51 protein-coding genes, 1 tRNA gene and 1 pseudogene are annotated in these 51,296 nt (G+C 68.7%); 29 read left to right on the forward strand and 24 right to left on the reverse strand.

Annotation, left to right across the window (positions count from 1 at the left end; translation table 11 throughout):
* Positions 1-547, forward strand: a 547-nt coding sequence (locus EXE41_RS13635) for a DUF5821 family protein (protein WP_241987251.1), incomplete at its 5' end; no start/stop codon positions are given.
* Positions 548-589: 42 nt separating this feature from the next.
* On the opposite strand, the gene EXE41_RS13640 is transcribed toward EXE41_RS13635, so the two are convergent.
* A complete protein-coding gene (locus EXE41_RS13640; protein ID WP_004596311.1) occupies positions 590-2,110 on the reverse strand; it encodes an aldehyde dehydrogenase family protein in 1,521 nt (506 codons plus the stop codon).
* Between the two features lie 89 nt (positions 2,111-2,199).
* On the opposite strand from EXE41_RS13640, the gene EXE41_RS13645 reads away from it, so the two are divergent.
* Positions 2,200-2,937, forward strand: a complete 738-nt coding sequence (locus EXE41_RS13645; protein WP_049929895.1) for a helix-turn-helix domain-containing protein — start codon at positions 2,200-2,202, stop codon at positions 2,935-2,937.
* Between the two features lie 611 nt (positions 2,938-3,548).
* Here the strand turns inward: EXE41_RS13645 and EXE41_RS13650 are convergent.
* Complete coding sequence (locus EXE41_RS13650) at positions 3,549-4,415, reverse strand: proline dehydrogenase family protein (protein WP_094494953.1); 867 nt, start codon at positions 4,413-4,415, stop codon at positions 3,549-3,551.
* A 181-nt stretch (positions 4,416-4,596) separates the two neighbouring features.
* Between EXE41_RS13650 and EXE41_RS13655 the strand changes: the two genes are divergently transcribed.
* Genes EXE41_RS13655 through EXE41_RS13675 form a run of 5 tightly spaced genes read left to right on the forward strand, consistent with a single transcriptional unit; the run spans position 4,597 to position 9,575 of the window.
* Positions 4,597-5,886 (forward strand): ABC transporter substrate-binding protein, encoded by a 1,290-nt coding sequence (locus EXE41_RS13655; RefSeq protein WP_137691302.1) that lies wholly within the window; start codon positions 4,597-4,599, stop codon positions 5,884-5,886.
* 9 nt (positions 5,887-5,895) lie between these two features.
* Entirely contained in the window at positions 5,896-6,855 is a 960-nt protein-coding gene (locus tag EXE41_RS13660; RefSeq protein ID WP_004596315.1) for a branched-chain amino acid ABC transporter permease, read from the forward strand.
* Positions 6,852-8,033 carry a branched-chain amino acid ABC transporter permease gene (locus tag EXE41_RS13665; RefSeq protein ID WP_137691303.1) on the forward strand — a complete coding sequence of 394 codons (1,182 nt, stop codon included), beginning with the start codon at positions 6,852-6,854 and terminating at the stop codon, positions 8,031-8,033. The genes EXE41_RS13660 and EXE41_RS13665 overlap by 4 nt, the downstream gene beginning before the upstream one ends.
* A complete protein-coding gene (locus EXE41_RS13670) occupies positions 8,026-8,814 on the forward strand; it encodes an ABC transporter ATP-binding protein (protein WP_137691304.1) in 789 nt (262 codons plus the stop codon). The genes EXE41_RS13665 and EXE41_RS13670 overlap by 8 nt, the downstream gene beginning before the upstream one ends.
* Positions 8,815-8,822: 8 nt before the next feature.
* Positions 8,823-9,575, forward strand: a complete 753-nt coding sequence (locus EXE41_RS13675; RefSeq protein ID WP_044965613.1) for an ABC transporter ATP-binding protein — start codon at positions 8,823-8,825, stop codon at positions 9,573-9,575.
* 31 nt (positions 9,576-9,606) lie between these two features.
* Here EXE41_RS13675 and EXE41_RS13680 read toward each other — a convergent pair whose 3' ends face one another.
* The gene (locus EXE41_RS13680; protein WP_094519547.1) at positions 9,607-10,404 is read right to left on the reverse strand and encodes an RIO1 family regulatory kinase/ATPase; all 798 of its coding nucleotides are present in this window, start codon (positions 10,402-10,404) and stop codon (positions 9,607-9,609) included.
* 145 nt (positions 10,405-10,549) lie between these two features.
* On the opposite strand from EXE41_RS13680, the gene EXE41_RS13685 reads away from it, so the two are divergent.
* Positions 10,550-11,698 (forward strand): acyl-CoA dehydrogenase family protein, encoded by a 1,149-nt coding sequence (locus EXE41_RS13685; protein WP_137691305.1) that lies wholly within the window; start codon positions 10,550-10,552, stop codon positions 11,696-11,698.
* Positions 11,699-11,741: 43 nt separating this feature from the next.
* On the opposite strand, the gene EXE41_RS13690 is transcribed toward EXE41_RS13685, so the two are convergent.
* Positions 11,742-12,332, reverse strand: coding sequence for a hypothetical protein (locus tag EXE41_RS13690; RefSeq protein WP_137691306.1), 591 nt, complete (start codon positions 12,330-12,332; stop codon positions 11,742-11,744).
* A 147-nt stretch (positions 12,333-12,479) separates the two neighbouring features.
* On the opposite strand from EXE41_RS13690, the gene EXE41_RS13695 reads away from it, so the two are divergent.
* Entirely contained in the window at positions 12,480-12,998 is a 519-nt protein-coding gene (locus EXE41_RS13695; protein WP_049929906.1) for a halocyanin domain-containing protein, read from the forward strand.
* 57 nt (positions 12,999-13,055) lie between these two features.
* Here the strand turns inward: EXE41_RS13695 and EXE41_RS13700 are convergent, their stop codons facing one another.
* Positions 13,056-13,574 (reverse strand): hypothetical protein, encoded by a 519-nt coding sequence (locus tag EXE41_RS13700; protein ID WP_137691307.1) that lies wholly within the window; start codon positions 13,572-13,574, stop codon positions 13,056-13,058.
* A gap of 155 nt (positions 13,575-13,729) precedes the next feature.
* Between EXE41_RS13700 and EXE41_RS13705 the strand changes: the two genes are divergently transcribed.
* From EXE41_RS13705 to EXE41_RS13715, 3 genes are all read left to right on the forward strand, one after another.
* The gene (locus EXE41_RS13705) at positions 13,730-14,005 is read left to right on the forward strand and encodes a cytochrome C oxidase subunit IV family protein (protein WP_049929908.1); all 276 of its coding nucleotides are present in this window, start codon (positions 13,730-13,732) and stop codon (positions 14,003-14,005) included.
* A 165-nt stretch (positions 14,006-14,170) separates the two neighbouring features.
* Positions 14,171-14,830: a thiaminase II gene (tenA, locus tag EXE41_RS13710; protein WP_086215972.1), complete on the forward strand. Its 660-nt coding sequence runs from the start codon at positions 14,171-14,173 to the stop codon at positions 14,828-14,830.
* A 71-nt stretch (positions 14,831-14,901) separates the two neighbouring features.
* Positions 14,902-15,651 carry a GNAT family N-acetyltransferase gene (locus tag EXE41_RS13715; protein WP_137691308.1) on the forward strand — a complete coding sequence of 250 codons (750 nt, stop codon included), beginning with the start codon at positions 14,902-14,904 and terminating at the stop codon, positions 15,649-15,651.
* Between the two features lie 52 nt (positions 15,652-15,703).
* Here the strand turns inward: EXE41_RS13715 and EXE41_RS13720 are convergent, their stop codons facing one another.
* The gene (locus EXE41_RS13720; protein WP_137691309.1) at positions 15,704-16,696 is read right to left on the reverse strand and encodes an NAD-dependent epimerase/dehydratase family protein; all 993 of its coding nucleotides are present in this window, start codon (positions 16,694-16,696) and stop codon (positions 15,704-15,706) included.
* Between the two features lie 59 nt (positions 16,697-16,755).
* Positions 16,756-16,896 (reverse strand): hypothetical protein, encoded by a 141-nt coding sequence (locus EXE41_RS19350; protein WP_176454920.1) that lies wholly within the window; start codon positions 16,894-16,896, stop codon positions 16,756-16,758.
* A gap of 79 nt (positions 16,897-16,975) precedes the next feature.
* Here EXE41_RS19350 and EXE41_RS13725 point away from each other — a divergent pair, with 79 nt between their 5' ends.
* The gene (locus EXE41_RS13725) at positions 16,976-17,449 is read left to right on the forward strand and encodes a hypothetical protein (RefSeq protein WP_086215970.1); all 474 of its coding nucleotides are present in this window, start codon (positions 16,976-16,978) and stop codon (positions 17,447-17,449) included.
* A 36-nt stretch (positions 17,450-17,485) separates the two neighbouring features.
* On the opposite strand, the gene EXE41_RS13730 is transcribed toward EXE41_RS13725, so the two are convergent.
* Both EXE41_RS13730 and coxB read right to left on the reverse strand, forming a co-directional pair.
* Positions 17,486-19,984: a cbb3-type cytochrome c oxidase subunit I gene (locus tag EXE41_RS13730; protein ID WP_086220028.1), complete on the reverse strand. Its 2,499-nt coding sequence runs from the start codon at positions 19,982-19,984 to the stop codon at positions 17,486-17,488.
* Positions 19,981-20,757, reverse strand: coding sequence for a cytochrome c oxidase subunit II (gene coxB / locus EXE41_RS13735; protein WP_086215968.1), 777 nt, complete (start codon positions 20,755-20,757; stop codon positions 19,981-19,983). The genes EXE41_RS13730 and coxB overlap by 4 nt, the downstream gene beginning before the upstream one ends.
* A gap of 283 nt (positions 20,758-21,040) precedes the next feature.
* Here coxB and EXE41_RS13740 point away from each other — a divergent pair, with 283 nt between their 5' ends.
* Positions 21,041-21,463, forward strand: a complete 423-nt coding sequence (locus EXE41_RS13740; RefSeq protein WP_049929919.1) for a hypothetical protein — start codon at positions 21,041-21,043, stop codon at positions 21,461-21,463.
* A gap of 43 nt (positions 21,464-21,506) precedes the next feature.
* On the opposite strand, the gene EXE41_RS13745 is transcribed toward EXE41_RS13740, so the two are convergent.
* Together EXE41_RS13745 and EXE41_RS13750 are read right to left on the reverse strand one after the other, a co-directional pair.
* Positions 21,507-24,005: an RND family transporter gene (locus EXE41_RS13745; protein ID WP_137691310.1), complete on the reverse strand. Its 2,499-nt coding sequence runs from the start codon at positions 24,003-24,005 to the stop codon at positions 21,507-21,509.
* 108 nt (positions 24,006-24,113) lie between these two features.
* A complete protein-coding gene (locus tag EXE41_RS13750) occupies positions 24,114-25,820 on the reverse strand; it encodes a COG1361 S-layer family protein (protein WP_137691311.1) in 1,707 nt (568 codons plus the stop codon).
* 166 nt (positions 25,821-25,986) lie between these two features.
* On the opposite strand from EXE41_RS13750, the gene EXE41_RS13755 reads away from it, so the two are divergent.
* On the forward strand, positions 25,987-26,733 hold the full coding sequence (locus EXE41_RS13755) for a TetR/AcrR family transcriptional regulator (protein ID WP_049929925.1): 747 nt from the start codon (positions 25,987-25,989) through the stop codon (positions 26,731-26,733).
* 60 nt (positions 26,734-26,793) lie between these two features.
* On the opposite strand, the gene EXE41_RS13760 is transcribed toward EXE41_RS13755, so the two are convergent.
* Complete coding sequence (locus tag EXE41_RS13760; protein ID WP_086215963.1) at positions 26,794-27,495, reverse strand: HD domain-containing protein; 702 nt, start codon at positions 27,493-27,495, stop codon at positions 26,794-26,796.
* Between the two features lie 173 nt (positions 27,496-27,668).
* On the opposite strand from EXE41_RS13760, the gene EXE41_RS13765 reads away from it, so the two are divergent.
* Both EXE41_RS13765 and EXE41_RS13770 read left to right on the forward strand, forming a co-directional pair.
* Positions 27,669-28,622, forward strand: coding sequence for a cation diffusion facilitator family transporter (locus tag EXE41_RS13765; RefSeq protein WP_049929928.1), 954 nt, complete (start codon positions 27,669-27,671; stop codon positions 28,620-28,622).
* 67 nt (positions 28,623-28,689) lie between these two features.
* Positions 28,690-29,424, forward strand: coding sequence for a YqjF family protein (locus tag EXE41_RS13770; protein WP_086215962.1), 735 nt, complete (start codon positions 28,690-28,692; stop codon positions 29,422-29,424).
* 45 nt (positions 29,425-29,469) lie between these two features.
* Here the strand turns inward: EXE41_RS13770 and EXE41_RS13775 are convergent, their stop codons facing one another.
* Positions 29,470-30,765 carry a Glu/Leu/Phe/Val dehydrogenase gene (locus EXE41_RS13775; RefSeq protein WP_049929931.1) on the reverse strand — a complete coding sequence of 432 codons (1,296 nt, stop codon included), beginning with the start codon at positions 30,763-30,765 and terminating at the stop codon, positions 29,470-29,472.
* Between the two features lie 195 nt (positions 30,766-30,960).
* Here EXE41_RS13775 and EXE41_RS13780 point away from each other — a divergent pair, with 195 nt between their 5' ends.
* Together EXE41_RS13780 and EXE41_RS13785 are read left to right on the forward strand one after the other, a co-directional pair.
* Positions 30,961-31,425 carry a PH domain-containing protein gene (locus EXE41_RS13780; protein WP_049929933.1) on the forward strand — a complete coding sequence of 155 codons (465 nt, stop codon included), beginning with the start codon at positions 30,961-30,963 and terminating at the stop codon, positions 31,423-31,425.
* Entirely contained in the window at positions 31,422-33,422 is a 2,001-nt protein-coding gene (locus EXE41_RS13785) for a PH domain-containing protein (protein ID WP_137691312.1), read from the forward strand. Before EXE41_RS13780 ends, EXE41_RS13785 begins: the two co-directional genes overlap by 4 nt.
* Positions 33,423-33,450: 28 nt before the next feature.
* Here the strand turns inward: EXE41_RS13785 and EXE41_RS13790 are convergent, their stop codons facing one another.
* On the reverse strand, positions 33,451-34,596 hold the full coding sequence (locus tag EXE41_RS13790; protein WP_086215960.1) for an acyl-CoA dehydrogenase: 1,146 nt from the start codon (positions 34,594-34,596) through the stop codon (positions 33,451-33,453).
* A gap of 177 nt (positions 34,597-34,773) precedes the next feature.
* Between EXE41_RS13790 and EXE41_RS13795 the strand changes: the two genes are divergently transcribed.
* Positions 34,774-35,835, forward strand: a complete 1,062-nt coding sequence (locus tag EXE41_RS13795; RefSeq protein ID WP_086220036.1) for a phytoene/squalene synthase family protein — start codon at positions 34,774-34,776, stop codon at positions 35,833-35,835.
* A 50-nt stretch (positions 35,836-35,885) separates the two neighbouring features.
* On the opposite strand, the gene EXE41_RS13800 is transcribed toward EXE41_RS13795, so the two are convergent.
* The 3 genes from EXE41_RS13800 to guaB all read right to left on the reverse strand — a co-directional run bounded on the left by EXE41_RS13800 (position 35,886) and on the right by guaB (position 40,199).
* Positions 35,886-37,850: a DEAD/DEAH box helicase gene (locus tag EXE41_RS13800; protein WP_137691313.1), complete on the reverse strand. Its 1,965-nt coding sequence runs from the start codon at positions 37,848-37,850 to the stop codon at positions 35,886-35,888.
* A gap of 72 nt (positions 37,851-37,922) precedes the next feature.
* A complete protein-coding gene (locus EXE41_RS13805) occupies positions 37,923-38,510 on the reverse strand; it encodes a HalX domain-containing protein (protein WP_049929939.1) in 588 nt (195 codons plus the stop codon).
* A gap of 201 nt (positions 38,511-38,711) precedes the next feature.
* Entirely contained in the window at positions 38,712-40,199 is a 1,488-nt protein-coding gene (gene guaB / locus EXE41_RS13810) for an IMP dehydrogenase (RefSeq protein WP_089307795.1), read from the reverse strand.
* Between the two features lie 525 nt (positions 40,200-40,724).
* Here guaB and EXE41_RS13820 point away from each other — a divergent pair.
* The 4 genes from EXE41_RS13820 (at position 40,725) to EXE41_RS13830 (ending at position 43,109) form a co-directional block, all read left to right on the forward strand.
* A complete protein-coding gene (locus tag EXE41_RS13820) occupies positions 40,725-41,741 on the forward strand; it encodes a DUF5794 domain-containing protein (protein ID WP_086215316.1) in 1,017 nt (338 codons plus the stop codon).
* A 109-nt stretch (positions 41,742-41,850) separates the two neighbouring features.
* Positions 41,851-42,075 (forward strand): DUF5795 family protein, encoded by a 225-nt coding sequence (locus EXE41_RS13825; protein WP_086215317.1) that lies wholly within the window; start codon positions 41,851-41,853, stop codon positions 42,073-42,075.
* 118 nt (positions 42,076-42,193) lie between these two features.
* A tRNA-Trp gene (locus EXE41_RS19115) sits at positions 42,194-42,368 on the forward strand.
* A 111-nt stretch (positions 42,369-42,479) separates the two neighbouring features.
* On the forward strand, positions 42,480-43,109 hold the full coding sequence (locus EXE41_RS13830; RefSeq protein WP_049929946.1) for a glycosyltransferase family 2 protein: 630 nt from the start codon (positions 42,480-42,482) through the stop codon (positions 43,107-43,109).
* A gap of 213 nt (positions 43,110-43,322) precedes the next feature.
* Here EXE41_RS13830 and EXE41_RS13835 read toward each other — a convergent pair whose 3' ends face one another.
* On the reverse strand, positions 43,323-43,523 hold the full coding sequence (locus tag EXE41_RS13835) for a hypothetical protein (RefSeq protein ID WP_049929948.1): 201 nt from the start codon (positions 43,521-43,523) through the stop codon (positions 43,323-43,325).
* Positions 43,524-43,637: 114 nt separating this feature from the next.
* Between EXE41_RS13835 and EXE41_RS13840 the strand changes: the two genes are divergently transcribed.
* On the forward strand, positions 43,638-44,939 hold the full coding sequence (locus EXE41_RS13840; protein ID WP_137691314.1) for a PQQ-binding-like beta-propeller repeat protein: 1,302 nt from the start codon (positions 43,638-43,640) through the stop codon (positions 44,937-44,939).
* Positions 44,940-44,974: 35 nt separating this feature from the next.
* Here EXE41_RS13840 and EXE41_RS13845 read toward each other — a convergent pair whose 3' ends face one another.
* The 5 genes from EXE41_RS13845 to EXE41_RS13870 all read right to left on the reverse strand — a co-directional run bounded on the left by EXE41_RS13845 (position 44,975) and on the right by EXE41_RS13870 (position 46,756).
* On the reverse strand, positions 44,975-45,187 hold the full coding sequence (locus tag EXE41_RS13845) for a helix-turn-helix transcriptional regulator (protein WP_049929951.1): 213 nt from the start codon (positions 45,185-45,187) through the stop codon (positions 44,975-44,977).
* A gap of 2 nt (positions 45,188-45,189) precedes the next feature.
* Positions 45,190-45,573: a hypothetical protein gene (locus EXE41_RS13850; protein WP_086215319.1), complete on the reverse strand. Its 384-nt coding sequence runs from the start codon at positions 45,571-45,573 to the stop codon at positions 45,190-45,192.
* Positions 45,574-45,897: 324 nt separating this feature from the next.
* Positions 45,898-46,095 (reverse strand): DUF5800 family protein, encoded by a 198-nt coding sequence (locus EXE41_RS13860; protein ID WP_049929955.1) that lies wholly within the window; start codon positions 46,093-46,095, stop codon positions 45,898-45,900.
* Positions 46,096-46,202: 107 nt separating this feature from the next.
* Positions 46,203-46,460: a hypothetical protein gene (locus EXE41_RS13865; protein WP_086215321.1), complete on the reverse strand. Its 258-nt coding sequence runs from the start codon at positions 46,458-46,460 to the stop codon at positions 46,203-46,205.
* A gap of 116 nt (positions 46,461-46,576) precedes the next feature.
* The gene (locus tag EXE41_RS13870; protein WP_049929958.1) at positions 46,577-46,756 is read right to left on the reverse strand and encodes a DUF5786 family protein; all 180 of its coding nucleotides are present in this window, start codon (positions 46,754-46,756) and stop codon (positions 46,577-46,579) included.
* Between the two features lie 126 nt (positions 46,757-46,882).
* On the opposite strand from EXE41_RS13870, the gene EXE41_RS13875 reads away from it, so the two are divergent.
* Both EXE41_RS13875 and EXE41_RS13880 read left to right on the forward strand, forming a co-directional pair.
* Positions 46,883-47,983 (forward strand): polymer-forming cytoskeletal protein, encoded by a 1,101-nt coding sequence (locus tag EXE41_RS13875; RefSeq protein ID WP_137691315.1) that lies wholly within the window; start codon positions 46,883-46,885, stop codon positions 47,981-47,983.
* Between the two features lie 263 nt (positions 47,984-48,246).
* Entirely contained in the window at positions 48,247-49,128 is an 882-nt protein-coding gene (locus EXE41_RS13880) for a hypothetical protein (protein ID WP_199240888.1), read from the forward strand.
* Between the two features lie 56 nt (positions 49,129-49,184).
* Here EXE41_RS13880 and EXE41_RS13885 read toward each other — a convergent pair whose 3' ends face one another.
* On the reverse strand, positions 49,185-49,955 hold the full coding sequence (locus tag EXE41_RS13885; protein WP_137691317.1) for a ribonuclease H-like domain-containing protein: 771 nt from the start codon (positions 49,953-49,955) through the stop codon (positions 49,185-49,187).
* 145 nt (positions 49,956-50,100) lie between these two features.
* Between EXE41_RS13885 and EXE41_RS13890 the strand changes: the two genes are divergently transcribed.
* Positions 50,101-50,814: a glycerophosphodiester phosphodiesterase gene (locus tag EXE41_RS13890; RefSeq protein ID WP_137691318.1), complete on the forward strand. Its 714-nt coding sequence runs from the start codon at positions 50,101-50,103 to the stop codon at positions 50,812-50,814.
* Between the two features lie 25 nt (positions 50,815-50,839).
* A pseudogene (locus tag EXE41_RS13895) lies at positions 50,840-51,286 on the forward strand (SOS response-associated peptidase); the annotation flags it as partial.
* Positions 51,287-51,296: the final 10 nt, after the last annotated feature.

The following is a 51,296-nucleotide window of genomic DNA, read 5'->3' on the forward strand; positions in this document are numbered from 1 at the left end:
GATCGGAAGCGAACGCGACGGGGCGGGCGGGGAGACGAGCGAGGAGACGACCGGAGCGGTGAGTCGGTGGCACCGGATCGGCGACGACGCCACGCTCCGCGAGCGGTACGCGCCGCGGTTCGCGGCGGCCGAGCCGTACCGGCTCCGGACGCCGAGCCGACGGCGGGTGTACGAGGGGTTCGCGACGCGGTGTGACGAATCGGTCGCCGCGGCGGTGCTCCGCGCGCTCGATGCCGAGGTCGGCGCCGATTCGCGCGGAGCCGCGGGTCCAGACTCCGAGGAGACCCGCGTCCGCACCTACGCGGTGGGCGCCCGCGAAGGCGCCCTCGACCGCACCCTCCGGCGGGCCTGCGAGGACGCGGGTCTCGGGAGCCCCTCGACGTTCACGCGGATAAAACGGCTCCTGCGGGAGGCCGAGCTGATCGAGACCGTCTCCGAGCCGCAACCGGTCGGGCGCCCGCGCGAGCGACTCGCGGCGCGCGGCGCGCTCGCGGCGGCGGAGACGGCGGAAGAGACGGTCGCGGCGGTTCGCGGCGTAACAGGGTGAGAAGCGTTCGGACGCCCGTCACCGGGCGTCATTCCGGACGGATCAGTCGTCTTTCGTCTTGATGTCCGCCGAGAGGCCCTGCGCCATCTCGATCTCCTTCGAGTTGTTCAGGGTCCACGCGGTGCGGTCGGTGACGGCCTCGATCGCCTCCCGGGCGGAGGGGTAGCCGTTGCCGGACTTCTTCACGCCGCCGAAGGGGAGCTGGACCTCGGCGCCGATACACGGGAGGTTGCCGTACGCCAGCCCCAGCTCGGCGCGGTCGCGGTAGTAGTTGATCTGTCGGTAGTCCTCGGAGATGATCGCGCCAGCCAGCCCGTAGTCGGTGTCGTTCTGGATCTCGACGGCCTCCTCGATGTCGCCGTCGTACTCCATGAGCGCGACGTGGGGTCCGAACACCTCTTCGTGAGTACACGTCAGGTCGGCGTGGGCGTCGGCCTCGTAGACGAACGGACCGACCCAGTAGCCGTCCTCGTGGCCGTCTGGGATCTCCTCGTCGTCGAGCTCGGTCCGGTCGACGAGCACGTTCACGCCCTCCTCGCGGGCCGCCTCGTTGTTCCGGGTGACCTTCTCGCGGTGTTCCTCCTCGATGAGCGGCCCCATGAAGGTGTCCTCGTCGAGGGGGTCGCCGACCGCGACCGACTCCGCGACCTCGACGAACCGCTCCTTGAACTCATCGTACACGTCCGTGTGGACAATCAGGCGCTCGGAGGAGACGCAGCGCTGACCGGTCGTCTTGAACGAGGACATCACCGCGGAGTGGACCGCGACGTCGAGGTCCGCCTCCTCGGTGACCACGATCGCGTTCTTGCCGCCCATCTCGCAGGCGGCGCGCTTGCCGGCGACGCCGCCGAGCTTCTCTTGGATGTGGTGGCCGACCTCGGCCGAACCGGTGAAGATGACGGTGTCAACGTCGTCGTTCTCGACGATCGCGTTGCCCGCGTCGCCGAACCCCTGTACCATGTTGAACACGCCGTCGGGGATGCCGGCGTCGTCGAACATCTCTGCGATGATCTGCGCGCACCACGGCGTCTGCTCGGCCGGCTTGAACACGACGGTGTTCCCCTCGACCAGCGCAATGGCCATGTGCCAGTAGGGGATCGCGACCGGGAAGTTCCACGGCGTGATACAGCCGGTGACGCCGCGCGGTTTCCGTCGCATGTACGCGTCCTTCGAGGGGATCTCCGAGGGGACGATGTCTCCCTTCGGATGCCGGGCGTCGCCAGCGGCCCACTCGACCATGTGCGCGGCCTCGACCACGTCCGCCTTCCCCTCGCTGATCTCTTTCCCGCACTCCTTGGTGACGATCTCCCCGAGCTCGTCGGTCCGGTCGCGGAGCTCGTGGTACACGTCCCAGAGGTACTCCGCGCGCTGGATCCGCGAGAGCTCGCGCCACTCCTCGAACGCCGCGTCCGCTGCGTCGACCGCGCGGTCGACGTCCTCGGGGGTCCCCTGACGGAACTCTCCGAGCGTCTCTCCGGTCGCGGGGTTCTCGCTCTCGAAGGTCTCGGACCCGTCGCCGTCGACCCACTCGCCGTCGATGTAGTGCTGGTAGGGCTGCGCCATGTTCGAGACATCCGGTCGGCACGTCCAAATAACCCACCCTACCATGGTCGGTAAGGTCTTTGTGATGTAGTGCCAAACATGCGGTACCAATGGCGACAACCGAACCAGAAGGGGCGAGCGAGTGGGCCGGAACCCGGCTCACGCTCGACCTCTGGCATCCGAACTGCTGGGCGATCGAGGCGACGAAAAAGACCGGCGGCGGCGTCCTCGCACACGCGATCTACAACTCACCGATGGCCGAAAGCGACGCGCCGAACACGGTGAACGGCCTGTTCACGGCGTTCGGAGACACGAACGAGGAGGTCGAAGCGTTGCTCGACGCGATCCGCGAGTCCGACCGCGCGGGGAACCTCTTGGAGCTACAGGAGCGGTTCGGGCGCGCTCGGGACGCCCCGGGCAACGTCGTCCGCGAGTTCTTCCTGGAGTACGACCCGGGCGACATGGTGTGTCCGACGCTTTTGGAACACGGCTTCGTCCACAGCGCGCCGGTCCGGATCGAGGGCGGACGGGAGGAGTGGCAGGTGTGTTTCGTCGGCGAGCGCACCGAGATCCGGGAGTCGCTCGACGCGGTTCAGGAGGCGGCCGGCGCGGAGGTGACGGTGGAGTCGATGTCGTCGTCGGGTCACGCCGGGCGGACCCCCCGCGAGCAGCGGCTCGACACGCTGACCACGACACAGCGGAAGGTGTACGAACACGCCCGCGAAGCGGGCTACTACGAGTGGCCCCGAGAGGCGTCGACGCGCGAGCTCGCCGACGACATGGAGGTCTCGAAGACGACGCTGCTCGAACACCTGCGGAAGGCGGAGTCGAAGCTACTGGACCCGTGAACGGCAGTGTCGACTGCGGAGCGAGTGTTACAGCGCGTCGAGCGCGGTACGGTATTTAAATATCCGCGAGCGACAGCGCCGATTGGTTATGAATGAAGGCGGTGGCGCGTGCCTGCGAGCGGCCGCTATCGGCGGCCGCGAGTCAGCACGCGCGAGGTCGCCGGCGCTACGCGCCGGCTGCCAGAGAATCTCCGATTCTCGCTGGAGTCAGTCGCCGGAGCGAAGCGACGGCGACTGACAGGGCGAGAGCGAAGCTCTCGCTTACAGCCGGACGTAGTCCGGCGACGAGGTTGGGGAGGCGTGAGGCGCCGTGCGGTCGCGGTCGGGTAGGGACTCGAAGGGGCAGTCGCGAGGACGGCGCAGGTGACGTAAGGACCGCAAGGAGCGGGCGAAGCGAGCGACTGAGGACCGCAGCGAGCGTGCGCCGTCCTCGCGACTGGGGCTTTGGAACTGTTTGCCGCCGATCTGCTAGCGACCATTTATAACCGAGCGGCCGGGAATTTGGAGGCGTCCGTCGTCGGTCGTTCAATCGCTGATAAACGGTGGACGGAAAACTTACACGCCGATTGATAAATCGTAGCGCCCGATCGCCGGTCTTTGCCCCGGTTCGTTCAGTTACCGACGATCGCGCGCAGCGCGAACAGGGCGTTCGACTTGCGCTCCCGGATCCGCCGGTAGAAGTAGGAGAACCACTTGGAGCCGTACGGGATGTACTGGTAGACTTTCACGTCGTCTTCGGCCGCGAGTTCGAACTGCGCCGACTCCCGGACGCCGGTCAGCATCTGGACCTCGTAGGGGGTCCCGTGGTCGGCGTACAGCTGCTTCGCGTAGTCGATCATCGCGGGGTCGTGGCTCCCGACGGCGACGCCGTCGTCGAACGCCTCGAACATGTATGCGAGGCAGTCGCGGTACGACTCGTCGACGCGCGCCTTCTTCTTGTAGGAGATCTCGGCCGGCTCGTCGTACGCGCCCTTGACGAGTCGGACCTTCCCCGGGAGGTCGGCGAGCCGTTCGAGGTCCTCGCGGGTCCGCTTCAAGTTCGCCTGCACGCAGACGCCGACGTTGCCGTCCGTCTCGACGGCGTGCCGTTCGAACGCGTCGAGCGTCACGTCGGTAGTCTCGTGGTCCTCCATGTCGATCCAGACGAAGGTGCCCGTCCCGTCCGGCCCGGTCGCGGACGGCGCGTTAGCCGCCTCGACGATGCGCGCCAGGTTCTCTTCGAAGACGTCGTCGGCGATGTCGAGGCCGATCTGGCTCGATTTGACCGAGACGCAGGCGTCGACGCCGCGCTCCGCGATCGCCTCGACGAGGTCGACGTACGCGTCGGCGTCGGCGTCGGCGGGGGGCCGTTCCTCGTAGTGTTCGCCGAGCAGGTTCAGGATGCCGGCCACGCCGCGGTTGTTGAGCCCCTCGACGTGAGCGAGCGCCGCCTCCGGCGTCTCCCCGGCGACAAAGTTGCTCGCGATGGGCGGGATCATGCGATCACTGCGGATCCGGAGCGGTATATAATGGCACCCGACCAATCATTCCGGAGGCATATTCCTGTATAAAATTTTTTCAGTGCCACTACCAGCCGATTCATCGATCTGCCCCGCGCTCACCGACCATGGACGGGTCGGGGTTAAGGTAGCCGAATGTGCTCGAGACTATCGGAAACATATGTCACGGAATACCACGGGCATGACGGATCGGCGGACGCTGCTGAAACTGACCGGCGGTGCGGGACTCGTCGGACTGTCGGGCTGTCTCAGCACGACTGACGACGGCAGTGACGGCAGCGACGGCGGCGACGGCAGCGACGGCAGTGACGGCGGCGACGGCGGCGACTCGACCGAGGCTTACGAGATCGGGATGGTCGACTCCCAGACCGGGTCGCTGTCGGCGTTCGGCGAGCGGAACCAGCGCGGCGTCGACCTCGCCCTCTCGATGGTCAACGAGGTCGGCATTAACGGGCGAGACCTCGACATCGTCGTCGAGGACTCCGAGAGCGAGAACCAGGGCGGGATCGCTGCCGCCCAGAAGCTCGTCAATCAGGACGGCGTGCCGTTCCTGATCGGCGCGGTCGGCTCCGGCGTCTCGCTGGCCATCTACGAGAGCGTCATCGAAGGAACGGACGTCGTTCAGCTGAGCCAGAACTCCACCGGGCTCAACCTCACCGAGTTCCCGGGACTGCTCCGGATGTCGCCGTCGGGGCGGAGCCAGTCGCTCGCGCTCTCGAACCTCATCAGCGACGACGGCTACGACGAGGTTGCGATCACCTACGTCAACAACGACTACGGCCAGAGCCTCACGGACGCGTTCGTCGACGCGTACGAGGGCGAGGTCGTCTACAACACGCCGCACGATCAGGACCAGCAGTCGTACTCCAGCGTCATCTCGGAGATGAACAGCTCCGGCGCCGACGCGTGGCTGTTCATCACCTACCAGGCCGAGTTCGCGACGATGGTCAACGAGGTGTTCTCCTCGGGGTACGAGGCGCAGTTCTACGGCGCCGACTCCGTCTCCGGCGACAACGTGCTCGAGAACACCCCGGAGGGGAGCATCGAGGGGATGAAGATCGTCGTTCCGTCCGCGCCCGTCGAGGAGGAGAACTACCAGTCGTTCGCGGACACCTTCGAGTCGGAGTACGGCCGGCAGCCGACCTCGTGGGCGGCGTACGCGTACGACTGCGTGATCAACGCCGCCTTGGCGATCCAGGCCGCGGACGAGTTCACGGGGGCGGCGCTCCAGGACACCGTCCGGCGCGTCTCCGGGCCGGAGGGCGAGACGGTGACCTCGTTCGAGGCCGCGAGCGGGATCCTCGCGGACGGCGGCGGACCGGACGACGTCGACTACCAGGGGGTCAGCGGCCCCATCGACTTCGACGAGAACGGGGACCCGATCGGCTTTCTTCAGGTCCTGGAGGTCCAGGACCACGCGTACGAAGGCATCGACTTCATCGAAGGCTAATCCCGACCGATGACCGTCCTCGGATACCTGGCTAACGGATTGGTGTTCAGCAGCATCATCGTCCTCGGCAGCATCGGGCTGTCGCTGGTGTACAGCATCGCGGACTTCGCGAACTTCGCGCACGGCGACACGATGACGATCGGTGCGTACTCGGCGCTCGTGACTTTCGGCGCCGTCGGCGGGCTCGGCGGCGCGGTGTTGGGGCTCCCGTACGGCTTCTTCCTGGCCTTGGTCGTCGGGATCGCAGTCGCCGCGGTCGTGGCGGTCGCCACCGAGAAGCTCATCTACGAGCCGCTCGACGTCGACTCGATCGGCCTGCTGATCACGTCGATCGGGATCGCGTTCATCTACCGCGCGGTGATCCAGATCCGGTTCGGCTCCGACTTCACCCGGTTCGACGTCCGGCCGCTGCGGCCGATCGAGGCGCTGGTGCCGTACGGCGTCCGGATAACGCTCCACGACGTCGCGATATTCGGATCGGCGGTGGCGCTCGTCGTCGGGCTCCACGTCCTGCTCCAGTACACCGACCTCGGTCGGAAGATGCGCGCGATGGCGGACAACCCCGACCTCGCGCGGGTTAGCGGTATCCGGACGAAGCGGGTCAAGCTGTGGACGTGGGTCATCGGCGCCGGGCTCGCCGGCGCGGGCGGCGTGTTCCTCGGACTGTTCAATCAGCTCGCGCCCCGGATGGGCTTTAACCTCCTGTTGGTGATCTTCGCGGCGGTGATCCTCGGCGGGATAGGCTCCGTCTACGGCGCGATGGCGGGCGGGTTCCTCATCGGCATGATAAACCAGCTAACGCCGTTCTTCTCCAACGTGGTCGAGGCGCTACCGATCCGTCCGAACTGGCTCGCGACCGTGATCGAGAACATGATCACCATCGAGTACGCGAACGCGATTGCGTTCGTGATCATGGTCGTCGTGCTGTTGGTCCGGCCCAACGGGATCGCCGGGGAGGGCGCGACGTGAGCCTCCTCGACGACCCGAAAGCGGCGTTCGCAGACCTCTCCCGCCCGGAGGGGTGGGTGCTTGGCGTCAGCGTCGCGTTCGTACTGTTCCTCTTCGTCGCGATGCTCACCGGCGCGCTCGGTCCGACGTACTTCCTGTTCCTCGTCGGGCTGGCGGGGATGTACGCGCTGTTGTCCTTCGGGCTGAACGCCCAGTGGGGGTTCACGGGACTGATCAACTTCAGCGTCGCCGCGTTCTTCGGCATCGGCGCGTACGGCACCGCGCTGATGACCGCGAGCGGCTCGCCGATCGCCGGCGGATTCAGTCCGCTCGTCGGGCTCGCCGTCGCGCTCGTCGTCGCGCTCGCGCTCGCGCTGCTCATCGGCATCCCGACGCTCAGGCTCCGGGCCGACTACCTCGCCATCGCGTCGCTCGGGCTCGCGGAGGTCGTGCGGCTGATCGTGTTAAACGAGCGCTGGCTGACGAACGGGAGCGCGGGGCTGCGCGGCATCCCGGGCTTCTTCGACGGGTGGCCGGTGCTCTCGACGTTCCCGGAAGCGATGCCGGGGCTCCGGCTGGAGGTGATCCCCGGGTCGCCGGTGATCCTGGAGACGGCGTTCTGGCAGGCGTCGCTGAACGTCCTGTTGGTGCTCGCGTTCGCGGGCGCGGCGTACTTCGTCCTCCGGCGCGCACACCGATCGCCGTGGGGGCGCGTGCTGCGCACGATCCGCTCCGACGAGGACCTCGCGCGGGCGCTGGGCAAGAACACCTACTCGTTCAAGATGCAGTCGTTCGTCCTCGGGAGCCTGATAATGGCGCTTGCGGGCGTCTTCTACGCGCATCTAAACCTCTACGTCGGGCCGGGCGACTTGGACCCGATCACGACGTTCTACGCGTGGGTCGCGGTGATCTTGGGCGGCAGCGGCTCCAACCGTGGAGCGCTGTTCGGCGGGATCGTCATCGTCACGATCCGCGAGGGGACGCGCTTCCTGAACGACGTGGCGCTCCCGATCGACCCCGCGCCGTTGCGACTGCTGTTGATCGGCGTCGTCATCGTCGCCGTCATGCGCTACCGGCCGCAGGGGGTCCTCCCGCCGCAGCGGGAGCTGATCTGGCCGAGCGCGGTCGGCCGTGGCGGAACGCCCGAGACGCCGGACAGCGGCGTCCGCGAGCGGAAGGGAGGTGATGACGATGAGTGAGGGCGCGCTTCCGAAGGAGGACGCGGTCCTCCGCGTCGACGACCTCCAGAAGTCGTTCGGCGGGCTCGCGGCGACCGACTACGCGACGTTCGCGGTGGAGCGCGGAACCATCACCGGGCTCATCGGCCCGAACGGCGCCGGGAAGTCGACGCTTTTCAACCTCATCTCCGGCTTCTACGAGCCGGACGGCGGGACCGTGGAGGTGAACGGGACCGACGTGACCGGCATGGAGCCGTACCAAGTCGCGGAACACGGGCTCATCCGGACGTTCCAGACGCCCCGGAAGCTGGAGGGGATGACGGTCCGCGAGGCGATGCTGGTCGGTCCGCGGAAACAGCCCGGCGAGTCGTTCCTCACGCTTTTCACCTCGCCGGGGACGGTCGCGGAGAGCGAGTCGGCGAACCTCGCCGAGGCGGAGCGGATACTGGAGGACTTCGAGATCGACCACCTCGCGACCCAGCCCGCCACCGACATCTCCGGCGGCCAGATGAAGCTCGTCGAGCTCGCGCGGGCGATGCTCGCCGAGCCGGAGGTGCTGCTGCTCGACGAGCCGGTGGCGGGGGTGAACCCGACGCTGGCGAAGAAGCTCAAAGGCCAGATCCGGCGGCTCAACGAGCAGGGAACGACGTTCCTGCTCATCGAACACGACATGGAGTTCGTGATGGACCTGGCGGACCCGATCGTCGTCTTGGATCAGGGACACGTCCTGACGGAGGGGACGCCGGAGGGGGTCCGGAACGACGACCGCGTCATCGACGCGTACCTCGGAGGCGGAAGATGAGCGACGGTATGACAGACGACACGACCGGGGCCGCGGACGGGCCTCACGGCGGAACCGACCCCGTGCTCTCGCTGTCGGGCGTCGACAGCGGGTACGGCGAGGTGCAGGTGCTCGACGACTGCTCGGTCCGGCTCGACCCGGGCGAGATCGTCTGTCTCGTCGGGCCAAACGGCGCCGGGAAGTCGACGGTGCTCAAGACCGCGTTCGGGATGTTGACGCCGTGGACGGGGACCGTCGAGTACCACGGCCGCGACATCGGCGGGATGGCGCCCGAGGAGATCGTCCGCGAGGGGATCGGCTACGTCCCCCAGACCGACAACGTGTTCGGCTCGCTGACGATCGACGAGAACCTCCGGATGGGCGGCGTCGCCCGCGACGGGAGCCTCGAGGAAGTCATCGAGACGCTGTACGACCGGTTCCCGATCATCGACGAGAAGCGCGGCTCGAAAGCGAAGACGCTCTCCGGCGGCCAGCGTCAGGTGCTCGCGTTCGCCCGCGCGCTGGTGATGGAGCCCGACGTGCTGCTCATCGACGAGCCGTCGGCGGGGCTCGCACCGAACACCGCCGACGACGTGTTCGAGGACGTCAAGGAGGTCAACGACATGGACACGGCGATCCTCATGGTCGAGCAGAACGTGACGAAGGGGCTCGGCATCTCCGACCGCGGCTACGTCCTCGACCAGGGGACCGTCCGGTTCGAGGGGACGCCGGAGGAGCTGCTGAACGACGAAGAGGTCTCGCAGCTGTACCTGGGCGGCTGAGTCTCCGGCCGGTCCGCTTTCTCGCGGCGTCTCACGCCGTGCGCTTCTCGAGCTCGCCCGTCAGCTCCGCGGCGTCGAAGTCGTGGTCGGGACGGATCGCGACGAAGTCGAGAAATCGGCGCGCCGCGAGCAGCTCGTCGGTCGAGTAGCTCGTCAGCGCGGCGGCGATCGCGTCGGCCGCGCCGAGGATCGGCTCCAGCGCCGCGAGCGCGCTCGCGAGGTCGTACGCGCGAGCGGCCTCGCGCCCGTCCTCGCTCACGCGGGTCGCGTCGATGACGTAGAGGTCGCCGTCGGCGACGAGGACGTTCTCGGCCCGGAGGTCGCCGTGCGCGAGCCCCGCGTCGTGGACGGTCCGCAGCGTCGAGAACAGCTCTGGCGCGAGCCGGGCGACGGCGTCGGCGTCGAGCTCGTCCAGCGTGCGGAACTCGGGGAGGTACTCCAACACCAGCACGCCGAGGTCGCCGACCTCGAACGCCTCGACCGGCTCCGGCGCGTTGACGCCGAGCTCGCGGACCCGGCGGGTCGCCTCCAGCTCGTGACGCGCCATCTCGTAGGGGGTCTCGTGGCGCTCGAAGAACCCCTCGGTGCCGGACGAGACCGCGCCGAGGTTCCGCCCGGTGGTGAACAGCGCGTGGACGAGCGTGTTCTGCCGGGTGATCACCTTCACGAAGAGGTCGTCGTCGACGACCATCGGCGTCGACAGCCAGTTGTCGGCGTCGAGAAACCGGACCCGGATCGTATCGCGGTCGTACCGGTCCGCCAGCTCGCGCGCGACGCGCTCGACGTCGGGCCAGTCGACGCGCCCCCGGACGAGCTCGCGGAACTCCATACCGACGGCACGCGGCGGCGCCTGATAAGTCGTCGGCTCGCGGCGGCGCCTGATAAGTCGTCGGCGCGGGGCGACACCGCCGACCCCGCCACAGTCCATCACGGTCGTTCGCATCGTTTATGCCCACGCGTCGCAATTCTTGCCCATGGACTTCGAGGTACCCGCCGAACACCGGATGATACGCGACACCGTCCGAGAGTTCTGCGAGGAGGAGATCGCGCCGATCGCCCAGGAGATCGAAGACGAACACCGCTTCCCCGAGGAGGTGTTCGAGTCGCTCGCGGACTTGGACATGATGGGGATTCCGGTCTCGGAGGAGTACGGCGGGCTCGGCGGCGACCAGCTGATGTACGCCCTGGTCACGGAGGAGCTCGGCCGCGTCTCCGGCGGGATCGGCCTCTCGTACGCCGCGCACACCTCTCTGGGCGCGAAGCCGATCGACCTGTTCGGCACCGACGAGCAGAAGGAGGAGTGGCTCCGCCCGCTCGCTGAGGGCGAGGGGCTCGGCGCGTGGGCGCTCACGGAGCCCGGGAGCGGCTCGGACGCCTCCGACATGGACACGACCGCGGAGTACGACGCCGAGGCGGGCGAGTACGTGCTGAACGGCACCAAGCAGTTCATCACGAACGCGAACGTCGCGAACTCGGTCCTCGTGAAGGCGGTGACGGACCGGGAGGCCGGCTACGACGGCATCTCGACGTTCATCGTCGACCCCGAGAACGACGACGGGTTCGAGGTGACGACGGTCTGGGACAAGATGGGGCTCAACAGCTCGCCGACCTGCGAGATCAGCTTCGACGACGTGCGGATCCCGGAGGACCGGCTGCTCGGCGAGGAGGGCGAGGGGTGGACACAGACGATGAAGACGCTCGACGGCGGGCGGATCTCGATCGCGGCGCTCTCCGTGGGCCTCGCGCAGGGCGCCTACGAGGCCGCGGAGGCGTACGCGGGGGAACGCGAGCAGTTCGGCAAGCCGATCGCGAAGTTCGACGCGGTCCGCGACAAGGTGGTCCACATGCACCGGCAGATCGAGCGCGCCCGACTCCTCGCCCACCGGGCGGCGACGAAGTACGACGCCGGGGAGTCGGTCACCCGGGAGTCGGCGCTGGCGAAACTCGACGCCAGCGAGGCGGCCCGCGAGGTCGCCGAGGAGGCGGTCCAGACGCTCGGCGGCTACGGCTACACCACCGACTTCGCGCCGCAGCGCTTCTACCGCGACGCGAAGCTGATGGAGATCGGCGAGGGGACCAGCGAGATCCAGCACGTCGTCATCGGGCGCGAACTCGGCCTCTAGTCGGGCGAGTCGTCAGTCAGCGACGCCGAGCGCTCGGCGCGCCTCAGGGGAATTCGATCAGGTCGTCGTCGACGGCGCGCAGGCTCTCCGCGAGCCGCGAGCCTTCGGGGACCGCCCGCCGGAACGGCGCCGAGCCGAACGCCGCCTCGCCGTTGACGGAGACGAGCCCGAGGTCGACGGGGTCGCCGTCGAGTCTCGTCAGGAACGCGACGGTGCGGACAGCGGGCACGTCGCCCGCCCGCGCGTCCGGGTCGATGGAGCCGTACAGCGTGCGGTTCTCCGCGACGTGGTGGACGCAGGTCGGCGTCGGCGCGAAACACAGGAGGTAGCGCGCGCCCGGCTCGATGCGACCGAGCTTGGGGCGGAGCGCGTGGCGCTCGTCGGCGTGGAAGTACCGCTCCATCCGGCGGTACTGGCGCAGGATCTCGTTCGCGCCGGTGGCGCGGCGGACCGCGGCGTCGGCCTTGAGCTCGATCACGCGGTCGACCGGTTCGGGCGTTCGGGTTCGGACGAAGAGGTCGACGACCCCCTGCCGCCCGTCGGCGTCGTACGGCTCCTCGAGCCGGATCGCCGGCGACTTGGCCGTCGCCTCGTAGTGCTCGACGAGCCGGGTCGCGAGCGCGTCCTCGCGCATGGCTCTCGCGAGGCGTCGGAGGGCGATAAGTCCGCCCTTCGCGGCGCGCTGCGACCGCCCGCCGACCGGAGTCATAGCCGCTCGGGAAATTCCTGCGAACCGGAAGCTATCACGGGGTTTGTAAGGCTTCGACCCCTACGAAAAGTGATGTCTGATAAACTGTCCAGACGGCGGTATCTCGCCGGAACCGGCGCCGCGTTGACCATCGGGACACTCGCGGGCTGCTCCGGAGGCGGTGACGGCTCCGACGGGTCGGACGGTTCCGACGGCTCCGGCGGAGGCGGCAGCGCCGTCGAGGACGTCCCGAGCGAGATAGACGAGTACCTGTCCGAGGCCCGGATGTACGAGGGCACCATCATGGACTTCACGGGACAGGACGAGGTGACCGTCGAGGTCGGCGCCGGCGACGTCGGGTTCGCCTTCTCGCCAGCGGCGATCCGCATCGACTCCAGCACGACCGTCGTCTGGGAGTGGACCGGCAACGGGGGCGCGCACAACGTGGCCTCGGTCGAGGGGTCCGAGTCCGACTTCAACAGCGGCGACTCCGTCTCCGAGGAGGGGCACACGTTCGAGCAGTCGTTCGACAACACGGGGATCCAGCTGTACCAGTGTACCCCCCACCAGGCGAACGGGATGCTCGGCGCCATCGAAGTCGTCGAAGCGTAAGCGGCTCACTTCGCGCGGTTCGAACGCGAGCGCGATTTTTTCACGCCTGCTCGGCGTTCACGAGAGGAACGACCAGCGCACGTCAACGATCCGGTCGCGTTCGCTGGTGACCGTGGGCCGCGCGAGGTGGTCGTTGGCGTTGGCGCCGGCCTCCGCGAGCCGCGACAGCGCCTCCTCCAGCGTGCGCTCCGAGCGCTCCACGCTGGGGTCGCGTTCGTAGGGGGCGTCGATCGGGTCCGCCGGCGAGTTCGAGATCGCGATCGCGTCGGTGAGGTCGCCGCCGATCGCGTGCGGCGGCTGGTGGAAGTGCCAGTCGCCGACCGTGAGGAAGAGCCACACGTCGCCGTTGATGGCGTGGTACTCGGCGGTGACGCCGTCGGCGTCGTACGCGACGACCCTAGAGAGGACGGCGGTTTTGAGCCGGTAGAGGGCGTCTTTCCGAGCCGAGCGGACGTTGCTCTCGGTCACGTCGCCGCGCTCGTAGGCGGCGGTGGCCTCGTCGGCGAACTGCTTCGCGACCTTGTTGACGACGTACAGCGATTCGAGCAGGTCGTCTGTCGGTTCGAGCGGAGTCACGAGGGGTACCGGTCGGGGCTGCGACCGGACGCAGATGGGGTCGTCGTGCGGATAGGCGTTTCGGGATCCGAGACGCCGAGACGGACCTCGCCGTCGCCGCAGCGGGTACCCCGGATGGTTAATTCTTTAAGCGCAGGGACGAAGAGGTGTGTAAGATGGCGCACGACTCCGTAAAAATGTATTCGGCGATATACGTCGCCCTCCTAGTCGCGGCGACGCTGAACTTCGCTCTCTTCGAGACGTCGTTCATCGAGTTCACCTACGCGCAGGCGCTCGGCGGCACGCTGGTGATCGCGACGGTCAAGACGCTGCTCATCGTCGCGTACTTCCAGCACCTGAAGTGGGAGAACCGCTCGCTGACCTACCTGATGGGGCTCGCGCTCGCGCTCACCATGCTGCTGATGGCGGCCGCGACGTACTCCATCTCGTAACGACTCGCGGCGTCTCTTTCTCGCTCGAACGCCTCCGAACCGTTTTCCCGGCACTTTCGCCGGGTTTTCGCTCGACCGAGCACGGTCCCGACGAGGGTCTTTCTGCTGCCACCACCCAGTGGTATTAGTTAGTTATAACTTGCCGCAAGACGAGGGGCCGATGCGATGGGTTTCAGCGACCGACTCCTCGAGGCCGGATCAGAGATCTGGGACGCACAGAAGCGACACCCGTTCGTCGTCGAACTCGCGGAGGGTGAGCTCGACGAGGGCGCGTTCCGTCACTGGGTGAAACAGGACTACCGGTACCTGCTCGACTACGCGCGCGTCTTCGCGCTCGCCGGTACGAAGGCCGACGACGAGGAGACGACGCGGCGGCTGACGGCGACCGCGCACGCGACGCTGGACGACGAGATGGACCTCCACCGGTCGTTCGCCGCCGACTACGGGCTCTCCGTCGACGACCTCGACGCGGTCGAGAAGGCGCCGACCTGTGCCGCCTACACCGACTTCCTCGTCCGGACGGCCCATGAGGGGTCGATCGCGGAGATCGCGGCCGCGATCTACCCGTGCGGGCAGGGGTACCTCGACGTCGCCGACCACATGGCGAGCCTCGCGACCGAGACCCACCGGTACACGCCGTTCATCGAGAAGTACAACAGCGACGCGTTCCGCGAGACGGTCGCGTGGATGCGAGACCTCGTGGACCGGTACGGCGAGGCGTACCCGGGCGAGCGCGACGCGATGCGCGCGGCGTTCCTGCGGAGCGCCCGCCTCGAACACGCGTTCTGGGAGATGTGTTACACCCGGGAGACGTGGGAGGTCTGAGTCGAGGAGCAGTCGCGCCGACGGCGGGAACGCCGACCGAGTTTTTTGTAGCCGGAGCGTGATCCGTCCGCATGGACCTACGCGCCGCAACGGTCGAAGACGTCGACGCGGTCCGGTCGGTCGCCCGCGAGTCGCTCGTGGCGTCGTACGGACACGCCGTCGGCGAACAGCTGCTGGACGAGGCCGTCGAGGAGTGGTACGACGCCGACGACCTCGGGGACGACATCGACGACGACGACGCGGTGTTCCCGGTCGCCGCCGTCGACGGCGACGTGGTCGGGTTCGCGGAGAGCTACGTCGTCGGCCGCCGCGAGCGGGTCGGCGAGATCGACTGGCTCCACGTCCACCCCGACCACAGGGAGTCCGGCATCGGCTCCGCGCTCCTCGAACGGGTCGAGTCCGCGCTCCGGGATGCCGACGTGGACCGGATCGAGGCGCGCGTCCTCGCCGACAACGAGGCCGGCACGGCGTTCTACCAGCGAGAGGGGTACGAGCTCGCCGGCGAGCGCGACGTCGACATCAGCGGCGAGCCGTTCGCGGAACGGGAGTACCGGAAGCAGATCGGTCGCCTCACCGGCATCTCTGAGGCAATCTACGAGACGGACGACGGAGACCGGGTCCACGTCGCCTTCGACGAGAGCGAGCGCGGGTCGCTGGCGCCGTTCTACGTCGCCTACGTCGACGCGGACCACGAGCGCCGGTACGGCTACCTCTGCGGCAACTGCGAGGGAACGGACGTCGCGATCGACACGATGGACCGGATGGAGTGTCGCAACTGCGGCAACCGCCGGAAGCCGACGCGGTGGGACGCCGCGTACTGACACGCACCGGCCCGCGGAGAACGTCGCTCCGCGCTACGCCGAGACCACTCTCTTAGAGCGTCTGTTTCACGCCGATGACCCGCTCCTCGGCCTCGCGGCCGGGGTCCCACTCGCTCCCGTCGCGGTCAGATTCGCGGTGTTCCTCCACGGTCCGTGCCATCGCTTCGTCGACCGGCGTCGACTCCCAGCCGAGGTCGGCGAGCGCGCAGGTGTCGAGCAGGTGCGGGTACTCGCGGTAGAGGACGAAGTCGTCGGCGTCGAGCCCGCCGGCCGCGAGCGCGTCGTCGCTCGCCGGGACGACCTCACAGTCGACGCCGGCGGCGTCGGCGATCGTCTCTAACGTCTCTCGTAGGGTGAGCGCGCGTCGGTCGCCGACGTTGTACGCCGCGCCCGGCTCGCCGCGCTCGGCGACGATCCGCAGCGCGCTCGCCACGTCCTCGACGTACGCCCGGTGCCAAAGGTTCTGTCCGTCGCCGGGGACGACCACGCGGTCGTGCGAGAGCACGCGGTCGATCCAGTAGTCGAGCCGCTCCGTGTAGTCGTGCGGCCCGTAGACGATACACGGGCGAACCGCCGTCGCGGACACGCCGTCCTCGGCGGCCGCGAACACCGCGCGGTCGCCCTCGGCCTTCCGATTGCCGTACGTCTCGTGGTCGTCGTCGGTGGCCTGCGCGTCGGTACACGGCTCCAGCGGCGTCTCGCCCTCCCGCTTGGGGATCTCCTCGGCCGCGTAACTGGATCCCGACGAGATGTACACGTAGCCGTCGACGTCGGCGAAGATCTCGGTCGCGGTCTCCACGTCGGCCGGCTGATAGGCGACGCAGTCTATCACGACGTCCGGTTCGACCGACAGCTTCGCGGCGCGCAGCGCGGTCTCGTCTTTCCGATCCCCCTCGACGTGAGTCACGCGGTCGTCGTCCACGAATGGGTTCTCGTGGTTCCCGCGGTTGAATATCGCGACCTCGTAGTCGTGTGCCAGCAGTTCCTCGACGGTGTGTCGCCCGATGAACCGCGTGCCGCCGACGACGAGCGCCGTGTCTGTCATACCCGAGATTCGATGAGCGAGGTGAAAAACGTGGCCGAACCGGAAGGCGACGGGCCGACTCAGTCGCCGCCGCGGGGCTCGTCGCCGCGCCACCGGCGATACAGGAGGTACGCGACGCCGAGGCCGATCCCCCAAGTGCCGACGCCCAACACCGCGAACGCGACCCCCGAGAGGAAATTTCCGATCGGAACGCCGAACATACCCGGGTTCGGCGCGTCCGCCACATAAACGCTCCGAGAGAGGGGTAGGTTCTCGGGGCGGGAACCCGTACGGGCGCTCATGACAGACCACACGCGTCGGCGACCCTGGCTCGCCGCCCTGCTCGCGCTCGTCGTCTCCGGGCTCGGTCACGCATACCTCCGCCGGTGGGCCCGCGCGTTCGGCTGGTACGTCGCGGTCACCGCCGTGGTCTTCGTGTTCGTCCCCGAGTCGGCGATCTCCGGCGTCCTCGCCGGCGAGTCCCCGCCGCTTCGGGACGTGGCCCCCGCCGCCGCGGTCGTGGGCGCGAGCGTGATCGACGCGTACGTCGTGGCGCTCCGCAACAACCCCGAACACGAGCGGGAACGCGACGCGGCCCGCTCGGCCGACTCCGCGGAGCCGACCGCCGGCGGAACGGTCGACGGCCCGGCCGCGCCGTCAACGGAGACGACGAGCGACGAGACCGCGCGCTGTCCGGAGTGTGACAAGGAGACCAACCCGACCGTCGACTTCTGTCAGTGGTGCGCCGAGCCGCTCGGCGACGACGCTACGTGAGTGACGAAAGAGAAAAAGACCGGACCGCGACCGGCCTCAGAAGAGGTAGAACAGCGGGAAGACGAACACCCAGACGATGTCCACGAAGTGCCAGTAGAGGCCGAAGTACTCGATCGGCCGCTCGTCGTCGAGGTAGTGGCCCTGGTACGCCCTGACGAACAGGAAGATGGCTACCACCAACCCGAGTAGCACGTGGATCCCGTGAAGCCCGGTCGTGACGTAGTAGATCGACGCCTGGATCGGGTCACCATGAGCGTTCGCCGAGATGGTGACGCCCTTGTCGAAGACCTCGTGGTTCCACTCCCACATCTTGATCGCCATGAAGACGAACCCGAGCAGGATGGTCGACCCCAGCGACGCCAGCAGGCCCTGCCGGCTCTTCCGGCGGGCCGCGACCAGCGCTAAGATTACGGTGAACGAGGACGTGAGCAGCACGAAGGTGTTGATCAGTCCGGGTAGCGGGTCGGTCAGCGGCTCCCACGTCATCCAGCCCGCGTTGTAGCGGATGAAGATGGCCGCAGACAGCAGCGCGCCGAAGACGAGAACGTCGGACGCCAGGAAGAACCACATTCCCAACTTGACCTTCTCGACGCCGTTGAACGGCCACCGCTCGGCGAACTCGGTCGGCGGGGCGTAGAAGTCCTCAGTACCCCACTTCACGCCGGTGTAGAGGAGCCCGCCGATCCCGGCTAGGATCGCGGTCGGGTAGAGCAGGTTGGAGATGATGACATCGCTCTGGAGCGCCGTCTCGCCAAGCTCGACGGTGACGGAGTTGGCGAAGCCGGAGAGGCCGAACAGCAGGACTCCGAGGGCGAGCGACAGCGCGAACGGCCAGATACTCGCGTGACTCGGATGTTTGTCCCAGTGAGCATATCTCGAGATGTGCGACGAGTGGGTGTCACCGCCGTCCGTGGCGACATCGCCGTTGTCGTCCGTCTTCATCGCGGGACCGCCGTCGGGCACGTAATCCTTCACGAACTCCAGTTTTCCGGAGGCGTACGACGGTCGGTTCGGCCAGTTCTCAAGCGGTGGCGGCGAGGAGATCGCCCACTCCGCGGTCCGCGAGTAGTCCCACGGGTTGGCGCCGGCCGACTCGCCGGAGACGTAGGACTTCCCTAGGTTGTAGAACATGATGAAGAATGAGAACCCGAGCACGAACGCCCCGATCGTCCCGAACTGGTGGTAGATCTGGAACTCGGGATTGTACTCGAACACCCGGCGTGGGGTCTCCCAAGCGAGGAACATCGAGAAGTAGACGGCGTTGAAGCCGAGGAAGAACGTGGCGAAGTGGAGCTTTCCGAGGAACTCGTCGTACATCTTCCCGGTCACCTTCGGGAACCAGTAGTAGATTGCGCCGACGAGCGCCGTCGCCCCGCCGAACATCACGTAGTGGAAGTGCGCGACCACCCAGTAGGTGCCGCGGAACTCGTAGTCGAGTACGATAGCGCCGAGGAAGACGCCAGTAATCCCACCGAGGATGAACAACAGTAGCGCGCCGAACGCGAACAGGAACGGCGTCGTGAACTGGATCCGCCCCTTAATCAGCGTGTAGATCAGCGAGAAGACAATCAGGTCGAAGGGAAGCGAGATACCGATTGTCGTCGCCATCATCAGCGTCTTGATCTCCAGGTTGATCGTCGTCAAGAACATGTGGTGCATCCACACGAGGAACGACTGAACGGCGATCAAGCAGATGGAGATGATGACCCACTTGCGACCGACGAGGCGTCGGCCGGAGAACGTCTGGAACAGCTCCAGCATGACCCCGAGCGCCGGGAAGAAGACGATATACACCTCCGGATGGCCGAAGAACCACCAGAGATGGCTCCACAGCAGGGCCCCGCCCTCAGTTGCGGAGAAGTAGACGCTCCCAAGCACCCGGTCGGAGCCGAGGATCAACAGCGCACCGAGCAGCGCCGCGAACGCGAACAGCATCATCCACACGGTCGCGAGGATCGACCACGAGAACAGCGGCATGTCCATAATTCCCATCCCCTCAGCGCGGGAGTGATGGATGGACGTGAGGAAGTTCACCGTCGACGCGGTGACGCCGATAATGAACATTGTGAGCGCGAGGATCGCGCCGGTCGACCCGATACCGGGCGTGTACATCGGCACGTTGAGCGGCGCGTACATCGTCCAACCTGCGGTCAGCGTACCGCCTTGGAAGAAGCTGATCCCGAGCAGCGCGCCAGAGAACAGGTACATCCAGTAAGACAGCGCGTTCAGCCGCGGGAATGCAAGGTCGTCCGCGCCGATCTGAAGCGGGACGAAGTAGTTCGCGAACCCGAACGCGAACGGCGAAAGGAACCAGAACACCATTATCAACCCGTGCGCGGTGACGGCCTCGTTGTACGCCAGTCCGGAGAGGATCTGGCTCGTCGGATCCCACAGCTGGAGGCGGATGAGCAGCGCCATCACGCCGCCGAACAGCAGGAAGAACAGCGCTGTGATCGTGTACAGGATCCCGATGTCCTTGTGGTTGGTCGTGACTAGCCAGCGCTTGACGGAGGTCGTCGGCGGTAGTTCGCTCATGCGCTCACCCCGCTCTGTGTCACAGCTCCGAGCCCGGAGGCCTCGATACTGGCGCTTTCGGAGCCGTTTCCGGTATTATCGTACCACTCTTCCCACTCGTCTTCCGGAATGACGGTTATCTGTCCTTCCATTGCGGAGTGACCCGGACCGCACAGTTCGAAGCACTCGACGGGGTACGTCGCCTCACCGCCTTGCGCTGCGACGTCCTCGGAGCTCACTGAGAACCAGTTCTCGTTGTAGTCACCGGGAATAGCGTCGGTCTTTATCCGCAAATCCGACGAGCCGAAGTTGTGCCAGACATCCCTTGAGGTCACATTAATATCGATTCGCTGGTCAGCGGGCACGATCAGTTCACCCCGTTCGGTGTGCCCGTTCGGGTACTCGTACTCCCACCCGTACTGGTAGCCTTCGACCATGATCTCGATGTCGCCCTCGTCGCCGGTGTCCGGTCCGTCCTCGACGTAGAGGAGTAGCCCGTACGAGTACACGACGAGGCTGATGACGACGATCGCGCTCAACCCGAACGAGAGGAAGAGCTTCTTCGCTTTCGGACCGCCCTGTCCCGTGGGGAGCTCGCCGACGACCGGCGCGTCGAACTCTTCGTCCGACCGGTTCCCGTCGTCGCGGTACTTGTACACGTTCCACAGCGTGTACGCCACGACGATGGTGCCGACGAGGGTGCCGAGCGCGAGGAAGACGAAGAAGATCTCGTCGAAGACCTCCGCCTGTGCGCGCCAGTCACTCCCCTGTTGTAGGATAACTGGATCTATCATGTTCGTCTGTCTGCCCTTGTACCTCCCTTGGCGATGGTACACTTATCTCTTGTGTAGCGGGCCGGGCGATCGGACGAGAGAGGCAGCGATTCAGGCACCCGAGCGGAGCCGGAGCCGCTCCGCCGACGAACCCGGCGACGGTCGAGCGGGACACGCAGCGAACGGCACGGGCGCACGTGTCGGAACGCGGGGAACTCGCGCGTCGAAGGGTATTTGTACGCGCGAACGGAGGCCCTAACAACGGATATCCATGACATCACTAACCCTCTTGAGTACGGGGCTGATGGGCCTCCTCGTCGTCGCCACCTTCGTCGCGGTCGCCGAGATCGGCGCGAAGCGAGCGGCGCCCGGTCGCGACGGCGGCGGCGGTAGCTACGAGGCGATCGTCGAGACGCTCGGCGACATCGCCCGGACGCCAGTCGTGTGGGCGATCTCGTTCGTGGGCGTCACCGTCCTCTTCGGCGGTAGCATCATCCTCGGCGTCGGGAGCTTCGGTATCCCGGAGGGGCTCGCCGGCACCCTAGTGAACGTCGCGTACCTGATCGTCGGGCTGCTCCTCGTTGGCTTCGTCTTCCTCGGCGCGTACTTCGCGACGCGGAGCCGCGGACTCGGAAACGCGCACGGCGTCGCCGCCGGCACCCTCGCGACCGGCGCCGCGTTCCTCGTCCTCGTCACGGTCCAGCTTCTCGTCGGCGTCGTCGGCTGATCGACGGGAAACGCGTTCTCTTCCCGGCGAAACCCTTCGACCGTCAGCGCCCGCTCTCGGCGCCGGAACCGCGGAGCCCGTCGTCGAGCCCGAGCCCGACGCGCGAGCCGTACCGGTCCCACACGACGACGAGGGACGGCACGAGCAGGATCGAACAGAGGTAGGCGTAGAACACGCCCAGCGCGAGCAGGACGCCGAAGTCGCGAAGCAGGGGGATCACCGCGAGCCACAGGACGCCAAGCCCGGAGACCGTGGTGAGCATGCTGCCTGTGAGCGCGCCGCCGGTCCCGGCGATGGTGACGTCGAGCGCCTCGTCGATCGGGAGCCCCTCTTGATACTCGTCGACGAACCGGTGGACGAAGTGGACGGTGTAGTCCACCCCGAGCCCGATCGACACCGAGAGGATGGGGGCGTTGATCGGCGTCAGCGGGATGTCGAACAGCCGCATCGACCCGATGAGCAGCCCGACGGTGACGAGGACGGGAACGAGGTTCAGGAAGCCGTAGACGGCCTTCCCCTCCAAGTACGCGTACGACAGCGCCAAGAACAGCGCCGTGAGCCCGAAGGCGGCGAACAGGCTCCGGATCGCCGACTCGGTCAGCAGGTCGATCACGGCCTCGTTGACCACGAGGGAGCCGGTCGGCACCGCTTCGAGCGGCGTGCGCTCGGCGAGGTCGCGCACGTCGGCGACCGCCTCGGAGTCGTCGACGCCCGGTTTGATCGTGAAGTCGACGCGCGCGCTGCCGCGGTCGGCCGCCACGTATCCTCGGGCGCGGCTCTCCGCGGAGGAGTCCAAGAGCGCGTCGTACACCTCGTCGACGTTGCGGTCGGGCACGCCGTTCCCGAGGCGGTCGTTGCGCTCTACCAACGCCGCGAACTCGGGGTCACGCGACGCGCGGTCGTCGATCACGGTGACGACGCTCGTCGCCTGCGCGCGGCGCTCGTCGGTCGTCGCGAAGGTCTCCGGCGGGTTCCGCGCGGTCCGGTCGATCAGTTCCAGGGCGTCGTCGTCTCTCACCGACTGGTCGATGTACAGCGTCACCGACCCCACGAAGTCCTGTTCGAACTCCTCCTCGAACAGCGTCAGCACGTCGAGGAACGTGTAGTCGGTCGGCGCGAACGGCTCTGGCAGCTCCGCGTACGTCTCCAACCGGTCTTGATCCGGGAAGAAGGCCTCCTGCGAGAACTCCGTGTCCACGCCGGAGCCGTAGGCGCCGCCGGCGGCGCCGCCGAGGAGGAGGAGCACGACGACCGCGACCGGAGCGATCCGCGAGAGGTCGACGCCGACGCGGAGGACGCGCGCGATCCGCGAGCCGCCGGTGCCGAGCGCGCTCGTGCCGAACTCCGGGATCGGGAGCCCCTCGCGCCACCGGTCAGAGAACACCTTCGCGGCCGGGAGGAAGACGCCGAAGATGATCAGCGTGAACGTGATCCCGGCGGCCGCGACGATCCCGAAGTCGCGGTTGGGGTCGAACGGGCTCGCGACGTTGGAGACGAGCCCGAACACGGTGGTGATCGTCACAAGCAGGAAGGCGATGAGCAGCTGGTCGGTCGTGGTCCGCATCGACCGCTCGATCCCGGCCCCGGTCGCCCGCTCCTCGCGGTAGCGGTTGACGATGTGGATGCCGAAGTCGATCCCGACCGCGAGCAGGAGCGGAAACACCGTCACGAGCGAGTTGGAGAAGGGGATCCCGGCGTACCCCATGAACCCGAACGTCCACAGGAGCGACATGAGCAGTGCTGACAGCCCGATCGCCATGTCGAACGGGTCGCGGTACGAGAAGATCAGGAACCCGACGATCAGGATGAGCGCCGCCGGGAAGACGATGATCGCGGTGTCGGTCAACAGCGCGGTTATCTCGGACTGGAGGACGCCGTCGCCGAAGAGGATCGCGTTCTCGCCGGCGACGTTGCCCGGGACGGAGTCGACGACGTCGACGCTGCGGGTCTGGAGCTCCGTCACCCGCGCCGTCGTCGCCGACGCCGGAAGGTCGTACGTGATCCCCACGATCGCGGTGTCGGCCGCCTGCGCGGTGGGGTTGTAGTCGACGGACACCTGCGCCGCGATCGCGCCCGTCGCGTCGGCGTCGGCGATGGCGGCCCGCAGTTCGGCGGGCGTCGCCTCGGCCACGGCGTCGCGTCGCTCGGCCGCGCTCGCGGCGGTCAAGTCCAGCTGTCGGGCGACCGCGTCGGCGTGGCTCGACGTCGACGCGACCCGGAGCGTCGACCGCGACTCCAGCCGGTGTTGGGTCTCCAAGGTCCGTAGCAGCGCGTCGCGAGAGAGGACGTTGTCGTCGGAGACGATCACCTGCGCGGAGGTGGCGGAGCCGCCGATCGACGTCTCGAACTCCTCGTCGATGTCGTCGAGCGCCCGCTGTGCGGGGATGTCCTGCGTGAACTGGTCCGTGCCGGCGTTCGTCTCGATGCCGGTCAGACCGCCCGCGAACGCGGCGGTCACGAGGATGAAGACCGCGATGACCGCCAGCGGCCGCTCCGTGACGACGCGGTCGATCTCCTCGATCAGCCGGTCGACGGCGGTCACGGTCGCCCCGCTGTCCGACGTTCACTCGTCGGCGACGGAAGGCTGGCCGACGGGGAGCGAAGGCGGTGGCGCTCCGTCGCGCGAACGGTGGCGTGTCCCCTCATCGGATCACCGCCGTCGGTACCAGACGGCGCCGCCGGCCGCGGCGACGACGAGCAGGGCGGCGACGGCGATCAGGCCGACGGGGCGCTCGCCGTCGTCGACGGCGGCGGTCACCGTGACCGGGACCTGCGTGATGTCGGAGATGCGGTCGTTGCCCCGCTCGTCCTCGTACCGGAAGTCGAGCTCGATCGGGTGGTCCTCGACGCTCGCCCCCGAAGCGGCGGACACCTCGAACCAGATCTCAGCGGACTCGCCGGGTTCGAGCTCGTCGACGAACGCCTCGTCGTTGACCGCCGTCAGCGGGCTGTCGGCGTAGAGTCCGGCGTTGATCGAGGAGAGCGTCTCCGGCCGCCGGTTCGTGATCGTGGCGTTGATTCGGCGGGTCTCGCCCGCCATGACGGTGGCATTCTCGACGGCCAGTTCGAACTCGGGCTGCCGGGGCGCCACCTCGACGCGGCGGGTCTTCTCGACCGAGAGCGTCGCGTCGCCGCTGTCGTACTCGGTGGTGAACCGGAACTGTCGGGGGCCGGGGTCGGCGCTCCCGCTCACGTCGGCGTCGAAGGTGAAGGTCGCCGACTCGCCGGCCGGGATCGTCGGGAGCGCGTACCGGCTCTCGCCGAGGCTCACGCGGTTACTCCCGGAGTCCGCGACGAGGACGGCGTTCTCGACGTCGAGCGGGCCCTCGTTCGTGATCGTGCCGGAGACCGTGCCGGAGTACCCGACTTCGAGCGTGCCGGAGACGTTGCGCAGCGCGAACGACTGCTCACGGATCGGAACGACGCCGGCGCGGGCGGCCGCCGCGGTCGCGTCGATTCCGTTCGGGTCGCGGTAGTCGACGGTCGAGGAGAGCGCGTAGGCGCCGCCGGGGAACGACTCCGCCACGGAGGAGTCGAACGTCACCGTCCGGTTCTCGCCGGGCGCCCAGTCGCCGACGAACGCCTGCCCGCCGCCCTGCCCGAGGGTGACGCCGGGCGCGGTCGTGGTGCCGGAGACGACCGCGTCGCGCGCGGTCTCGTCGCCGACGTTTGACAGCGTGACGGCCACGTCGCCGCTGCCGCCGACCTGCGCGTCGGTGTCGGTCTCGATGACCGCGAAGCGGGCGCCGTCGTCGACGACGATGGTCAGGTCGAAGTCCTCGATCCCGCGGCGGTCCTTGTGGTCGTTGAACTCGGGGATGATCTCGAAGGTGTACCGGTAGCGGGCCGTCGCTTCGACCTCGTACCGGCCGTCGGGCACGTCGTCGGGCACCGTCACGTCGAGCGGCACGGAGACCGGGCTCGCGGCGGTCCGAACGTCTCCGACCGGGATCTTGCCGTCCTCTACGTCGATCGGCACGCCGCTGTCGTCGATCTCGAGGGTGAGCCCGCGAGCGGTGGTGACGCGGGAGTCAAGCTGGTTGCCGATCGACATCTCGCCGGTGTTGACGATGTCGATCGTGAGGGTCGACTCGGCGCCGCTCGGAACCGTCCGCTGGGTGGCGAACAGTTCCAGCACGGGCGACCCGCGGACCTGTCTGGGGGTCGGATTCGACTCCGTCTGCGCGACGGTGCCGTCGGCGGTCGGACCGTCGACTCCCGACAACGCGGCGACGTCGCCGCCGGACGGCGCGCCCGCGCTCGGCGCCGCGGCGCCGGCGAGCGAGACGCCGACGAGCAGTGCGCTCGCCGCGACGACGGCGAGCGCGGCCGTCGCGAGCCGCGTCGGCCGGCTTATCGGTCACCTCCGCCGTCGCTTGGGGTGCGTTTGGTCGCGAACGGCGACCGGTCGTACCGCGGCGGAGCGTGACGAGTCATAGGTTCCTGTCAGTCGCCATCGACATAAGCGTGTTGAATGAACGTTCAATCAGGGCCGATATATAGTCGGCGCCAGTATCCAGAACATGGACGGACCGTTCGCGGAGCCGACGAACACGCGGGAAGCGATCCTCGGCGCGGCGTTCCGCGCGCTCCGGAAGCACGGGTACGCGAGCGTCACGATCCAGCGGATCGGCGACGAGTTCGACAAGAGCCCGTCGCTGGTGTACCACCACTACGACGGCAAAGACGACCTGCTCGTCGACCTCATGGGGTTCCTGCTCGACGAGTTCGAGGCCTCGATTTCCGACAGCGGCGACCCCCCGCCCGTCAGCGGCGGCGACTCGCAGCCGGTCGACGAGTCGGCTCCGAGCGCGAACAGCGACGGCGCCGAGGCGCCTCCGGAGCGCTCGGCCCGGGACGAGCTCGACATCTACCTCACGGCAGCGGTCGATCCCGCGTCCCTCGACGGCGCCTACGCACCGGACGCGCAGTTCGTCACGGTGATGACGGAGCTCCGCGCGCAGGCCGCGAACGACGAGGCGTACCGCGAGCACTTCGACCGCAGCGACCGGGTCTTCGGCGAGTACCTAGAGCGGCTCGTCCGCGAGGCCGCGGCCGAGACGGAGGCGCCCGACGGGCACGCAGCGGGAGCCAGCCCACCATCGGTACCTGTTGAGGAGGTCGTCGCGACCCTCCAGACGTTCGCGACCGGGGGGATGTTCCGCTGGACGACGACCAACGGAGGAGCTTGGGTCGACGACTCCCGTGCCGGGATCGACGGGTACCTCGAACGGGTCCTGCCGCTGGTGGAGACGGACGAAGCGGACTGAGTTCGCTCTCGGCGGCGACTGGCCTCGTTTCCGGCGGCTGCCGGGAGGAAGGGGACCGGTTCAGCGGTCGGTGACGCCGTCGGCGTCCATCCTGGAGACCTCCTCTTCGAGCCACTCGCGGAGCCACTTCACGCGTTTGATCCGCTGGTGGGCGATGCTCTCGGCGGTGTCGGAGACGACGCGGTCGGTATGGTCGTGCGCTCGCTGGAGCACGCGGTCGACCATCTTCGCGGAGTCCATGTGCGTGCGCGACTCGTACCCCATGCGCAACAGCATGAGGACCGCGCCGTTGGCGCCGACCTTGTCGAGCACGTCGGCCTCGATCAGACACCGGCTCTCGAGGGGCACGTCGTCGAGGTCGCCGGTGTACGAGTGGTCGACGACCGCCCCGCACACCTCCTCGATGAACGACTCGGGGTAGTTGCCGCGGCTCTGGAGGTACTCGCGGGTGACGCGCGCGCCGGCCTCCGCGTGGACGTCCTGCTCCGCCTCCAGCTTGGCGACGTCGTGAAAGACGGCCGCGACGCGGACCACGTCCACGTCGGCGCCCTCCGCCTCGGCGATCTCTGTCGCGAGGTCGACGACGTTGAGGATGTGGTTGAACCGGTACGACGCCGAGTGCCAGGGGTACCAGCGCATGCGCCCGCCGTCGTCCTCGCTCTCGACGCTGGCCGCGAGGTAGTCGCGGACGAAGCCTTTCATCTCCTCGAAATCCTCGTCGCTCACCTCCGTTTCCTTAATTTCGACGCCCACCGGGACCACCTCGGGCGAAAAGATCGTGATTCATTACCGTAGGCGAGGAGCGTTTCGGTCTTAGGCGTTACGACGGAGTCTTCGGGCGCGAGACGGCCGTCGCTAGCGGCCGCCTTCCGGCGATGCGGCGAGCGTTGACGCGACGCGAGACGCTTAACAGGGTCGCGGGCGCACCGACTGCTATGTTGAGTCCCTTCGGGAACGACGACCGCGCTCGGTTCCAGCGGGCCGCGGCGGTGAACGTCGCAGGCAACGCGGCGAAGATAGCCGTCGTGGGCGCGACGGGGCTCGCGTTCAACAGCGTGGCGCTGCTGGCCGACGCCGCGCACTCCGTCGCCGACCTCGTCGCCAGCGCGGTCGTGTTCGTCTGGGGGGGATCGCGGTACGAGAGCGCCGACGAGACGCACCCGCACGGCCACCAGCGGATCGAGCCGCTGACGGCGCTGTTCGTCGGCGCGACGGTGGCGGTCCTCGGGCTGCTCCTGTTGCGCGAGTCCGTGCTCGGGTTCGTCGGCCCGGTGGAGGTGCGGGCGAGCCTCCTCCTCGTCGGGGCGCTGCTGTTCGCGATGGCGGACATGTACCTGCTGTATCGGTACACGGAACTGGTGAACGCCGACCTGGGCTCGACGGCGCTCGCCGCCCTCGCGGTCGACTGTCTCAACGACATCTACACCACGATCGCCGCCCTGGTCGGCGTGTTCGGCGTGTTCCTGAACGTGCCCGTTCTCGATCCCGTCGCCGGCGCGCTCGTCAGCCTCCTCGTCGTCTACCAGGGGATCGAGATCGGCCGCGAGAACGTCACGTACCTCGTCGGGGGCGCGCCGCCGCCGGGCGACCGCGAGCGCGTGGTCGCCGCCCTCCGCGACAACCCCGCCGTCGAGGGCGTCCACGACCTGACCGTGTTCTACGACGGAACCGACCTGGAGGTCGAGGTCCACGTCGAGGTCGACGGGGAGATGACGCTCCGAGAGGCCCACAGCGTGGAGACGGAGCTCGTCACGACCCTGCGCGGACTGGAGGACGTCGGCGACGTCCACGTCCACCTCGATCCGTCCGGCCTCGGCGAGTGGAAGGACGCGCCGGAGGCGCCCGACTCCGCGGCCGATCGCGGGGACGACGCCGGCCCGCGAGAGTGACCGTCGGCGGGGGTCCGAAACCGCCGGTGTCGTGCGGGTTTTGCCCCCTCGTCACGTACAGATCGGTATGCTCGGTCGCCGCTGGCTGGAGATGACGTGGCGGGACGGACTGTTCGCACACTGGCCCGTCGACCCGTCGACCGTCGCCGCGGCGCTGCCCGACGGGCTCTCGGTCGCGACTCACGACGGCGACGCGTACCTCGGCGTCGTCCCGTTCGTGATGGAGGACATCCGTCCGCGCGGGGTCCCGCGAGGGCTGTCGTTCCCCGAACTCAACCTCCGGACCTACGTCGAGGGGCCGAACGGTCCCGGCGTCTACTTCCACAGCCTCGACGCCGACGATCGTCTCGGCGTCGCGGTCGCCCGCGGGCTATTCCGGCTCCCGTACTACCGCGCCGAGACCGACGTTCGGGGCACCGCGACGAGCGGCGGCGCGGGGCAGGGAGGCGTCGACGCGGACGCGCGCGATGCCGTCCGCTTCGCGAGCCGTCGCGTCCACGAGGGCGTCCCGCACGCGCGGTTCGACGCGACCTACGCGCCGGCCGGCGAGGCGTTCACCCCGGATATCGGGTCGCTGCCGGCGTTTTTACTGGAGAACTACCGGTTCTACACCGCGGGAGAGAGCGGGCGGCTGTACGTGGGCGAGATCGAACACGACCCGTGGACGCTGCGGCCGGCCGAGGCGGATATCCGGGCGAACACGCTGTTCGCGGCGAACGGCTTCGAGGCCCCCGACGGCGACCCGATCCTCCACTACGCCGAGCCGATCGCGGTCACCGCCGACCGGATCAGGCGGGCCTGACGCCGAGCGGAGCGTCCGCGGCCGGAAGCGACCGCGACCGGCCGGCTACGGGAACAGCCCGCGGTACTCGTGAGCCTTCGCGGTGCGCTCCAAGGCGAGCGTGTAGGCGGCGGTCCGCAGGTCGGGGAGCTCCTTCGTGTCGTACTGTTCGACGGTCTTGTCGAAGGCGCTCCCGATGCGCCGCTCAAGCTCGGCGTTGACCGTCTCCAGCGGCCACGAGAACTCCTGCGCGTTCTGGACCCATTCCAGGTAGGAGACGATGACGCCGCCCGCGTTCGCGAGGATGTCCGGCACGACCTGGATGTCGCGCTCGGTAAGCGCCTTGTCGGCCGCGACGGTCGTCGGGCCGTTCGCCGCCTCGACGACCGCCGACGCACGGAGGTCGTCGACGTTGTCGGCGGTGATCACGCCCTCGACGGCGGCCGGGATGAGCACGTCGACGTCGAGCGTGAGCAGCTCCGCGTTGGTGATCTGGTCGGGGTCGTCCCAGCGGGAGTCGGCGGTGCTCGCGCCGCCGCGGATCTCGCCCGCGACATACTCTTCGACCAGTCCGCCGGCGTCGACGTGCGCGCCGAGCGCGGCCACGTCGAGCCCGTCGGGGTCGTAGGCCGCGCCCGACACGTCCGAGGTGGCGACCACGTTGGCGCCCCCCTCGTCGAGGAGTCGGGCCGCGTTCGACCCGACGTTCCCGAATCCCTGAATCGCGATCGTCGCGTCCGACAGGTCGCGGTCGAGGTACTCGAAGAGCCGCTCCGTGACGAGCGAGACGCCGCGACCGGTCGCCTCCACGCGACCCGGCGTTCCGCCGATCTCAAGCGGCTTCCCGGTGACGACCTGCGGGACGGAGTACCCCTCGTACATCGAGTAGGTGTCCATCATCCACGCCATCGTCTGCGGGTTCGTGTTCATGTCCGGCGCGGGCACGTCGATCTCGGGACCGATCATCCGACGGATCCCCTCGGTGTACCGCCGGGTGAGCCGTTCGAGGTCGCGTTCGGTGAGGTCTTTCGGTTCGCAGATCACGCCGCCCTTGGCGCCTCCGTACGGGAGGTCGACCAGGGCAGTCTTCCACGTCATCCACCCGGCGAGCGCCTCGACCTCTCGCTGCGTGACCGTCGGGTGGAACCGAACGCCGCCCTTGAACGGCCCGCGGGCGCTGTCGAACTGACAGCGGTACCCCTCGAACACCTCGACCTCCCCGGACTCCAGCTCCACCGGGAGCGTCACCTTCAGCGTGCGTTCCGGGTGCTTGAGCCGCTCGAACACCCCGTGGTCCACGTCTGCGTACTCCTCGGCGCGGTCCATCTGGGCGAGCATGTTCTCGAACGGATCGTCGGCCATGGCGACCACGACTCGATCGTTCGTGATATTGGTTTCGGCAAGTTTCTCCTTTGATAAATGATAACAATCACGGCAATCGACGCCCGCGGATCGGCGCTCGCACGTCGAAGCCTTCCGGCCACGTCCGACCGGACTTATACGTCGGGGGGAACAAGCCGCGGACATGACACACGGACATGCGACGGGGGACCGTCGATGACGGCACAGACGCTCCATCCCCGAGTCCAGGTCGTGTGGGTCCTCCGCGCGGTGCTGCTGTCTGCGCTCGTCACCGCTCCCTTCGTCGGCGGCGCGTACTTCGAGTACCTCCCGCGGTGGGCACCGGTCGCCGTCGGGGGGGTCGTCCTGACGCTCACCGTCGCCCACGCGCTGTTGCGGTACCGACGCTGGAGCTACGAGATCCGCGAGGACGCGATCTACCTCGACCGCGGGGTGGTCACGCAGGTCCGGACGACGGTGCCGCTGGTGCGGATCCAACACGTCGACTCCCGCCGCGGCCCGGTCGAACGGACGGTCGGGCTCGCCTCCTGCGTGGTGTACACCGCCGGATCGCGGGGCGCGGACGTGCGGATCCCGGGACTCACGCCGGACGGCGCGAGCGACCTCCGCGAGGAGTTGAAGCGGCTGGCGATCCGCGCCGACGGGGAGGACGCGGTGTGAAGCTGGCGCCGCAGTCGGTCCCGTACCGCGCGCTCCAGAAGGCGGCCGGGACCGCCGTCGCGCTGTTCGTGATCGTGAACAGCGGCGGCTTCGGGCTCCCGTTGGCGGTCGGCGGGGGCGCCGCCATCCTCCTCGTCACGTTCGCCTACGAGGTCGCGTACTACCGCCGGTTCGAGTACGTCCTCACCGAGGACACGCTCGACATTTCCTCCGGCGTCATCTCGCGACGCGAGCGGGAGATCCCGTACCGGCGGATCCAGAACGTCGACGTGAGCCGCGGCGTGATTCAGCGGGCGATCGGCGTCGCCGCGGTCGACTTAGAGACCGCCGGCGGCTCCAGCACCGAGGGGTCGATCCGCTTCGTCACGCCCGACGAGGCGACGCGGCTCCAGCGCGAAGTCCAGCGCCGGAAGTCCGGACGCGCCCGCCGAGACGATGACGGCGAGGCGTCGGGGACCGACGCCGACGCGGTCGACCCCGGTGAAGACGACGCGTTCGGCCCCGACGAGGAAGTGTTGTTCGCCATCTCGCCCGGCGAGCTCGCCATGGTCGGCGCGCTGTCGTTCGACGGGCGCCTGATCGGGCTGCTGGCGTTCCTCAGCTCCGGGTCGTTCCCGGTGCTGTCGAGCTTCCTGCCGGAGACCTCGGCCGCCGCGCTGACCGCGACCGCGATCGTCGGGGTCGCGGCCCTCTTCATCGCGTCGTGGCTCATCGGCGCGGGCGTCGCCTTCTCGAACTACTACGGGTTCCGGCTCTCGCGGGCCGGCGACGAGCTGCGCTACGAACGCGGGCTGTTCCGGCGATACAGCGGGTCGATCCCGACGGAGAAGATCCAGGCGCTGCGGATCACCGACAACCCCGCCAAGCGCGCGCTCGGCTACGCGAGCCTCTCTATCGAGACGGCGGGATACGCCCCCGGACAGGGGAGCGAATCGGGCAACCAGTCCGCCGTCCCGATCGCCGCCACCGACCGCGTCTACCGGCTCGCACACGAGGTCGAGTCGTTCGGGACGCCGGAGTTCAACCGCCTGCCGAAGCGGATCCGCTGGCGGTACGTCATCCGGTACACGCTGATCGTCGGCGTCCTCACCGGGATCGCGTACGGCGTGAACTGGTACGTGTCGCCGTCGATCCCCTGGTACGGGGCGGCCGCCCTCCTCCTCGCCGTCCCGCCCGCGGCGCACCTGAAGTGGAAACACCGCGGCTACTGGGTCGGCGAGGACCACCTCCTCACGCGGAACGGGTTCTGGAGCCGGACCGTCGCCGTCGTCCCGTACTACCGGATCCAGAACGTGATCGACAGCCGGACCGTGTTCCAGCGCCGGTGGGGCGTGGCGACGATCGTCGCCGACACGGCGGGCACCGGTTCGCTGACCGGCAGCGACGCGGCCGCCGTCGACTTCGAGGTCGGCGAGGCCGAGGCGCTGAAGCAGACCCTCACCGAGCGCCTCGCGACCGCCGTCGCGGCCCGCCGAAGCGACGGGGCCGACTCCTTCGAATGGCTCGACGGCGACGACGGGGGAGAGGACGGAGTCGACGAGACGGACGGAAGCGTCGGGAGTCGCACAGAGGAGGGGAAGCCCGCCGAAGACGAGGAGCCCCCTGGAGGCGAGAAGCCCGCGGGAGACGAGAGGGGCGGCGTCGGCGAGGGTGGCGTAGGGAGCGAGGACGCCGGCGACGAACCCGACGACGACGTGGTCGCCGACGCCGAGGCGGACGACGTTGCGAGCGAGGCGTCGTCCGAGGAGGACCTCGATATCCCCGAGGACGGCGTCGTCCGGCCCGACTTCTCGCCGAGCGATCGCGATTACTCGGAGCCCGCGGAGCGGATCGACACCGGAGAGTACGCGGTCGACCAGAACCCGTCGGACGCCGACGTGGCGCACGGGCCGGGATCCGGCGAGGAGCGCGAGGCAGACGGAGACGCGGCGGACGGCGATCGCGACATCGCGGACGGCGACCGCGACGGGGAGGGCGAGACTCCAGACGACCGCTGAGGGGCGTGGCCCGCGCGGCCCCGCCCGCTCACTCGTCGAGGAGCTGTTGTGCGATCGTGTTGCGGAGCACTTCGCTCGTTCCCTCGTATATCTCCGAGAGCTTGGCGTCGCGGTAGAACCGCTCCGCGGGGAAGTCCTTGGTGTAGCCGTAGCCGCCGTGGATCTGGATGCCCTCGTTGGCGACCTCCCGGGCGATCTCCGAGGCGTACAGCTTCGCCTGCGCGGCCTCCTTGATGTAGTCCTCGTCGCGCATCTTCAGGTCGGCCGCCTCGTGCATCAGCAGCTCCGCCGCGCGCGCCTTCGTGTCCATGTCGGCGAGCTTGTGCTGGATCGCCTGGAAGTCGGAAATGGGGCGGTCGAACTGTTCGCGCTGTTGGGCGTAGGATTTCGCCTCGTTAAGTGCCGCGCGCGCAATCCCGACCGACCGGGCCGCGATGGTGATGCGCCCGCCGTTGAGCGTCTTCAGCGCGTGGACGAACCCGTCGCCCTCCTCGCCGAGCAGCCGGTCCTCGGGGATCCACATGTCGTCGAACCGGAGCTCCGCGGTCGGACATCCCTTGTCGCCGAGCTTGTCCTCCGTCCCCTCGACGATGAACCCGTCGTCCTCCTCGGGGCGCACGACGAACGAGGAGATGCCGTTCCGGCCGGCGTCGGGGTCGGTCTTGGCGAACAGGGTGACCGTGTCAGCGACGGAGCCGTTCGAGATCCAGAGCTTGCCGCCGTTCACGACGTAGCCGTCGCCGTCGCGTTCCGCGGTGGTCGACATCGCCGGCACGTCGGAGCCGGCCTCCGCCTCCGAGAGGGCGAACGCGCCGATGTCCTCGGCGGTGTTTAACGCGGTGAGGTACTCCTGCTTCTGGGCCTCGTCGCCGAACTCGTAGAGCATGTTGCCGGCCAGCGAGGTGTGGGCGGCGACGACCGTCCCGAGCCCGCCGGAGCCGCGGGAGATCTCTTCGAGCCCGATCGCGTAGCTGTGGTAGTCGAGGCCCGCGCCCTCGTACTCCACCGGGAACGGCATGCCCATGAGACCGAGGTCGGCCATCTCCTCGACCAGGTCGGCGGGGAACTCGTCGGTCTCGTCGATCTCGGCCGCGCGCGGAACGACCTCCTCGTCGACGAACTCCGCGACGGTGTCGCGTATCTGACGCTGCTCTTCGGTGAGCGTGAACTCCATACCCGAGCCTTTGGCCGGGCGGACTTAGCCGTTTCCACACGATTGTACACGGGTCGTCGGTTCGTCGGAGCTAACGGGAGTCGAGTCGTGCGATTTCGGCCGCCCGTCCCGCGGTCGACGCCCGGCGGACGTTCCACGAGGGTTTTTATGCGTTGTGCCGTAAATACCGGCAACTGAATGAGCGGACGAGAACACGGCCCCGGCGAGGCCGACCTCGAGTGGTGTCACGAGGCGGTCCAGGGGGTCTCGCGGACCTTCGCGCTGACTGTCGACGTGTTAGAGGAGCCGATGGCGTCGCAGATCTGCGTCGGCTACCTCCTCTGCCGCGTCGCCGACACGGTCGAGGACGCGGGTCATATCCCGCCGGACGCCCAGAGCGACGTGTTGCGGACGTACCGGCGATCGATCGATCCGGACGACGAGACGGACATCGCGGCGTTCCGCGCGTCGGTCGACGAGTGGCTGCCCGCGGAGCGCGACGACGACTGGACCGTCGTCGCCGAGGCGCCCACGATCGCTGCGACGTTCGAAGAGCTCGACCCGGAGGCCCAGGATGCCATCGTCCCGCCGGTGTTGGAGATGGTCGACGGGATGGCGATGTTCGTCGAGCGTCACGCGACCGAGGGCGGACTCCGCATCGACGACCGCGACGAGTTGGAACAGTACTGCTACTACGCGGCCGGCACCGTCGGCAACCTCATCACGAACCTGCTCACCCGCGGCGACCTCACCGAGGAGCGCGCGACGCGACTGCGGGAGACCGCCGAGGAGTTCGGCCTCCTCCTCCAGCTCGTCAACGTCTCGAAGGACGTCTACGACGACTACACCGAGGAGAACAACGTCTACCTCCCTGCCGAGTGGCTCGAGGCCGAGGGCGTCGAGCAGGAGCGCGTTGTCCACCCCGAGAACCGCGAGTCGTCCGCGCGGGTCGTCGGCCGGACCGCGGACTACGCCCGCTCGTTCCTCGACGACGCGCAGGCGTACCTGGAGACGATGCCGCTGTCGAACGGGAACACGATGGAGGCGTGGACGGTCCCGTACCTGCTCGCGGTCGGTACCCTCCGAGAGCTCGGGACCCGCCCGGAAGACGCGCTCACCGAGACCGGCGTGAAGGTGTCCAGACAGGAGGTGTTCGCGGTGATGTCCGCGGCGAGCGACGTCGGCCGCGACTCGCTCGCGGAACTGCGCCAGACCATCGCCCGGACGCCGTTCCACCGCGCGGTCGGCTCGGCGGACTGAGCCGCCGCGCGTCGCCGCCGCTTTCGTTTTTCCCCGGCATCCCTCGTCGCTCACAGCCGCGACCGCGCCCGGGACACCGCGGGAACGCGCACGCCCGTCGTCTCCCCGAGCGCCTCGGCCGCGCTCAGCAGCCACTCCGCGCGCTCGACACGGGAGTCGAGGTCGCCCGGACCGATCCGGTACCGCTCGACCAGCTCCTCGACGGTCGCGCCCCCGATCCACTCGTCTAGGATGCGGGCGGTCTTCACCGACTCCAGCCACCCCTCGAAGTCGTCCGGGTCGGTCATGTCCGTCGTCAGCTGTGCGGCGTTGCTCCGGGCGAACTGGTAGATGTCGGCCCGCTCGGCGTTGCCGAGGTAGGTGTCCTGCATGTCCGGCGTGTCGCAGATCACCTCGAAGGCGGTGAGCGTCGTCGCCTCGGACAGGTCGGCCGCCGCGCGGAGGCCGGCGACGATCCGCTCGCCGGTCTCCGGGCGGACGTACTGCTTCGAGGTCGTCTCGCCGACCGCCGTCGCGACGAGGCGGTAGTCCTCGACCCCGCCCGTCTCCCGCGCGACCATCTCGGCCGCAACGAGGTCGTCGACCGCGACGGCGACGGCGTCGGCGAGCCCGCCCGCCCCCGTCTCCCGCGCGTAGAACGTCCCCTCGAACACGTCGAGGATCTCCGACTCGGTCGCGGCGAACCCCGTCGCGACCGCCGCGAGCACGTGCGTCCGGAGCGCGCCCGGCTCGGCGAGCTGCGACTCGACGGCCTCGGGCTCGCCCTCGACGTAGCGCTCGCGAACCTCCCCTCGAGTGTCGGCGTCGGCGACGAGGACCGCCTCCCCGTGCGGGTCGAGGCCGGGCCGACCGGCGCGGCCGCACATCTGGTGGACCTCGAGCGTCGGGATCCACGCCATGCCACCCTCCCCGTACCGGCGCTGGTCGCGGACGACGACGCGGCGCGCGGGCACGTTGACGCCGGCCGCCAACGTGGGCGTGGCGCAGATACAGGCCACGTCGCGCTCGCGAAACGCCGACTCGACGACGGCGCGGTGACCCGACCGGAGCCCGGCGTGGTGGAACGCGACGCCTGTCCGCAGGCAGTCGGCGAGCTGTCGGCCGGTGAGCGTGCCGTCCACGTCGGTCGCCTCCTCGGCCGCCGCGGCGGCCGCCTCGTCGATCCCCAACTCCGCGGCGAGGCCGTCCTCGGCGAGCCGCTCGGCGAGGTCGACCGCCTCGCGGCGAGAGCGGACGAAGGCGAGGCACTGGCCGCCGTCCGCGACCGCGTCGGCGACCAGCGCGGCCGTGACCTCGGTCGGATCGTTCTCGTCGTCAGCGTCCCCGTCGCCGTCGATTTCGGTCTCGTCGAGGTCGACCGAGAGGCTCGTGCCGTCGTCGAAGTCGACCTCGCCGCCGACGGCGACGCCGGTCCGGAGGTCGACCGGCCGCCACTCGGACTCGACGAGCGCGGCGTCGAGCCAGTCGGCGATCGCCTCGGGGTTGTCGACCGTCGCCGACAGCGCGACCGTCTGGAGGTCCGGATTCCGGCGTCGGAGCGTCGCCAGCGTCACTTCGAGGGTCGGTCCGCGCCCCGTCGCGCCGAGCAGGTGGACCTCGTCGACGACGACGCAGGCCAGCGCGTCGACCCACGAGGCGCCGTTGCGGATCGCCGAGTCGACCTTCTCGCTCGTAGCGACGACCACGTCGTTGCCGGCGAGCGCCTCGCCCGTCGCGTCGAAGTCGCCGGTGGAGATGCCGACGTCGACGCCGGGGAGCGCCGCGAACGTCTCGTACTTCTCGCGGGCGAGCGCGCGGAGCGGGCAGACGTAGAGCCCGGGGCCGTCGGCGGTCAGGAGCGCAAGTTGTGCGACGAGTGTCTTGCCCGAGGCGGTCGGCACCGCCGCGACGACATCGGCGCCCTCGCAGACGCCCGCGTCGACCGCCGCGCGCTGCGGCGGGTACAGTTCGCGCACGCCGCGCTCGGCGAAGTGGTCGACGACGCGTGACGAAAGCGGCAGGTCCCGGACGCGCATACGAACACGCCTTCGGCCGGATCGCTGATAAAGAGTCCGCGGCGCCCCCTCTCGAACCCGTTCGGTCGCCGACTACCCGTCGGCGTCGAAGTCTTGGAACAGCTTCTCGTAGTCCTCGTCGTCGGTCGCGACCGCGTCGCGCGACTCGTCGGCCCGCTCGCGGAGCTCGTCGATCCGACCGGTGAGCCGCTGGTACTCCTCGTTGTCCGCGAGGTCGCTGGCGCTCTTTTCGGACTCCAGCATCGCCTTCTTGGAGGTCAGCGAGAACAGCTCTTGGACCTCCGAGTCGTACTCGCCGCGCCGTAACAGCCCTTCGACGGTCTCTCGGAGCGTCTCGCTCGTGACGGGCTTGACGAGGTAGTCGTCGAACCCCATCTCGAGGATGTCGAAGTCTGGCTCGACGGCGGTGACCATCGCGACCCGACAGTCGATGCCCCGTTCGCGGACGGCCGTGAGGACCTCGTCGCCGGAGAGACCCGGCATGCGTCGGTCGAGGAGGATCGCGTCGACCTCGTCGTCGACCTCGTCGAGTTGGTCGAGCGCCTCGCGGCCGCCGTACGCGGTCCGGACGCGGTACTCGTCGCCGAGCCAAGCGGCGTACAGGTCAGCCAGATCGGGTTCGTCCTCGACCACGAGGACCAGCGGCGGTTGCTCACTCATGGATGACGGGAGCGAGGGGGTGTTCGCTCACACGTTTCGTCTCTCCGCTGGCTATATTAAAATACCTCTTCGAAGCGCCACGCTGATCGGTCGCTCGGCCGGACGCGATCGGACGAGACGCGACCGGAGTCGACGAGGCGCAGCGCGACGCGGTGGGGGGCGACCCGACAGGGACCGCGCTCGGTCGGCGGTCGGTTCCGGTTACTCGTCCGGGCTGTAGTTGGGCGCCTCGTCCGTGATCATCACGTCGTGCGGGTGGCTCTCGCTCTGGCCCGCGGTCGAGACGCGGACGAACTCCGCGCGCTCGTGGAGGTCGGGGACGGTCTCCGCGCCGACGTACCCCATCCCGGAGCGCATCCCGCCCGTGAGCTGGTGGAGCTCGGAGGCGAGGCTCCCCTTGTACGGGGTCGCCGCCTCGACGCCCTCGGGGACGAACTCCTCGTCTTCGTCCTCCTCTTTGAGGTAGCGGTCGCCGCCGCCGGACTTCATCGCGCCGACCGACCCCATCCCGCGGTACTGCTTGTACTTCTTCCCCTGCATCGTGATGACGCGGCCGGGGGCTTCGTCGGTGCCGGCGAAGTACGAGCCGAGCATCACGGCGTCCGCGCCCGCCGCGATCGCCTTGATCGCGTCGCCGGAGTACCGGATCCCGCCGTCGGCGATCACGGGCACGTCGTGCTCGGCGGCGACGTCCGCGACCTCCGCGACCGCGGTCATCTGGGGCATGCCCGCGCCGCTGACGACGCGCGTGGTACAGATAGAGCCCGGTCCGATGCCGACCTTCAGCCCGTCGGCGAAGTCGACCGCGGCCTCGGCGGCCTCGCGCGTGCCGACGTTGCCGACGACCACGTCGGCGTCGACGGTCGCTTTGATCGCCTCCGCCGAGTCGAGCACGTTGAGGTTGTGGGCGTGCGCGCAGTCGATGAAGATGACGTCTACGCCGGCCTGATCCGCCGCGACGGCGCGCTCCTCCTCGAAGGGGCCGACGGCGACCCCGGCGAGCAGGCGCCCCCGGTCGTCGCGGGCGGCGTCCTCGTGTTCGCGGCGCTGGAGGATCCCCTGCATCGTCACCAGCCCGACGAGCCGCTCGTCGCCGTCGACGATGGGGACGCGCTCGATCTTATGATCGTACATCAGTTCGAGCGCCTCGCGCGCATCGACGTCGTCCGGGGCGGTGATCACCTCGTCGGTCATCGCCTCGCGGACGGCGTCGTCCTCGCCGACTTCGAGGTAGGGCCGGATGTCGGTTCCGGAGATGATACCGAGGACCGTGTCGTCGTCGGCGACGACCGGCGCGCCGGAGACGCCCTGCCGCTCCATCACCTCGTCGGCCTCGCGGACGGTGTCGTCGGGCGAGACTGTGACGACGTTCTCGCGGCGGATGACGAGCTCGTGCGCGCGCTTGACGCGCTCGACCTCGGCGGCCGTCTCCTCGGCGGTCATGTTGCGGTGGAGGACGCCGAGGCCGCCTTCGCGGGCCATCGCGATCGCGAGGTCGCTCTCGGTGACGGTGTCCATCGCCGCCGACAGCACGGGGACGGTGAGTTCGACGTGCTTCGACACGCGCGTCGTCAGGTCCGCGTCGTCGGGCTCGACCCGACTCTCTTTCGGACGGAGGAGCACGTCGTCGAACGTCAGCGCTTCCGGGACATCGAGCTTCGCCGAGAATCGGCCAGAATCTGTCGCCATATAATCCGTCATGAACGGCCGATGAAAAGCGTTGCGAGACGGCACGGACGTGGTTGTTGCTCACATTCGAATCCCTATTATATACATGATCATGGTTATCAATCGGCCGAGACGCGATCGGTTCGAGAACGATTGAGTCCGTTCGGCCCGTCGAAGCCGCTCTGCGTCCGGAGTGAGAGCCGGAGCCGAGAGATGATCGGAGAAGCCCCGAAAGCGGCGACGGTTCCTCGTCGGAGCCGCGCGTTCACCGTGAATACGTCGTGTCATGCGGACGCGTCTCACACAACCTTTAACGCGACCGAAACACGTATATCAGGTATGGACTCCGACAGTCCCGTGAACGCGCGTATCGCCGGCCAGTCGAACGCCGACCTCGGCGTCCGCTTCACAGCCGGCAATCCGCGCAAACCCTTTACATGGGCTCGTCGGACCTCCCGCGGCGTGGACTCCGCGTGCTGGTCCCCGGACCACTGCGAGTCGCACGCGTCCCACCGCCACCCCGACGGTCAGGGCTATCGTCCCTAAATGAGCACGTCACGTCACCCGGTCGCCCTGCGATTAGAACAGCAGGTCGGGAGCGCGACGAAGTTGCTCGCGACCGTGATGGTCCTGCCGCTCATCGACGGCATCTTCCCCGCCCTCGTCGTCGCCGGCGTCCTCGGATCGGCCACCGGCGTCGTCGAGACCGGTATCCTGATCTTCGGCGGCTCCGCGACCGCTGCGGTGATCCTCGCGGAGATGGACGGGACCCGTCGGGAGATGGTCGCGTCCGTGCTACTGATCGGCGCGGTGATCATCCCGGTCGCCGCCGTCGAGGCGGCCCTCGCGCCAACTCTCCAGGAGCTGCTCAACCTGCCCGTCTTCGAGCGGTTCGCCGGGCTTGTCATCCTGACGATCGCCGCGAAGACCGCTAGCTCGGAAATCGGCGAATACCTGCCGAGCCCGGGCGTGATCATCGGACTCGGCCTCGTCGCGAGCTTCGAGCCGTCGGGGTTCGCCCTGCGGACTTCGACCGAGTACGTCGTCAACGGCACCGCGGCCGCCGCCGTGGGCGTGGCGTTCGCGCTGTCGATCGCGCTGCTGTCGCCGCACCTCCGCGGCCGCGTCGACATCGATCGGTTCCGGTTCGGCTCCGCGGTCGCGCTGGGCGTGCTCGCGCTGCCGATCCTGCTCGGCCCGTTCGACCTCATGCAGACGGAGGCGCCCGTCGCGCTCGCGGTGCTCGCGGTGACGACCCTGTTCGCGTACGACCCGAACTCGGAGGGAGAAGAGGGCGCCGCCGGGGACGACGAGGCGCCCGACGACGACGCGCCGGACGGTCCCATCGACGGCGCGGACGAGTCGGACGCCGACCCCACCGACGCCGACGAAGAGTCGGAGGAAGCGCCGAGCGAACCGCCGCTCGACGCGCCGCCTGAGGGGCCCTCCCCGATCGTCGACGACGACGTCGCCGTCCTCGCGAACGGGGGCGAGAGTCGGGACGCCGACGACGACGGGGCGGACCCGTTCACCGACGACGACTCCCGCGCGCCGTGGCTGTAAGCCCGGCGTAGCCGGCGACCGACATATCCGATTTCTGCCCCGGATCGCACGGCTCCGTGATCGCCCCGCGTGTCGCCGGGGTTTAGGTACTCGACCCCGAACGGACGGTATGTCGAACCGCGTCGTTCAGGGGCGGATGGTGACGCCCGAGAAGCTCGCAGAGCTGATCGAAGGAGAGTCCGTGCTGGAGGCCGAACCGATCGCAGACGCCGACCGCGACTGCCCGGAGTGCGGCGGGGACGTCATCTCGGTCGGGTACATGCCGAGCGTGACCGAGTTCGTCACCGGGTACAAGTGCCAAGACTGCGACTGGAGCGACGACGACCGAGAGTAACGCCGGTCGGATCGCCGCCGTGTCGCGCGCGTTCGCTCGCCGCCGCCACGTCGTCGGATCGTCCGTGATCGAAACCCCTTTATCCGCGTTTCGGCAACAGACCAATGCGAGATCACACGGGGCTGTGGCCAAGCCAGGCATGGCGACTGACTCCAGAGGCTTGCGCCCGGGACGACACTCCAGACTGATATACCGAGCGGCCGACTGATCATCGGTCGCGTTGACGACCCTCTGGAGTTCCGAGGCGCACCGGAGATATCAGTCGATCGGGGGTTCAAATCCCTCCGGCCCCATACCCTTGCTTCAGAGGTCCCAGTCGGCGGACTACAGTAGCTCGCTGAGTCCGTGCTTGGGAGCCGGCGTATACACGATACATATAGGAGCAGATGTTGGCAATATAGCTCATGGACGATGTCACCGTTGTCGTTCCGGCCTACGACGAGGCGGGTCGGATAGGGCCGGTCGTTCGTGATCTCGTCGACGAGTATGCCGTGCTGGTCGTGGACGACGGCTCGACGGACGCCACGGCGGCGGAGGCCGAGGACGCGGGAGCGGACGTCGTTCGACAGCCGGAGAACGCGGGCTATATCCGCGCGCTGAAACGCGGGTTCCGAGAGGCGACGTCCGAGATCGTCGTCACGTTCGACGCCGACGGGGAACACCGTCCCGAAGACGTCGACCGTCTCGTTCGACCGGTCAGAGACGGCAAGTTGGATCTGGTTCTCGGTGCCAGATCGACCATTCCGCGCCCCTCGGAACGGCTACTCAACGAACTGGCGCGGTTGAAGATCGACGTGCGGGACTCGGGTACGGGGTTCCGCGCGCTCCGTCGCGAACTGGCCGTGTCGCTCGATCTCGACACGGCCTGTACCTGTGGGACGTTCGTGTTAGAGGCGGCCGCCAACGGGGCGAGGATCGGAGAGGTTCCCGCAGAGACGCGCTCGATTCAGAAACCGCGCGGGATCGCTTGGAAACACGGCAGACAGCTCTTCCACGTGCTGCGGTACCTGATGCTTGCCCCACGTCGGTCGTAGGCGCTGGACGTAGTCGCGATACGTATCGGGGACGTTGTGTCTGGATCCCTACGCGTCGACGAACGGGTTCGAGAGCTTCTCGCCCCCTCTTGTGGGCGCCGTGGTGCCTGTCCGCGACGGCGGATCGCGCTCACCGAGGCCGACGGGAGTGATCGGTCGAGACGGCTTCGACGGGTATCGACCGCGTCTCGCGAAGCGTCGGCAAAGTTCCGGTCAGCGGCGAGCCACGATCCGCCCGGCGAGCAAGCCGACGAGCGCGATCATGCCCGCCATCGCGAGGTAGATCGCCAGTCCGATCGCCTCGCCGTTCGCCCCGTTCAGGCCCGCCAGTCCTAGGAACACGACGGCGATGACGGCGTGAAGCGTGAACACGCCAGACGGGACGTTCGCGCCGAGATCGAATCCGAGGTCCATACCCTCGCTTCGGCCACCGTCGGAAAAAGTCGTCCGGTCGGACGCGCGCCATCGACGCGCTCGCCGCCGACGGGGCCGCCACACTAAAGCGACACCGACCCGAGGGCTAGCCCGATGACCGACGCCCGCTCCCGACGCGAGTGGCTCGCCGCGGTCGGCGCAGCGACGACCACCGCCGCGGCCGGCTGTGCCTCGCTCGACAACCCGCCCGTGGACGAGCCCCGCGAGGCCCCGGACGTAGACCCCGGCGCGGGGGACGCGACGCGACAGACGATACCTCCGGGCGTGGCGCAGTTCCGCGGCTCGCTGGAGCGGTGGGGGTACTACCCGGACGAGACGGTGCCCGACGCGGTCGAAGAGGCGTGGCGGATCCCGGCGGTCAACACCGGCGACCACAGCGCGGCGAAGGCGAGCGCGGTGCCGACCCCGGACGGCGGCGTCGTCCTCCCGGGCGACACGGGGGACCTCCTCGCGATAACGACCGACGGGGACGTTCGCTGGTGCGGCGAGACCGACGCGGGAGGGCGCGGGATCCACGGGACGCCCGCGGTCGCGGACGGTCACGCCTACGTAGGCGCGTACGACGGCGTCCTCTACGCGTTCGCGCTCGACTCCGGCGACCTGAAGTGGTCGACCGACCTCGGCGGCTCGATCGGGTCGAGCCCGCTGTACCTCGACGGGGAGCTGTACGTCTCGGTCGAGTTTCCAAACCCCGAAGGGCGGCTGTTCGCGGTCGACGCGGCGACGGGCGACGTGACGTGGGAGGAGCCCGACCACCGTCCCACCGACCACCCCCACTCCTCGCCCGCGATCTCGCTCGCCGCCGGCCGGATGGTGTGCGGGTCGAACGACGGCTACTGCTACTGTTGGAGCTTCCCGGAGCTGGAGTTCCAGTGGCGCTTCGCGACCGACCCGCCCGCGTCCAACGACGGCGAGATCAAGGGCCCGATCGCGACGTACGACGGCGCCGCCTTCTTCGGCTCGTGGGACTTCAACGTGTACCGCGTGGACCTGGAGACGGGCGAGGAGGACTGGCGCTTCGAGACGGGCGACCTCTCGATGACGGGGCCCGCGATCGACCCCGAGCGCGACGTGGTGTACATGGGCAGTCACGACGACCACCTGTACGCGCTCGACGCGGCGACGGGGGACGTGGAGTGGCGCTTCCGGACCGGCCGCCCGCTCACCGGCTGCGCGACGGTCGCCGGCGACCGCGTGCTGACGGGGTCGAAGGACGGCACGCTCTACGCGCTGGAGGCCGACTCCGGTGACGAGGTGTGGCGCGTCGACCACGACGGCTGGATCACCAGCGCCCCCCGCGTCGTCGACGGGGAGATTTACTACGCCGAGCGCGCTCCCGACCCGGAGGGGGGAGACACCGACGGCGGCGGGTACAAGCTCGTCGCCGCGGAGTGAGCGGCGTGGCTGCGGTGGAGGACCGCCAAGACCGCTCACGGCCGCGGTCGATCGGGTAGCTCGAACACCTCCTCGATTCGGGCGTCGAACTCTCGCGCGATCCGCCACGCGAGCTCCAGGGAGGGGTTGTACTCACCCTTCTCGACGTAGAGGACCGTCTGCCGGGTCACGTCGACGCGGTCGGCGAGTTCGGCCTGCGTCAACCCCGCTTCTTCGCGGAGCTCCCGGATACGCGTCTCGAACTCCACGGTTACGCCTCCACGCCCCGCCGTCGGACCCAAGCCCGCGTGCCGTGGGCGACGGAGGAGACGCAGATCGCGACGGCGGCCCACACCACCACGACGCGGGCCTGCGCGTAGGCGGTCGCCGCGACGCCGGCGAGTCCGCCCGTCGCCTCCAGAGCGGACCCGAGGAGGAAGACGGCGAGCGCGGCCCCGAACAGCAGCATCACGGCGCGGCTCGCGGCGGTCCGCGTGATCTCGCGGGTGCGCTCGTCGATCGGCGTGTGACCGACGCGGTCGGCGAGCGTCCGGCTGACCGGGAAGAACGCGACGAACAGCACCGCGCCGCCCGCGATGAGCGGGGCCGATTCGCGGGCCAGTCCGAGGTTGAGGGTCAGTACCGTCACGAGCATGTGAACGGCTCGTCCGATGCGGTATCGCGTCTGAGGTCGCATGGAGTGGTCACCTCTAGATGTAAATTTGATCTAACGTTATATATTTCTTACTCTGCTAACCGGCGCGAGACCCCTCCCTCGCGAGAATTGCGTCAAATATCGGGCAGCGGGCCGTCGGTAAGGAGATCACGAGCCCGCTATCGACGGCGGGGGCTGTCGTGGCCCAGCCCGCAAGGCAGGTCGTACTCGAAGGAACCAGCGGTGAGATGGAACCTGCGAACTCCCGAAGACGTGGACCTACCCCTCAGTGATGAAAGCCCACGAGTGTAGTCGTGGGAGAAGTCACAACACGTCGCCGATCCGGACCGGCTCGCCGTCGAGTTCCGGGTCCTCGGCGACGATCGTCAGGACCTCGTGGTCGGTGACGTCCCGGTACGACTTCCCGGTGGCCTCCTCGATCAGCGCCTTCTCCAGTTCGAACTCGGTCCCCTCGTAGACGACGTCGACCCCGCGGTCGGTGAACGTCAGTTCGGTACGCATGCGCTCAGATACTCGACGAGAGGGGATAAGCGGCACGAACACAGGGAGTCGGCGGTTTCGAGGTGTATCACGAGACCTGCCCGCGGCGAGTCGGCCGTGGGTCCGGGTCAGATCGCGTTACAGGCAGTGTCGTGGCCGGACTCGCAGAGTCGTTCGAGCGTCTCGCAGGCCTGTTCGTTCCCGTTCGCGCAGAGGCGGCGAGCGAGCGCGACCGTCGCGGCCGAAGTGGAATCGGCGTTCGCGTCCTCGCCGTCGCTATCTTCCGAGTCGGCGGCGGCGAGCCGATCGGGACCGCGCGTCCGTTTCCGGCGGTTGCTCCGCGTCGAACGGCTAGATCGGTTCGATAGTTTATGCCTCCGTGGCATAGAGTAACACACGCCGCGGAAACAGATAAATCCGAATCGGGTGTGCGAACTGTACGCACATCGGCCACGGCCGGTCGGCGGCGAGTCGCGTCGAAGCGTGACAGGAGAGGGGCAGTTCAGTCGTCGTCCTCGTCGCGCATCTCGGAGAGGCGGCCGACGAGGTCGTCGGTGTCGGCGTCGCCCTCGATGGAGACCTCACCGTCGTGGTCGTTCTCGTGGACGTTCACCGCGTCGTCCTCGTCGGTATCGACGTCCTGATCCTTCTGTTCGCTCTCGTCGTACGATCCGAATCCCATACCTGTCCGTTTGGCGGCGCACTGAAAAGCACCGCGACCGCGATCCCGTGCGAGAGCGATTCACTCGCGTCCGACGTTCGTCCGACGCCCCGTACCGTTTATACGCGCGGGGCGACTGCTCCCGGTGTGTCGCTGCGAGGAGGCGGCCCGATAGAGGAGCTCGCGATCCCCTCGGGGACGACCGTCGAGGAGCACGACGTCGTCGTCGACGGCGACGTGCTCGTGGGCGGCCAGTCGACCGTCGAGCTCGGCGTCCGCGGCCGCAACGTCGCGATCGGCGAGCGCGTCAGCGTCGGCGACGACATCGAGGCCGAGGGAGACTGCCGGCTCGACACCTGGTGTTCCGTCGACGGCAACGTGTTGGTCGGCGAGGACGCGTACCTCGGCGAGCGGGTCACCGTCACCGGGCGCCTGATGGTGTCGGGCGACCTCGACATCGGTGACGACGTGACGATCGAGGAGGGGTTCGAGGCCAACGGCTGGATCGTCATCCGCAACCCGGTGCCGACGATCGTCTTCTACTTCATCGTCCTCTCGCAGCTGCTGCGCGTCGGCGAGACCGACGCGGCCGACGAACTTGCCGAGGCGCTCGCCGACGGCGACGACGTCCGCGACCCACTCTTGATCCCGCGGAGCGCCGAGATCGCCGACGACGCGTGGCGCGTGTCGACGCCGGCGACCGTGGGCGACGACTGCCGGCTCCACGGCAACCTCCGCGCGGCGTCGATCCGCGTCGGGGAGCGCAACGAGGTGTTCGGCTCGCTGCGCGCCCGCGAAGACATCACCGTGGGCGCGGAGACGGTCATTCACGGCGACGTGACAACCCGGGGCGGAACCGTGACCGTCGAGGCCGGCGCGCGCGTCCTCGGCGACGTCTCCGCCGGCGACCTCGTGGTGTACGACGGCGCGGAGATACAGGGCACGCTCCGGGCGCGCGGCGAGATGAAGTTGGTACAGCGGACGGGCCCCGAAACCGAGGCGGACGAAGTCGAGGAAGGGGGAGGAGCCGAAGCCGGAGGGTCAGACGGAGTCGACAGCGAGGAGCCGGACGGAGTCGGAGATGACGACGCCAATCCGGGCGACGGGACCGAGAACGAGACGACGGAGTCCGCGCGCGAGGACGACGCCCCCGAGACAGACGGCGAGTCCGAAGCCGAGGGGACCGCAGCGGTGACCGCCGACGCCGGGGCGGCGACGGAGGCGGTCGAGTCAGAGAACGACTCCTGACCGGGAGAGAACGTCTTCGGCCAGTACCCGCCGATCCCAGAACAGCTGTATCGAAGCCTGAAGAGACACATTAACGCAGATGAGCCGCCAGTTCGGCGGACGTTTAACCCGATTTTAGCCGTTTTAATTTCACAAATTGTCTGAACGGACACAAGGCACTTACAACGGCCGCCGAAACGGCCGAGTGCGACATGAGCCGATCACTGACGGCGACCCGCCGCGCGACGCTGGCGGGGCTGGGCGCGATCGTCGCATCGGGAAGCGTGACAAGCGTAGCCGCGGCCGCGGAGAGGGACTGGACCGTCGAGGCGACCGAGACGGACAGCACGCTTCACGACGTGGTGTCGGCGAACGCCGGTCGCTTCGCGGTCGGGGGCGGCGGCGTGCTCACCGCGCCCGCCGAGGAGGGTTGGCTGACGCTCCGCGACGGCGGCCCGACCGGAAACGGGAACAACCTCTACGGCGCGTCGGTCACCGACGACGGCGAGCGCGTCTGGTTCGTCGGCGCGAGCGGCGCCATCGGCGAGTACATCCCCGCGACGGACACGCTCGTTGACCGCTCCGCGCCGATGGACAACACGAACAACTACAACGACGTCGCGGTCACCAGCGCCGCCGGCGAGGCGAACGTGTACGTCGCCGGCGACTCGGGGAAGATCTACTACAGCTTCGAGAACGGCGCGACGGGGACGTGGGACTACGTCACGCCCGGGAGCGGCTCGGCGCTCCCCGCGATCGACTTCCACGCCCCCCGAAGCGGACACGCGATCGATACGAACGGGCGCGTGTTCGCCACCGACGACGGCGTCACGTGGAACGCGATCGGCATCGAAGACGCGAACGTGACGTTCTACGGCCTCGACAGCGACGCCCCCGACGACGTCGCCGTCTCCGGCGGCAACGGGACGCTCCTGACGTACGACGGCGCGAACTGGACGCCCGACGCCCTCGGCGACGCCGACCTCGTCGACGTCGAGACCGACGGCGAGGCCGGCTACGTCGTCGGCAGCGGCGGGGTGGTTCAGGAGTCGACCGCCGACGACCGGATCGTCCTCGACACGCCGACCGGCGAGAACCTGAACGCGGTCGACGTCGATGGCGACGCGGTCGTCGTCGGGTCCAGCGGCACCGTCCTGCGTCGGTAACGGCCTCGGCGACGGCCACTCGATCGGTCCATACCCGCCGAGCTATCGGATCCCTCTCAGTCGCCGTCTCCGTCCGGGGCGGCGACGAACACTTCATCGTCAAGGGCCTCACAGACCGCGTCTGCGAGCGCCCGGAGGTTCACCGTGTCCTCGCGGTTGTACGAGACGAGCGTCTCCAGCGCTTCCTCGTCGCCGCGCTCGTACTCACGCCAGAGGCGCACCGCGTCGCGGCCGGAGATGTCCGGGCGGTCGCGGTCGATCCCGAGTTCCTTCTCGATCGGTTTCAACCCGCCCGAGAGGCCGATCCGCTTGGCCGGGTACATCAGGTCGAGGTGGGGCGTGTCGATTTCGACGTCGAAGGATGTTTCGAGGAAGGGGACGTCGAAGCGCGCGCCGTTGAACGTCGCGAGCAGGCTCGCGTCTGCGAACTGCTCCCGGAGCCGGCGCGCGGTGAGGTCCTCGCCCGCGACGAGCGTCGTCGTCTCGCCGCCCTGATGGAAGCTGACCGTCGTCACGCGGTCGCGGCGCTCGTCGAGGCCGGTGGTCTCGATGTCGAAGAAGCAGGTCTCCTCGCGGAAGTTCTCGTAGAGCCGCCAGCGCTCTCCGGAGGGGAACTCGCGGTCGAAGTAGGCCGCGTCGTCGTCGTCGAGCCGCGTCAGCGCCTCCGCGATGAACGACTCGATCCGGTCCGCGGTCGTCGTCCCGACGCCCGCGACGTCGACCCCGGGGTCGAACGCCTCCCACGTGGTGACGCCCCGCCCCCAGAGGCGTCGTTCGGTCGTCTCGCCCACCCCCTCGACGGGGATGAAGCTGTTCTCGATACGCATGTCCGTTCCGGCGCGGCGCGTAGCTAAAAAGCCGACGGGAGTGGGCGGGCGGCCCCGACCGACGAAGAGCTAACACGGTCCGGGCCCGAGGGCCGTGCGTGATCGAGCGAGCGAACCGACGGGAGGGCGAGGCGCGAGCGCCGCGATGACACGGACAGACCCAGACGATGTCACGCTGATCGGGCATCGCGCCTGCGCCGACCAGTACCCGGAGAACACGGTCGGAGCGATCGAGCGCGCGTCACCGCGCGTCGACGCCGTCGAGCTCGACGTGCGACGGTGTGCGAGCGGTGAACTCGTCGTCGTCCACGACGCGGATCTCGGCCGACTGACCGACGCGTCCGGACCCGTCGCGGATGCCGACTGGAGCGAACTCCGCGAACTGACGGTCCTCGGCTCCGAGGAGTCGATCCCGCGGCTCGACGGCGCGCTCGACGCCGCGCCCGACGACCTCACCGTCAACGTCGAGGTCAAGGAGCCGGCCGTCGCGGGCGACGCGCTCGACACGGCCCGGCGGGCGGCGAACGAAGTACTGTTCTCGTCGTTTCACCCTCAGGCGCTCGTGGCGCTGCGGGACCGCGACCCCGAGACTGCGCGCGCGCTGCTCGTCGCGGGCGGGGACGCCGAGCGCGCGGTCGAGGCGGCGACCGACCTCGGCTGCGTCGCGGTCCACCCCCCGATCGACGTCGCGACCGAGCCAGGGTTCGTCGATGCGGTACACGAGGCCGGGCTGCGGGTGAACGCGTGGACCGCGACAGACCGCGACGAGGTCGAGCGGCTCCTCGGAGCCGGCGTCGACGGGATCATCGCCGACCGGTGGGACCTGCTCCCGGAGCCGGGGCGGTCGTCGCGGGACTAAGTAGCTCCCGCTCCAACGCGACGATATGTGCGGCCGCTACACCCTCTTCACCCCCACCGCCGACCTCGAAGCGCGGTTCGACGCCGACTTCGGCGACCGTGAGCCGAGCTACAACTGCGCGCCCGGGCAGTCGCTACCGGTGATCGCGGACCGGGATCCCGGCAAGACGACCCGGATGGAGTGGGGGCTGACCCCGTCGTGGGCGGACGAGTCGTTCGACCTCATCAACGCCCGCGCGGAGACCGTGCGGGAGAAGCGGAGCTTCGCCGACGCCTTCGAGCGCCGGCGCTGTCTCGTCCCCGCCGACGGCTTCTACGAGTGGGTCGGCGGCGACCGCGGCGGCGGGAAGACCCCCTACCGCGTCGCGTTCGACGACGACCGCCCGTTCGCGATGGCGGGGATCTACGAGCGGTGGGAGCCGCCGACGCCGGAGACGACCCAAACGGGGCTCGGCGCGTTCGGCGGCTCCCACCGCTCGTAGA

Source organism: Halorubrum sp. SD690R (assembly GCF_005435035.1).
Classification (GTDB): domain Archaea; phylum Halobacteriota; class Halobacteria; order Halobacteriales; family Haloferacaceae; genus Halorubrum; species Halorubrum ezzemoulense.

What these genes read in the sequence shown, in the direction of transcription:
- EXE41_RS19350 (WP_176454920.1), bottom strand. Translation starts at nt 16,896, where the DNA reads ATGTTCGGCGTTCCGATCGGAAATTTCCTCTCGGGGGTCGCGTTCGCG.
- EXE41_RS13640 (WP_004596311.1), bottom strand. Translation starts at nt 2,110, where the DNA reads ATGGCGCAGCCCTACCAGCACTACATCGACGGCGAGTGGGTCGACGGC.
- EXE41_RS13860 (WP_049929955.1), bottom strand. Translation starts at nt 46,095, where the DNA reads ATGCGTACCGAACTGACGTTCACCGACCGCGGGGTCGACGTCGTCTAC.
- EXE41_RS13840 (WP_137691314.1), top strand. Translation starts at nt 43,638, where the DNA reads ATGACCGACGCCCGCTCCCGACGCGAGTGGCTCGCCGCGGTCGGCGCA.
- EXE41_RS13655 (WP_137691302.1), top strand. Translation starts at nt 4,597, where the DNA reads ATGTCACGGAATACCACGGGCATGACGGATCGGCGGACGCTGCTGAAA.
- EXE41_RS13865 (WP_086215321.1), bottom strand. Translation starts at nt 46,460, where the DNA reads ATGCCACGGAGGCATAAACTATCGAACCGATCTAGCCGTTCGACGCGG.
- EXE41_RS13765 (WP_049929928.1), top strand. Translation starts at nt 27,669, where the DNA reads ATGTTGAGTCCCTTCGGGAACGACGACCGCGCTCGGTTCCAGCGGGCC.
- tenA (WP_086215972.1), top strand. Translation starts at nt 14,171, where the DNA reads ATGGGTTTCAGCGACCGACTCCTCGAGGCCGGATCAGAGATCTGGGAC.
- EXE41_RS13885 (WP_137691317.1), bottom strand. Translation starts at nt 49,955, where the DNA reads ATGCGTATCGAGAACAGCTTCATCCCCGTCGAGGGGGTGGGCGAGACG.
- EXE41_RS13690 (WP_137691306.1), bottom strand. Translation starts at nt 12,332, where the DNA reads ATGCGCGAGGACGCGCTCGCGACCCGGCTCGTCGAGCACTACGAGGCG.
- EXE41_RS13730 (WP_086220028.1), bottom strand. Translation starts at nt 19,984, where the DNA reads ATGAGCGAACTACCGCCGACGACCTCCGTCAAGCGCTGGCTAGTCACG.
- EXE41_RS13755 (WP_049929925.1), top strand. Translation starts at nt 25,987, where the DNA reads ATGGACGGACCGTTCGCGGAGCCGACGAACACGCGGGAAGCGATCCTC.
- EXE41_RS13650 (WP_094494953.1), bottom strand. Translation starts at nt 4,415, where the DNA reads ATGATCCCGCCCATCGCGAGCAACTTTGTCGCCGGGGAGACGCCGGAG.
- EXE41_RS13740 (WP_049929919.1), top strand. Translation starts at nt 21,041, where the DNA reads ATGGGCCTCCTCGTCGTCGCCACCTTCGTCGCGGTCGCCGAGATCGGC.
- EXE41_RS13685 (WP_137691305.1), top strand. Translation starts at nt 10,550, where the DNA reads ATGGACTTCGAGGTACCCGCCGAACACCGGATGATACGCGACACCGTC.
- EXE41_RS13645 (WP_049929895.1), top strand. Translation starts at nt 2,200, where the DNA reads ATGGCGACAACCGAACCAGAAGGGGCGAGCGAGTGGGCCGGAACCCGG.
- EXE41_RS13805 (WP_049929939.1), bottom strand. Translation starts at nt 38,510, where the DNA reads ATGAGTGAGCAACCGCCGCTGGTCCTCGTGGTCGAGGACGAACCCGAT.
- EXE41_RS13720 (WP_137691309.1), bottom strand. Translation starts at nt 16,696, where the DNA reads ATGACAGACACGGCGCTCGTCGTCGGCGGCACGCGGTTCATCGGGCGA.
- EXE41_RS13715 (WP_137691308.1), top strand. Translation starts at nt 14,902, where the DNA reads ATGGACCTACGCGCCGCAACGGTCGAAGACGTCGACGCGGTCCGGTCG.
- EXE41_RS13770 (WP_086215962.1), top strand. Translation starts at nt 28,690, where the DNA reads ATGCTCGGTCGCCGCTGGCTGGAGATGACGTGGCGGGACGGACTGTTC.
- EXE41_RS13675 (WP_044965613.1), top strand. Translation starts at nt 8,823, where the DNA reads ATGACAGACGACACGACCGGGGCCGCGGACGGGCCTCACGGCGGAACC.
- EXE41_RS13870 (WP_049929958.1), bottom strand. Translation starts at nt 46,756, where the DNA reads ATGGGATTCGGATCGTACGACGAGAGCGAACAGAAGGATCAGGACGTC.
- EXE41_RS13800 (WP_137691313.1), bottom strand. Translation starts at nt 37,850, where the DNA reads ATGCGCGTCCGGGACCTGCCGCTTTCGTCACGCGTCGTCGACCACTTC.
- EXE41_RS13795 (WP_086220036.1), top strand. Translation starts at nt 34,774, where the DNA reads ATGAGCGGACGAGAACACGGCCCCGGCGAGGCCGACCTCGAGTGGTGT.
- EXE41_RS13835 (WP_049929948.1), bottom strand. Translation starts at nt 43,523, where the DNA reads ATGGACCTCGGATTCGATCTCGGCGCGAACGTCCCGTCTGGCGTGTTC.
- EXE41_RS13680 (WP_094519547.1), bottom strand. Translation starts at nt 10,404, where the DNA reads ATGGAGTTCCGCGAGCTCGTCCGGGGGCGCGTCGACTGGCCCGACGTC.
- EXE41_RS13660 (WP_004596315.1), top strand. Translation starts at nt 5,896, where the DNA reads ATGACCGTCCTCGGATACCTGGCTAACGGATTGGTGTTCAGCAGCATC.
- EXE41_RS13725 (WP_086215970.1), top strand. Translation starts at nt 16,976, where the DNA reads ATGACAGACCACACGCGTCGGCGACCCTGGCTCGCCGCCCTGCTCGCG.
- EXE41_RS13790 (WP_086215960.1), bottom strand. Translation starts at nt 34,596, where the DNA reads ATGGAGTTCACGCTCACCGAAGAGCAGCGTCAGATACGCGACACCGTC.
- EXE41_RS13820 (WP_086215316.1), top strand. Translation starts at nt 40,725, where the DNA reads ATGAGCACGTCACGTCACCCGGTCGCCCTGCGATTAGAACAGCAGGTC.
- EXE41_RS13850 (WP_086215319.1), bottom strand. Translation starts at nt 45,573, where the DNA reads ATGCTCGTGACGGTACTGACCCTCAACCTCGGACTGGCCCGCGAATCG.
- EXE41_RS13670 (WP_137691304.1), top strand. Translation starts at nt 8,026, where the DNA reads ATGAGTGAGGGCGCGCTTCCGAAGGAGGACGCGGTCCTCCGCGTCGAC.
- EXE41_RS13830 (WP_049929946.1), top strand. Translation starts at nt 42,480, where the DNA reads ATGGACGATGTCACCGTTGTCGTTCCGGCCTACGACGAGGCGGGTCGG.
- EXE41_RS13780 (WP_049929933.1), top strand. Translation starts at nt 30,961, where the DNA reads ATGACGGCACAGACGCTCCATCCCCGAGTCCAGGTCGTGTGGGTCCTC.
- EXE41_RS13695 (WP_049929906.1), top strand. Translation starts at nt 12,480, where the DNA reads ATGTCTGATAAACTGTCCAGACGGCGGTATCTCGCCGGAACCGGCGCC.
- EXE41_RS13705 (WP_049929908.1), top strand. Translation starts at nt 13,730, where the DNA reads ATGGCGCACGACTCCGTAAAAATGTATTCGGCGATATACGTCGCCCTC.
- guaB (WP_089307795.1), bottom strand. Translation starts at nt 40,199, where the DNA reads ATGGCGACAGATTCTGGCCGATTCTCGGCGAAGCTCGATGTCCCGGAA.
- EXE41_RS13890 (WP_137691318.1), top strand. Translation starts at nt 50,101, where the DNA reads ATGACACGGACAGACCCAGACGATGTCACGCTGATCGGGCATCGCGCC.
- EXE41_RS13775 (WP_049929931.1), bottom strand. Translation starts at nt 30,765, where the DNA reads ATGGCCGACGATCCGTTCGAGAACATGCTCGCCCAGATGGACCGCGCC.
- coxB (WP_086215968.1), bottom strand. Translation starts at nt 20,757, where the DNA reads ATGATAGATCCAGTTATCCTACAACAGGGGAGTGACTGGCGCGCACAG.
- EXE41_RS13825 (WP_086215317.1), top strand. Translation starts at nt 41,851, where the DNA reads ATGTCGAACCGCGTCGTTCAGGGGCGGATGGTGACGCCCGAGAAGCTC.